General features: G+C 73.0%; 57 protein-coding genes (2 of these 57 running past the window's edge). 21 read left to right on the forward strand and 36 right to left on the reverse strand.

The genetic code is table 11. The features are described from left to right. Positions 1-611, reverse strand: the 5' portion of a protein-coding gene (locus Q2K19_RS11580) for a fructosamine kinase family protein (RefSeq protein ID WP_302770462.1). It extends 304 nt beyond the left edge of the window; only the first 611 of its 915 coding nucleotides appear in the window; it begins with the start codon at positions 609-611; its stop codon lies beyond the left edge, outside the window. Positions 612-774: 163 nt separating this feature from the next. Between Q2K19_RS11580 and Q2K19_RS11585 the strand changes: the two genes are divergently transcribed. Next, the gene (locus tag Q2K19_RS11585) at positions 775-1,827 is read left to right on the forward strand and encodes a DUF4192 domain-containing protein (protein ID WP_302770464.1); all 1,053 of its coding nucleotides are present in this window, start codon (positions 775-777) and stop codon (positions 1,825-1,827) included. A gap of 49 nt (positions 1,828-1,876) precedes the next feature. Here Q2K19_RS11585 and fdhD read toward each other — a convergent pair whose 3' ends face one another. Then, positions 1,877-2,740, reverse strand: a complete 864-nt coding sequence (gene fdhD / locus Q2K19_RS11590; RefSeq protein ID WP_302770466.1) for a formate dehydrogenase accessory sulfurtransferase FdhD — start codon at positions 2,738-2,740, stop codon at positions 1,877-1,879. Between the two features lie 153 nt (positions 2,741-2,893). Here fdhD and mobA point away from each other — a divergent pair, with 153 nt between their 5' ends. The 3 genes from mobA to Q2K19_RS11605 all read left to right on the forward strand — a co-directional run bounded on the left by mobA (position 2,894) and on the right by Q2K19_RS11605 (position 4,949). Continuing rightward, positions 2,894-3,493, forward strand: a complete 600-nt coding sequence (gene mobA, locus Q2K19_RS11595) for a molybdenum cofactor guanylyltransferase (protein ID WP_302770468.1) — start codon at positions 2,894-2,896, stop codon at positions 3,491-3,493. Next, positions 3,490-3,747: a DUF6457 domain-containing protein gene (locus Q2K19_RS11600; RefSeq protein WP_302770470.1), complete on the forward strand. Its 258-nt coding sequence runs from the start codon at positions 3,490-3,492 to the stop codon at positions 3,745-3,747. The genes mobA and Q2K19_RS11600 overlap by 4 nt, the downstream gene beginning before the upstream one ends. 101 nt (positions 3,748-3,848) lie before the next feature. Further along, positions 3,849-4,949 carry a T3SS (YopN, CesT) and YbjN peptide-binding chaperone 1 gene (locus tag Q2K19_RS11605; RefSeq protein ID WP_302770472.1) on the forward strand — a complete coding sequence of 367 codons (1,101 nt, stop codon included), beginning with the start codon at positions 3,849-3,851 and terminating at the stop codon, positions 4,947-4,949. 52 nt (positions 4,950-5,001) lie between these two features. Here the strand turns inward: Q2K19_RS11605 and Q2K19_RS11610 are convergent, their stop codons facing one another. Together Q2K19_RS11610 and Q2K19_RS11615 are read right to left on the reverse strand one after the other, a co-directional pair. Continuing rightward, a complete protein-coding gene (locus Q2K19_RS11610; RefSeq protein WP_302770474.1) occupies positions 5,002-5,958 on the reverse strand; it encodes a zinc-binding dehydrogenase in 957 nt (318 codons plus the stop codon). A gap of 63 nt (positions 5,959-6,021) precedes the next feature. Continuing rightward, positions 6,022-6,480, reverse strand: a complete 459-nt coding sequence (locus Q2K19_RS11615) for an Lrp/AsnC family transcriptional regulator (RefSeq protein ID WP_302770476.1) — start codon at positions 6,478-6,480, stop codon at positions 6,022-6,024. A gap of 107 nt (positions 6,481-6,587) precedes the next feature. Between Q2K19_RS11615 and ddaH the strand changes: the two genes are divergently transcribed. Beyond that, on the forward strand, positions 6,588-7,373 hold the full coding sequence (gene ddaH / locus Q2K19_RS11620) for a dimethylargininase (protein ID WP_302772429.1): 786 nt from the start codon (positions 6,588-6,590) through the stop codon (positions 7,371-7,373). Positions 7,374-7,448: 75 nt separating this feature from the next. Here the strand turns inward: ddaH and Q2K19_RS11625 are convergent, their stop codons facing one another. Together Q2K19_RS11625 and Q2K19_RS11630 are read right to left on the reverse strand one after the other, a co-directional pair. Further along, a complete protein-coding gene (locus Q2K19_RS11625) occupies positions 7,449-8,669 on the reverse strand; it encodes an ABC transporter substrate-binding protein (protein WP_302770478.1) in 1,221 nt (406 codons plus the stop codon). Between the two features lie 49 nt (positions 8,670-8,718). Next, positions 8,719-9,546, reverse strand: coding sequence for an alpha/beta hydrolase family protein (locus tag Q2K19_RS11630; protein WP_302770480.1), 828 nt, complete (start codon positions 9,544-9,546; stop codon positions 8,719-8,721). A gap of 84 nt (positions 9,547-9,630) precedes the next feature. Between Q2K19_RS11630 and Q2K19_RS11635 the strand changes: the two genes are divergently transcribed. Beyond that, on the forward strand, positions 9,631-10,221 hold the full coding sequence (locus Q2K19_RS11635) for a bacterial proteasome activator family protein (protein WP_302770482.1): 591 nt from the start codon (positions 9,631-9,633) through the stop codon (positions 10,219-10,221). 29 nt (positions 10,222-10,250) lie between these two features. Here the strand turns inward: Q2K19_RS11635 and Q2K19_RS11640 are convergent, their stop codons facing one another. From Q2K19_RS11640 to Q2K19_RS11650, 3 genes are all read right to left on the reverse strand, one after another. Beyond that, a complete protein-coding gene (locus Q2K19_RS11640; RefSeq protein ID WP_302770484.1) occupies positions 10,251-11,063 on the reverse strand; it encodes an HAD family hydrolase in 813 nt (270 codons plus the stop codon). Continuing rightward, positions 11,063-11,884 carry an HAD family hydrolase gene (locus tag Q2K19_RS11645; protein ID WP_302770486.1) on the reverse strand — a complete coding sequence of 274 codons (822 nt, stop codon included), beginning with the start codon at positions 11,882-11,884 and terminating at the stop codon, positions 11,063-11,065. The genes Q2K19_RS11640 and Q2K19_RS11645 overlap by 1 nt, the downstream gene beginning before the upstream one ends. Positions 11,885-12,047: 163 nt before the next feature. Then, positions 12,048-12,785, reverse strand: a complete 738-nt coding sequence (locus Q2K19_RS11650; RefSeq protein WP_302770488.1) for a hypothetical protein — start codon at positions 12,783-12,785, stop codon at positions 12,048-12,050. Between the two features lie 134 nt (positions 12,786-12,919). On the opposite strand from Q2K19_RS11650, the gene Q2K19_RS11655 reads away from it, so the two are divergent. From Q2K19_RS11655 to Q2K19_RS11665, 3 genes are all read left to right on the forward strand, one after another. Then, positions 12,920-13,348: an OsmC family protein gene (locus Q2K19_RS11655; RefSeq protein WP_302770490.1), complete on the forward strand. Its 429-nt coding sequence runs from the start codon at positions 12,920-12,922 to the stop codon at positions 13,346-13,348. A 106-nt stretch (positions 13,349-13,454) separates the two neighbouring features. Then, complete coding sequence (locus Q2K19_RS11660) at positions 13,455-13,799, forward strand: metallopeptidase family protein (protein WP_302772431.1); 345 nt, start codon at positions 13,455-13,457, stop codon at positions 13,797-13,799. A 94-nt stretch (positions 13,800-13,893) separates the two neighbouring features. Continuing rightward, positions 13,894-14,616: an AIM24 family protein gene (locus tag Q2K19_RS11665; RefSeq protein WP_302770492.1), complete on the forward strand. Its 723-nt coding sequence runs from the start codon at positions 13,894-13,896 to the stop codon at positions 14,614-14,616. Between the two features lie 43 nt (positions 14,617-14,659). Here Q2K19_RS11665 and pheA read toward each other — a convergent pair whose 3' ends face one another. The 5 genes from pheA to Q2K19_RS11690 form a co-directional block, all read right to left on the reverse strand. After that, on the reverse strand, positions 14,660-15,616 hold the full coding sequence (gene pheA / locus Q2K19_RS11670; RefSeq protein ID WP_302770494.1) for a prephenate dehydratase: 957 nt from the start codon (positions 15,614-15,616) through the stop codon (positions 14,660-14,662). A 10-nt stretch (positions 15,617-15,626) separates the two neighbouring features. Beyond that, positions 15,627-16,178, reverse strand: coding sequence for a hypothetical protein (locus Q2K19_RS11675; protein ID WP_446839669.1), 552 nt, complete (start codon positions 16,176-16,178; stop codon positions 15,627-15,629). Between the two features lie 82 nt (positions 16,179-16,260). Beyond that, a complete protein-coding gene (locus Q2K19_RS11680) occupies positions 16,261-16,650 on the reverse strand; it encodes an ACT domain-containing protein (protein WP_302770496.1) in 390 nt (129 codons plus the stop codon). 73 nt (positions 16,651-16,723) lie between these two features. Beyond that, complete coding sequence (locus Q2K19_RS11685) at positions 16,724-17,179, reverse strand: hypothetical protein (protein ID WP_302770498.1); 456 nt, start codon at positions 17,177-17,179, stop codon at positions 16,724-16,726. Between the two features lie 222 nt (positions 17,180-17,401). Further along, positions 17,402-18,139, reverse strand: a complete 738-nt coding sequence (locus Q2K19_RS11690) for a hypothetical protein (protein WP_302770500.1) — start codon at positions 18,137-18,139, stop codon at positions 17,402-17,404. 160 nt (positions 18,140-18,299) lie between these two features. Here Q2K19_RS11690 and Q2K19_RS11695 point away from each other — a divergent pair, with 160 nt between their 5' ends. Further along, positions 18,300-19,514, forward strand: a complete 1,215-nt coding sequence (locus tag Q2K19_RS11695) for an arginine deiminase (RefSeq protein WP_302770503.1) — start codon at positions 18,300-18,302, stop codon at positions 19,512-19,514. A 58-nt stretch (positions 19,515-19,572) separates the two neighbouring features. Here the strand turns inward: Q2K19_RS11695 and Q2K19_RS11700 are convergent, their stop codons facing one another. The 15 genes from Q2K19_RS11700 to Q2K19_RS11770 all read right to left on the reverse strand — a co-directional run bounded on the left by Q2K19_RS11700 (position 19,573) and on the right by Q2K19_RS11770 (position 36,957). After that, positions 19,573-20,457 (reverse strand): DUF5926 family protein, encoded by an 885-nt coding sequence (locus Q2K19_RS11700; protein WP_302770506.1) that lies wholly within the window; start codon positions 20,455-20,457, stop codon positions 19,573-19,575. A gap of 61 nt (positions 20,458-20,518) precedes the next feature. Continuing rightward, positions 20,519-20,938: an ATP-binding protein gene (locus Q2K19_RS11705; RefSeq protein ID WP_302772435.1), complete on the reverse strand. Its 420-nt coding sequence runs from the start codon at positions 20,936-20,938 to the stop codon at positions 20,519-20,521. A gap of 68 nt (positions 20,939-21,006) precedes the next feature. Further along, positions 21,007-22,461, reverse strand: a complete 1,455-nt coding sequence (locus Q2K19_RS11710) for a sensor histidine kinase (protein WP_302770509.1) — start codon at positions 22,459-22,461, stop codon at positions 21,007-21,009. Between the two features lie 83 nt (positions 22,462-22,544). Next, positions 22,545-23,336, reverse strand: coding sequence for a glycerophosphodiester phosphodiesterase (locus tag Q2K19_RS11715; protein WP_302770510.1), 792 nt, complete (start codon positions 23,334-23,336; stop codon positions 22,545-22,547). A gap of 15 nt (positions 23,337-23,351) precedes the next feature. After that, complete coding sequence (locus Q2K19_RS11720) at positions 23,352-23,687, reverse strand: rhodanese-like domain-containing protein (RefSeq protein WP_302770512.1); 336 nt, start codon at positions 23,685-23,687, stop codon at positions 23,352-23,354. Between the two features lie 26 nt (positions 23,688-23,713). Next, positions 23,714-24,676: an LCP family protein gene (locus Q2K19_RS11725; RefSeq protein ID WP_458329377.1), complete on the reverse strand. Its 963-nt coding sequence runs from the start codon at positions 24,674-24,676 to the stop codon at positions 23,714-23,716. 166 nt (positions 24,677-24,842) lie between these two features. Beyond that, a complete protein-coding gene (locus Q2K19_RS11730; RefSeq protein ID WP_302770514.1) occupies positions 24,843-26,057 on the reverse strand; it encodes an LCP family protein in 1,215 nt (404 codons plus the stop codon). A gap of 203 nt (positions 26,058-26,260) precedes the next feature. After that, entirely contained in the window at positions 26,261-27,493 is a 1,233-nt protein-coding gene (locus tag Q2K19_RS11735) for an LCP family protein (RefSeq protein WP_302770516.1), read from the reverse strand. Between the two features lie 74 nt (positions 27,494-27,567). Continuing rightward, positions 27,568-28,548 (reverse strand): UDP-glucuronic acid decarboxylase family protein, encoded by a 981-nt coding sequence (locus tag Q2K19_RS11740; protein ID WP_302770518.1) that lies wholly within the window; start codon positions 28,546-28,548, stop codon positions 27,568-27,570. Between the two features lie 69 nt (positions 28,549-28,617). Then, positions 28,618-30,291, reverse strand: coding sequence for a solute symporter family protein (locus Q2K19_RS11745; RefSeq protein WP_302770520.1), 1,674 nt, complete (start codon positions 30,289-30,291; stop codon positions 28,618-28,620). Further along, positions 30,269-30,637, reverse strand: coding sequence for a DUF485 domain-containing protein (locus tag Q2K19_RS11750; RefSeq protein WP_302770521.1), 369 nt, complete (start codon positions 30,635-30,637; stop codon positions 30,269-30,271). Before Q2K19_RS11750 ends, Q2K19_RS11745 begins: the two co-directional genes overlap by 23 nt. A 159-nt stretch (positions 30,638-30,796) precedes the next feature. Beyond that, on the reverse strand, positions 30,797-31,375 hold the full coding sequence (locus Q2K19_RS11755; protein WP_302772438.1) for a flavin reductase family protein: 579 nt from the start codon (positions 31,373-31,375) through the stop codon (positions 30,797-30,799). Between the two features lie 99 nt (positions 31,376-31,474). Then, complete coding sequence (locus Q2K19_RS11760; RefSeq protein ID WP_302770523.1) at positions 31,475-34,381, reverse strand: hypothetical protein; 2,907 nt, start codon at positions 34,379-34,381, stop codon at positions 31,475-31,477. Positions 34,382-34,516: 135 nt separating this feature from the next. After that, on the reverse strand, positions 34,517-36,211 hold the full coding sequence (locus tag Q2K19_RS11765) for an ABC transporter permease (protein ID WP_302770525.1): 1,695 nt from the start codon (positions 36,209-36,211) through the stop codon (positions 34,517-34,519). After that, complete coding sequence (locus tag Q2K19_RS11770) at positions 36,196-36,957, reverse strand: ABC transporter ATP-binding protein (protein ID WP_302770527.1); 762 nt, start codon at positions 36,955-36,957, stop codon at positions 36,196-36,198. The genes Q2K19_RS11765 and Q2K19_RS11770 overlap by 16 nt, the downstream gene beginning before the upstream one ends. A gap of 161 nt (positions 36,958-37,118) precedes the next feature. On the opposite strand from Q2K19_RS11770, the gene Q2K19_RS11775 reads away from it, so the two are divergent. Beyond that, entirely contained in the window at positions 37,119-37,577 is a 459-nt protein-coding gene (locus Q2K19_RS11775; RefSeq protein ID WP_302770528.1) for a pyridoxamine 5'-phosphate oxidase family protein, read from the forward strand. Between the two features lie 45 nt (positions 37,578-37,622). On the opposite strand, the gene Q2K19_RS11780 is transcribed toward Q2K19_RS11775, so the two are convergent. The 7 genes from Q2K19_RS11780 to Q2K19_RS11810 form a co-directional block, all read right to left on the reverse strand. Beyond that, a complete protein-coding gene (locus Q2K19_RS11780; protein ID WP_302770530.1) occupies positions 37,623-39,266 on the reverse strand; it encodes a sodium/solute symporter in 1,644 nt (547 codons plus the stop codon). Position 39,267: 1 nt separating this feature from the next. Then, positions 39,268-39,714 carry a hypothetical protein gene (locus Q2K19_RS11785; RefSeq protein ID WP_302770532.1) on the reverse strand — a complete coding sequence of 149 codons (447 nt, stop codon included), beginning with the start codon at positions 39,712-39,714 and terminating at the stop codon, positions 39,268-39,270. 31 nt (positions 39,715-39,745) lie between these two features. Beyond that, positions 39,746-41,371 (reverse strand): DUF4153 domain-containing protein, encoded by a 1,626-nt coding sequence (locus Q2K19_RS11790; RefSeq protein ID WP_302770534.1) that lies wholly within the window; start codon positions 41,369-41,371, stop codon positions 39,746-39,748. Next, positions 41,368-42,441: a HAMP domain-containing sensor histidine kinase gene (locus Q2K19_RS11795; RefSeq protein ID WP_446839667.1), complete on the reverse strand. Its 1,074-nt coding sequence runs from the start codon at positions 42,439-42,441 to the stop codon at positions 41,368-41,370. Before Q2K19_RS11795 ends, Q2K19_RS11790 begins: the two co-directional genes overlap by 4 nt. Next, on the reverse strand, positions 42,438-43,115 hold the full coding sequence (locus tag Q2K19_RS11800; protein WP_302770535.1) for a response regulator transcription factor: 678 nt from the start codon (positions 43,113-43,115) through the stop codon (positions 42,438-42,440). The genes Q2K19_RS11795 and Q2K19_RS11800 overlap by 4 nt, the downstream gene beginning before the upstream one ends. A gap of 105 nt (positions 43,116-43,220) precedes the next feature. Continuing rightward, positions 43,221-44,297, reverse strand: a complete 1,077-nt coding sequence (locus Q2K19_RS11805) for an IS110 family RNA-guided transposase (protein ID WP_302762338.1) — start codon at positions 44,295-44,297, stop codon at positions 43,221-43,223. 293 nt (positions 44,298-44,590) lie between these two features. Further along, positions 44,591-45,253, reverse strand: a complete 663-nt coding sequence (locus tag Q2K19_RS11810) for a DUF5701 family protein (protein WP_302770537.1) — start codon at positions 45,251-45,253, stop codon at positions 44,591-44,593. A gap of 91 nt (positions 45,254-45,344) precedes the next feature. Here Q2K19_RS11810 and Q2K19_RS11815 point away from each other — a divergent pair, with 91 nt between their 5' ends. From Q2K19_RS11815 to Q2K19_RS11860, 10 genes are all read left to right on the forward strand, one after another. Then, complete coding sequence (locus Q2K19_RS11815) at positions 45,345-46,082, forward strand: prepilin peptidase (RefSeq protein WP_302770539.1); 738 nt, start codon at positions 45,345-45,347, stop codon at positions 46,080-46,082. A gap of 188 nt (positions 46,083-46,270) precedes the next feature. Then, positions 46,271-46,498, forward strand: a complete 228-nt coding sequence (locus Q2K19_RS11820) for a Flp family type IVb pilin (protein WP_302770541.1) — start codon at positions 46,271-46,273, stop codon at positions 46,496-46,498. A gap of 70 nt (positions 46,499-46,568) precedes the next feature. After that, a complete protein-coding gene (locus Q2K19_RS11825) occupies positions 46,569-46,892 on the forward strand; it encodes a TadE family protein (RefSeq protein WP_302770543.1) in 324 nt (107 codons plus the stop codon). Next, the gene (locus Q2K19_RS11830) at positions 46,883-47,971 is read left to right on the forward strand and encodes a pilus assembly protein TadG-related protein (RefSeq protein WP_302770545.1); all 1,089 of its coding nucleotides are present in this window, start codon (positions 46,883-46,885) and stop codon (positions 47,969-47,971) included. The genes Q2K19_RS11825 and Q2K19_RS11830 overlap by 10 nt, the downstream gene beginning before the upstream one ends. A 33-nt stretch (positions 47,972-48,004) precedes the next feature. Beyond that, entirely contained in the window at positions 48,005-48,784 is a 780-nt protein-coding gene (cpaB, locus tag Q2K19_RS11835) for a Flp pilus assembly protein CpaB (protein ID WP_302770546.1), read from the forward strand. Positions 48,785-48,789: 5 nt separating this feature from the next. Then, entirely contained in the window at positions 48,790-49,962 is a 1,173-nt protein-coding gene (locus Q2K19_RS11840; protein WP_302770547.1) for an AAA family ATPase, read from the forward strand. Further along, positions 49,959-51,329, forward strand: coding sequence for a CpaF family protein (locus Q2K19_RS11845; protein ID WP_302770549.1), 1,371 nt, complete (start codon positions 49,959-49,961; stop codon positions 51,327-51,329). Before Q2K19_RS11840 ends, Q2K19_RS11845 begins: the two co-directional genes overlap by 4 nt. Continuing rightward, positions 51,323-53,230, forward strand: coding sequence for a type II secretion system F family protein (locus Q2K19_RS11850; protein WP_302770550.1), 1,908 nt, complete (start codon positions 51,323-51,325; stop codon positions 53,228-53,230). The genes Q2K19_RS11845 and Q2K19_RS11850 overlap by 7 nt, the downstream gene beginning before the upstream one ends. Positions 53,231-53,234: 4 nt before the next feature. After that, positions 53,235-54,146 carry a type II secretion system F family protein gene (locus Q2K19_RS11855; protein ID WP_302770552.1) on the forward strand — a complete coding sequence of 304 codons (912 nt, stop codon included), beginning with the start codon at positions 53,235-53,237 and terminating at the stop codon, positions 54,144-54,146. 179 nt (positions 54,147-54,325) lie between these two features. Further along, on the forward strand, positions 54,326-55,650 hold the 5' portion of the coding sequence (locus Q2K19_RS11860; RefSeq protein ID WP_302770553.1) for a serine/threonine-protein kinase. 820 nt of this gene lie beyond the right edge of the window; the window shows 1,325 of its 2,145 coding nt (coding positions 1-1,325); the start codon lies at positions 54,326-54,328; the stop codon falls past the right edge of the window.

A 55,650-nucleotide genomic window follows, 5' to 3' on the forward strand; every position in this document is an offset into this window, starting at 1 on the left:
CCCGGCCAGAGGTCGCCGTGGATCCGGGCCGGCGGCTCGTCGCCGCCGAACTCGCCGATCCCGTCGATCACCTGCTCGACCAGGCCGGCCTCGGTGCCGCCGAGCGCGTCGTTGTCGACCGACAGCCTCAGGTACGGCAGGAGCCGCCGGCGGGCGAACCAGCGCGGCCACGGGCCCGGGTCGGGCGTGTTGTCCTGCGGCAGCGCGCCGATGAATCCGGTCCACTCGGCGCCGAACGCCGGTGCCCCGGCCCGGTGCAGCCCGGCCAGCTCGCGCCCGAACCGCTCGGCCGCCTCCGGCGTCGGCTCGCCCGGGTCCACCCAGTCCAGCGCCAGCAGCTCCGGCAGCGCCACCATCACCTCCGGCACGGCGACCGTGCCCGCCTCGCGCAGCCAGCGCAGCCCGGCGGCCTCGGTGGCGAAGAAGCCCTCGGGCACCGGCCGGGCCGCCCGCTCCGGCCAGGTCTTCGCGAAGACCGAGTGCCCGTCGTCGAGGGTGAGCCGGGAGGCGGCGCAGATGTCCCCGCCGGAGACCGGCGTCTCCCGGATCCGCTGATGGGTCAGGAAGGTCGGCAGGTGCTCCGGGTGTGCCCGCAGGTATGCCAGGTCCATGAGCGCAAGGTAGCCGGTCGCACCGACGGTTGCGGGTCGTGTGCCCGCGTCGGCACCAGCCGATCCGCGCTCACCTGCACCGATACTCTCCGTATCTGTGGACAACCCGCGTGTCGTCCACAGGGCCTGTCGGGCGGACGCCCCGCCGCCGCACGCTCCCGGCATGAATCCCACCGACCAGCCCCGGCTCGCCGTCCGATCGCCCGCCGACCTCATCGCCGCCGTGCCCTACCTGCTCGGCTTCCATCCCGCCGACAGCGTGGTCGTGGTGGCGCTCCGCGGCCGCCGGGTCGTCTTCGCCGCCCGGGGTGACCTGCCCGAGCCGGGCGCCGACCCGCGGCCCGCGGCCCGGCACCTGGTCCAGGTCATCGCCCGCCAGGGCACCGAGTCCGCCACCGTGCTCGGCTACGGGCCGGCCGCCCGGGTGACCGGTGCGATCGACGCCGTCGGCGCGGCGCTGGACGCGGCCGGGCTGGTCGTCCTCGACGCGCTGCGGGTGACCGACGGGCGCTGGTGGTCCTACGTCTGCACCGATCCGGAGTGCTGTCCGCCCGACGGCACCCCGTACGACCCGGCGGCCAGCGAGGTCAGCGCGGCGGCGGTCTTCGCCGGTCAGGTCGCCCTGCCCGACCGGGCCGCGCTGACCGCGCAGGTGTCCGCGCTCGACGGTCCGGTCCGGGTGGCCATGCGACGGGCCACCGCCCGCGCCCGCCGTCGGCTGGCGGCCCTCAGCGAGGAGGCGGCCGAGACCGCGCTGGTCGGCGGCCGATCCGTGCGCTCGGCCGGCGTGGCGGCGGTCCGCACGGCGTTCCGCCGGCATCGGCGCGGCCAGCGGCTCGGCGACGACGAGGTGGCCTGGCTGACCGTGCTCCTCACCCAGCTCCCGGTCCGCGACCACGCCTGGGAGCGGACCGACGGGCGGGACGTCGACATCAGCCTCTGGACCGACGTGCTACGCCGGGCCGAGCCCGAGCTGATCGCCGCTCCCGGCAGCCTGCTCGCCTTCGCGGCCTGGCGGGCCGGGCACGGCGCCCTGGCCGCGGTGGCCCTGGAGCGGGTGCTCGACGCCCGCCCCGACTACTCCCTGGCGCTGCTCCTGGACGACCTGCTCCGGCGCGGGTTTCCTCCGTCCGAGCTGGACGGCTGGCCGGAGGTCGGCTTCCCGGGAGTGGTGCGCCGCCGGGCCCGTCGCCGCGTCCCGCGCCGGAGCATCTGATGCCGTCCGATGGGATGGGCGCGCGGGGCAGCGGTCGCTGGTGGCCGGGTCAGCCGGCCGGCTCGGCGACGCGGTGGGCGCCCGCGTAGACGTTCATGGTGGGGCCGCGCAGGAAGCCGACCAGGGTCATGCCGGCCTCCTCGGCCAGCTCGACGGCGAGGGTGCTCGGCGCGGAGACCGCCGCGAGCAGCGGCACCCCGGCCATCCAGGCCTTCTGGGTCAGCTCGAAGCTGGCCCGTCCGGAGACCAGCAGCACGTGCCCGGCCAGCGGCAGCCGGCGTTCCCGCACCGCCCAGCCGATCACCTTGTCGACCGCGTTGTGCCGGCCGACGTCCTCGCGCAGCACCACCAGCTCCCCGTCGGGGGTGAACAGGCCGGCCGCGTGCAGACCGCCGGTCCGGTCGAAGGCGCGCTGCGCGGCGCGGAGCCGGTCCGGCAGGGCGGCGAGCAGTTCGGCGGGCACGGCCAACGGGTCGTCCGCCACCGTGAAGAGCGAGCGGGTCCGGACGGAGTCGATGCTCGCCTTGCCGCACACCCCGCACGAGCTGGTCGTGTAGAAGTTGCGCGCCGGGTCGGTGGCGGGCTCGGGCACGCCGGGGGCGAGCACCACGTCGACCACGTTGTAGGTGTTCGGCGTCTCCGCCCCGGCGCAGAGCTGGGCGGTGTGCACGTCGTCGGCCGACCGGATCAGCCCCTCGGTGAGCAGGAAACCGATCGCCAGGTCCAGGTCGTCGCCGGGGGTACGCATGGTCACCGCGAGCGGCTTCCGCCGGCCGGGGCCGGCCGCGCCGACCCGGATCTCCAGCGGCTCCTCCACCGCCAGGGTGTCCTGTCGCCGTATCCGGGCGCGCCCGTCGGCCGCCGCGTCGAGGTCGATCCGGAGCACGCCGCGCCGGTCAGTCGCCCGTCCCATCCCGCCATCCTGCCCCGCGGGGCCGGCCACCCGCACGGCGACGTCCCCGTCCGGCTCCCGGCCCGGGGTGGCGCCGGATCGCCCGGGTCCGAGCCACCGCCCCGCCGCGACGGGCACCGGGCGGCGGCGGACGGGCGCGGTTACCGTGGCCCGGTGACGGCGTACGCGGCGGTGGTGCTCTCCGGTGGGGCGGCCCGCCGGATGGGCGGGGTGGACAAGCCGGCCCGCCCGGTCGGCGGCCGGCCGATGCTGCACCGGGTGCTGGCCGCGGTCGCCGACGCCGTGCCGCGGATCGTGGTCGGACCGGCCGGCCCGGTCCCCGAGGGGGTACGGGTGACCCGCGAGGAGCCGCCCGGGGGCGGTCCGGTCGCCGCCACCGCCGCCGGCCTGGCGCTGCTCGACCCCGGCACCCGCACGGTCGCCCTCCTCGCCGCCGATCTGCCCCTGCTCACCCCGGCGGCGGTGGCTGAGCTGCGGTGCGCGCTCGACGGGTCGGCCGCCGACGGCGCCTGCTACGTCGACGGCGACGGTCGCCGGCAGCAGCTCTGCGGGGTGTGGCGGGTCGCCGCCCTGCGCTCCGCCGTCGACCGGGTGGCCGGCGAGCGGGGCGGCACGGTCGACGGGGCCCCGGTGCGCGCCCTGCTGGCCGGGGCGGTCGTCCGGGAGGTGTCCTGGTCCGGCTCCGGGCCGCCGCCCTGGTTCGACTGCGACACTGACGAGGACGTACGCCGGGCCGAGGAGTGGACGCGATGACGGTGATGGACGACTGGGTCACGGCGGCCTGCGCCGAGCTGGGGCTGGACCCGGCCGAGGTGTCGGTGCCGGTCGTGCTGGACCTGGCCCGGGACGTGGCCCACCAGGTGCTGCGGCCGGGCGCGCCGATCACGGCGTACCTGCTCGGGGTGGCCGTGGGGCGGGGCGCGGACCCGGCCGCGGCGGCCGCCCGGCTCAGCGAGCTGGCCGGCTCCTGGCCGGTCGAGCTGGACGGCACCGCGCCCGCCGGGTAAAGGGCTCCGCCGGGTCTGCGCCCCGGTGTCCGATGTCGGTCCCGCCGTGATTCGAGCCCCACCGTCCGTGGGTAGGGTGGCCCTGACGGACGGAGGCGATCATGACGGCAGACCACCCCTCGCCGGCCGATGAGCCCGCCGGCGCGATGCCGGAGCAGTACGAGTCGATCCTGCTGGACGAGCCGACCACGGCCGATCTCCGCGCCAAGGTGACCGAGGCGTGGCGCGAGTTCGCCCGGGCGCTCGCCGACCGGCTGCGTGGCCTGCCCACCGGCGCGCACCTGGAGCTGACCCTCGACCCGACCGCGTCGGGCACCGGGGACGCCGTCTACTCGATCAGCGTGGACGTCGGCGAGGAGGGCCGGTTGTCGGCGCGGGCGGTCGGCAACGCCACCCTGCCGCAGGGCTACCGGCTGGACCGGGCCGCCGTGGCGGACATGATCGCGCTCGGCTGGTCCCCGCCGGGGGTGATCGAGGGCTCCGGCGAGCAGTTCGGCCTGGACTGTGCGGTCGGCGAGGCGACCCGACTGGCCGCGGTGCTGTCCCGGACCCTGCGCGACGTCTACGGTGCCCCGCATCCCGCCTTCCTGGTCTACCTGGTGCAGGACGCCGAGGGGGAGGCGCTGTCGGTGGAGCCGCTCGGCACCGCCCGCAGCGAGTTCGGGCCGGACCGTGACATGGCGGCCGACCTGGACGAGGCGCTGGCCGTCGGGGCCGGCACGCAGGCCGTCGACAACGACGTGCTGGCCCTCGAGGAGCGGGTCCGTACGGTCGTCTCGACCATGCTCAAGTCGAAGTCCGACCAGTTGCAGGTCGACTCCGACGGCGACATCAACATCCGGGCCGGCTCGGCGATGGTCTTCGTCCGGGTACGCGACAACCCGCCCCTGGTCGACGTCTTCTCCCCGGTGCTCACCGAGGTGGAGCCGACCGAACGCCTCTACATGAAGCTCTCCGAGCTGACCAACCGGATGCCGATCGGTCGCCTCTACTGCGCCGACGACACGGTCTGGGCCTCCATTCCGGTCTTCGGCCGCAACTTCCAGGCCACCCACCTGATGCTCGCGGTGCAGGTGATGACCGGGCTGGCCGACGAGCTGGACGACCGGCTGCACGGGGAGTTCGGCGGCAAGCGCTTCTTCGGCGAGGGTGACAAGCCGGCCCGCGCCCAGTCCGAACACCGCACCGGCATGTACCTCTGACGCCACCCGCGTCCGTCGAGGCACCGGGTATCAGGGCGGATGCCCGAGCGGGTCAGTGGAGGTCGAGGAGGGTCTTGCCGATCGTGGCGCGGGACTGCAGGGCGGCGTGCGCGTCGGCGGCCCGTTCCAGCGGGAAGCGCTGCCCGATCAGTGGGCGGAGCCGCCCGGCCGCGCCCTCGGCCAGCGCCCGTTCGGCGAGCGAGCGCAGCTCATCCGGCGGGGCGCCCGGTCGGAGCAGGGCGACCCCGCGGGCGGCGGCCAGTTCCTCGGGCACGTCCGCCCAGGCGCCGCCGGCCAGCCCGAAGCTGAGCATCCGGCCGCCGGGGTCGAGCAGGTCGAACGCCGCCCGGGCCAGCGGGCCGCCGACCCCGTCGAAGACCACGTCCACCCCGCCGGTGGCGGCCCGCACCCGGTCGGTCCAGTCGGGCTCCCGGTAGTCGACCACCACGTCGAGGCCGCGCTCGCGGAGCAGGGCGACCTTGCGCGGCCCGCCGGCGGCGGCGACCACCCGGGCCCCGGCCGTCGCGGCGAGTTGGGTCAGCAGGCTGCCCACCCCGCCCGCCGCCGCCTCGACCAGCACCCGCTCGCCGGCTCGCAGCCCGGCGGCCCGTGCCAGCATCAGCGCGGTACGGCCGTCGGCGAGCAGCGCGACCGCCTGGTCCAGCGGCAACCCGTCCGGCACCGGCAGCGGCGCGTCGTGGTCCACCACCACGCGCTCGGCGTACCCGCCGGTGCCGCCGGTGCCGCTGACCACCCGGCGCCCGACGAGTGACCGGTCGACGCCCGGGCCGACCTCGGCGATCACCCCGCCGACCCCGTTGCCGGGGATGACCGGCAGGTCCCGGCCGAACGGCCCGAACCCGGTGGCCCGGAACATCGTCTCCACGAAGGTCAGGTTGGCGTGCGCCACTTCGATCAGCACCTGCCCCGGACCGGGTACGGGTTCGGGTGCCGGCCCGGGAACCAGCACCTCCGGACCGCCGAACTGCCGCAGCCACACCGCTCGCACGTCGCCTCCTCGCCGGCCGGGATTCGTCCCGGATCCAGTGGACGACGTGAAGTGAGGTTCAGGTCAAGGCGCGGAGGGGCCGACGCCGGGGGATTCGACCAGCCGGGAGAGGACGATGGTGCTCCGGGACGAGGTGACGAAGGACTCGGCCCGCAGCCGCTCCAGCGCCTCCTCCAGGTGGGCGATGTCGGCGGCCCGCAGGTGCACCAGCGCGTCCGCCTCCCCGGAGACGGTGTACGCGCCGACCACCTCGGGGTGCCGGCGCGCGGCGGCGCCGATCTGCGCCGGGGTGGTCCGGCCGGCGCAGAAGAGCTCGACGAACGCCTCGGTGGTCCAGCCGACGGCGGCCGGGTCGACGACGGCGGTGAAGCCCCGGATGACCCCGGCGGACCGGAGTCGGTCGACCCGGCGCTTGACGGCGGGGGCGGAGAGTGACACCCGGGTGCCGATGTCCGCGTACGACGCGCGGGCGTCTGCCACGAGCAACGCAATGATTCGCTGGTCGACCGCGTCGATCTGCAATGTTCCGCCTCTGGGAAGCAATGGTTGTGGCTGTTACCAAAGTTGTACCGTACCTACTCTTGGTGACCGTGAACCAGCAGCGAGTCCCGCGAAAGCGGACATACCTCATGTGCTCGCCCGAGCACTTCGCGGTCGAGTACGCGATCAACCCGTGGATGGACGTGACCGCCCCGGTCGACGCGGAGCTGGCGGTCAAGCAGTGGGACCGCCTGCGGGAGACGCTCGTCGGCCTCGGCCACGACGTGCACCTGCTCACCCCCGAGCGCGGGCTGCCGGACATGGTCTTCGCGGCCAACGGCGCGTTCGTGGTGGACGGCACGGTCTACGGCGCCCAGTTCAAGCACGAGCAGCGGGCCGCCGAGGCGGCCGCGCACCGGGCGTTCTACGAGGAGCACGGCTGGCGGTTCATCGCCCCGAGCGAGACCAACGAGGGCGAGGGTGACTTCGCGTACCTGCCGGAGGCGCACGGCGGCCTGATCCTCGCCGGCCACGGCTTCCGCACCGAGCCCGCCGCCCACGCCGAGGCGCAGGAGGCACTCGGCCGGCCGGTGGTCTCGCTGCGCCTGGTCGACCCGCGCTTCTACCACCTGGACGTGGCGCTCGCCTCGATCGACGACGAAAACATCGTCTACTACCCGGGTGCCTTCTCCGCGGCCAGCCAGAAGGTCCTCGCCCAGCTCTTCCCGGAGGCGGTGATCGCCGACGACGAGGACGCCCTGGCGTTCGGCCTCAACCTGGTCAGCGACGGTCTGAACGTCGTGCTGAACAGCGACGCGACCCGGCTGGCCGGCAAGCTCAAGACGGCCGGCTACCACCCGGTCCCGGTCGAGCTGGCCGAGCTGAAGAAGGGCGGCGGCAGCGTGAAGTGCTGCATCGCCGAGCTGCGCCACTGACGGGCGCCTCCACGCCGCACGGAACGGGCGGCCTCCCCGCGGGGAGGCCGCCCGTTCGGCGTACGAGGACCGGGGTCAGCCCAGGGTGGTCAGCTCGTTGATCACCACGTTGGCCAGCATCCGGCCGTCGAGCTGGACCCGGCGCAGGTACCAGGTCTGCTGCGGGGTACGCGGCTGGTTGAACTGCCAGGCCCCGCGCGGGCTGTCCACCTGGCCGATCTTGCCGAGCGCCAGGTTGACCTGCTGCGGCGTCGGGGACGCCCCGACCAGCCGGATCGCCTTGTCCAGCACCTGGGCAGCGTCGTACGAGGCCATCGCGTAGGTGGTCGGCGAGGCGTTGTAGGTCTTCCGGTAGGCCGAGGCGAACACCCGGTTCGCGGTGTTGTTCAGGTCCGGCGAGTAGTTCAGCGCGGTCTCGATGCCGTACTCCAGCACCCGGGCCCGCTGCTTGCCGCTCTCCCCGTCGTCCATCTCGCCCAGCACGATGCCCTCGGTGAGGAAGCCGGGGGCGTAGAGCTTCCCGCGGTAGCCCTTGTCGTAGAGCTCCTTGATGAACTGCACCGCCGCGGTCCCGGTGTAATTGCAGAAGACCGCGTCGGGCCGGGCGTCCAGCGCCGTCTTGATCGCGTCGGTGTACGCGCTCTTGCCGGGGTTGGGGTCGTCGGGGGTGAAGATCGGTGCGGCGAGCACCCGGCCGCCCCCCTCGTACGAGCGCCGGAAGCCGTCGATGACGTCCCGGCTGCTGGGGTTCTCCGGGGCGATGATCGCGATCCGGCTGGACGGGTCCTTCAGCGTCTGCCGCAGGTACTGGCCGATCGCCTGACCCGGCTCGTTGAGCACGTACGCCGTCCGCCAGATGTAGACGACGCTCGCCAGGCTGACCGGGGAGCCGTTGGAGCTGACCAGGGGAACCCGGGCCTGCTCGACGGTGTCCCGGATGCCGGCCAGCACGGTGGGGTCGACCACGCCGGTGAGCGCCAGCGCCCCCTCCTTGATCAGCCGGTCCACGGCGGCCTGGCCGGTCTTGGCGCTGTCGCCCTCCTCGGCCGTGATCAGGGTCGTCGGGTGGCCGCCGAGCTGCTGGTCGTTGAGGCTGAGGAAGAGTTGGAAGCCGCGGGTGAGGTCCTCGCCGACGGCCTTGTTCGGGCCGGAGCTCGGCACGATCAGGCCGATCTTGATCGGGCTGCCGGGCTGAGCGGTGTCCTCCTCGGTGTCGGAGCCGCAGCCCGCCACCAGTCCGGTGGTACCCAGTGCGGCCAGCAGTTGAAGTGCCCGCCTGCGGTTCATCTGCGACACCAATTTCCTTCCCGTAAGGGCTGCCAGGGGTGCACGCCCCTTCGGCGTTCTACCTGCTCGGCGACGTTGCGTCAATGGGCGGAAGATCATCGTGCAGGGACCGCAACGCGGCCAGCACCCGGGGCCAGGCCGGCGAGTCCGGCGCTATCAGCCCGAAATGCTCGCATTCCGGCAGCTCAACGAGGGTGGCGGGGGTGCCGGCGGCGCGGGCGGCGGCCACCCAGGAGCGGCTGATGGCGGCCGGTACCTGCCGATCGAGCGTGCCGTGCATGACTACCGTCCGTATCTGGATCGGCACCAACGCCGATGGATCGGCAGCCGCGTACCGCTCCGGGACCTCCGCCGGGCCGCCGCCGAGCAGCGCGGCCACCGCGCCACCGTCCAGGTCCAGCCGGTACGCCTCGGCCAGGTCGGCCACCGGCGCCAGCGCGAGCACCCCGCCGACCGTGGCCGGGGCGTGCGCGGCCACGTAGAGCGCGAGGTGCCCGCCGGCCGAGTGGCCGACCAGGATCGGCGGTACGGGCGCTACCCGACCGGGCAGGGCGGCGGCCGCCAGCTCGGGCAGCGCCGCGACTCCGGCCCGTACGTCGGTGAGGGTGTGCGGCCAGCCCCCGTCGGGCTGGCCGGTGCGCCGGTACTCCAGTTGGGCGACCGGATGGCCGAGCGCCGCCAGCGCGGCGGCCATCGGGCCGGTGTGGCTGCGGTCGTACTCGGCCCGCCAGAAACCGCCGTGCACCACGATCACCAGCGGCCGGGGCGGGCCGTCGCCGGCCGGGCGGCGCAGATCGGCGAGCTGCTCCGGGTGGTCGCCGTAGGCGACGGTGACGTCCGGCGGCGGGGCCGGCCGGGTGAGCACGTCGCGTGGGTCTGCGGGCATGCCGGCGACGGTAGCGTGCCCCGGCCGGGTGGTTCGGCCCCGGGAGCCGGTCCGGGCGCGTGCGCGTGGTGGGGGTGGGTAAAGATGGGTCCCATGACCGAAGCGCATTCCGCCGGACAGGACGACGAGCAGGACAAGGATGGCATCCCCGGCACGGTGGTGGTGATCGGGCCGGACGGTCGGCCGGTCGGCACGGTGCAGACCGAGGAGGGGCAGGGTGAGGACCCGACCCGCCTGGTCGAGCAGCCGGCCAAGGTGATGCGGATCGGCAGCATGATCAAGCAGCTGTTGGAGGAGGTCAAGGCGGCTCCGCTCGACGACGCCAGCCGGCACCGGATGCGCGAGATCCACGAGCGGTCGATCGTCGAGCTGAAGGAGGGCCTGGCCCCCGAGCTGCGCGAGGAGCTGGAGCGGATCTCACTGCCGTTCACCGAGGACAAGGCGCCCAGCGAGAGCGAGCTGCGGATCGCCCACGCCCAGCTGGTCGGCTGGCTGGAGGGGCTGTTCCACGGCATTCAGGCCGCGCTGGTCGCCCAGCAGATGGCCGCCCGCGTGCAGCTGGAGCAGATGCGCTCCGGCCGGGCGGCGCTGCCCAGCGGGCCCGGCGGGATGGTGCCCGGGATGCCGGGCATGCCGCAGACCAACGAGGGCCACGCCCCCGGCCAGTACCTCTGACCCCGGGGCGCGCCCGCGCCCCGGCCAGCTCAGGCCACCCCGAAGACCTGCTCCAGGTAGGCTGCCACGCCGTCGTCGGTGTTCGCCCCGGTCACCTCGTCGGCGATCTCCAGCACGGCCGGGTGGGCGTTGGCGACCGCCACCGCCCGCCCGGCCCAGGTGAGCATCGGCAGGTCGTTCGGCATGTCGCCGAAGGCCAGCACGTCCCGCTCGTCGATCCCGAGCCGGGCGGCGTACCAGGCGAGGCCCGCCGCCTTGGTCACCCCGGCGGCGGAGATCTCGACCAGCCCGCTGTACGAGGAGTGGGTGGCCTCGGCCAGCCCCGCCAGCGCCGCCGCCACCACCCGGACGAACGCGTCCGGATCCTGCTCGCCGGCCCGGGCCAGCAGCTTCACCGCCGGCGCGGCCAGCAGCTCCTCCGGCGACTCGATCGCCCGGATCGCGTCGAGGTCGGCGTCCCAGCGCAGCGGGTAGTGCGCCTCATGTCGCATCTGCCGGCTGTCGACGATCTCCACCGCGAAGCTCACCCCGGGCACCTCGGCCCGCAACCGGCGGGCCACCTCGGCGAGCAGTTCGGGCGCGAGCGGGTCGGCCCGCAGCACCTCGTCGGCGGCCGGGTCGTACACCACCGCGCCGTTCGCGCAGATCGCCGGCAGTGGCTCGGCGAGCTGCTCGTACACGAGCTGGAGCCAGCGGATCGGACGGCCGGTCACCAGCACGACCGGCGTGCCCGCCGCGGTGATCCGGGCCAGCACGTCCGCGGTGCGCGGGCTGAGCGTCCGGTCGTCCCGCAGCAGCGTGCCGTCGATGTCGGTGGCGACCAGCCGAGGTGGCTCTCCCATCACCGGGAGAGTAGTCGGTCCAGGTAGACCGCGACGCCGTCGTCGTCGTTGCGCAGGGTGATCTCGTCGGCCGCCGCCCGGACCGCCGGGTGGGCGTTGGCCACGGCCACCCGCGACCAGCCGGCCCAGCCGAACATCGGCAGGTCGTTGGGCTGGTCCCCGAAGACCAGCACCTCCGCCGGGTCGACGCCGAGCCGCTCGGCGACCACGCTCAGCCCGGTGGACTTGTCCACCCCGGGCGGGCAGATCTCGATGAAGCCGAGCCCGGCCTGGGTGAGCGTGGCCAGCTCCGGCGGAACGATCTCGCGGGCCGCCGCCAGCAGTTCGTCGACGTGGTGGTCGGCGGTCCGGGCGAATGCCTTGATCACATCGCAGGAGAGGCATTCCTCCCGGCTGCGCGCCTCGAACCGGTCCGGGTACGGCCAGCTCGGGTGGTAGTCGCCCCAGAGCGGCGCGTCGTGCTCGTCGGACGCCTCCACCATCACGGTCAGCGGGCCGACCGCGGCCTCCAATTCGGCGAGGAGTCGGGCGAGCACCTCGCCCCGGAGCCGCTCGTCCCGCAGCACCAGCGGCCCCTGCGGGTCGCTCTGGTCGACCACCCGTCCCCCGCCGGCCATCACCAGGAAGTCGGCGGCCCGGATGTCGTTGCGGGTCAGCTCGGTCAGGCGCGGTCCGCGTCCGGTCGCGCCGACCACCGGGATCCCGGCGGCCCGCACCCGGTCGAGCACCCCATGGGTGTACGCGGAGACGGTGTCGTCGCTGCGGACGAGGGTGCCGTCGAGGTCGGTGGCGATCAGCTTGGGCAGTCCCGGGCGGGTCATGGCTCCTCCTTCGCCCGCCGCCGTCGCGCCGGCCGTCCTGGTCCTCGTTGCCTCGGCAGACCAACGGCGGGCAGCAACCGTATCTCGCGGAACAGGTCGCAACCATGGCTTTTCGGCGAATCGGACACCAACCGGGGGCGGCGGTCGGGTGACCCGCCCCGGCTCAGCGCGGCGGCTCGGGGCGGGCGAACGGCACCGTCGGTTGGACGGTCAGATCGGCCGGCTCGGGCGGCAGCTCGTCCTCGCGTGGCCGGCGCCGACCCCGCCCCGGTCGTCCGCCGTCCGGCGCCGACTCCTCCCCGGGCTCGGCCGCCGGCTCCGGGGCCGCGCCGGCCGTCCGGCCGGACAGGTAGAGGGCGACCCCGAGCAGCGCGGTGGCCACGAAGGCGGTGACCAGGCCGCGCCCGTAGTCGACCCGGAAGCCGTTCTCGGTCGAGAAGAAGAGGGTGCGCTGGCCGGAGTCGTCCAGGGAGAGGGCCGCGGCGGTCAGCACGGCCAGCACCGCCGCGGCGAGGCCGAGGCCGGCCACCCGGGCGTTCTGCCGCACGGTGGCCGTGCCGCGCAGCGCCAGCGCGACCGCGCCGGCCAGGCCCAGCAGGCCCACCAGATAGGCCACCCCGAAGCCGCCCACGTCCGAGACCCCGCCAGGGACCCGGACGACGCTGTTCCCCTCGGGGCCGCCGTTCGGCACCGTCATCACCAGCCACTCGCCGATCAGCGAGGCGACCGCGGCCACCGCGCCGAGCCCGGCCAGGATCGGCGGCACCCGGTGGTCCCGGGCGAGGCCGGACAGCGAGGCGCCGAAGCGGCCGGGCGGGGCGGCCTCCTGGTCACCCCACTCCACCACGGTGATGCCGTCGGACCGGTGATCCTGCCGGGGGATGGGGAGATCCTGGGACATCGGGCCACCCTTCCGCGTACGCGGGCCTGCCCGAATCATTTCACAGCCGGCAGCCCGGGAACGGGAGCGTGAAACGCCGCCCGGCTCGCCGCTGGCCGGTGCGGGACGGCCCGGATTCCGTTAGCGTCGGTGCCATGCCTATCCGTACCGCTTCCGCACGTTGGCAGGGCAACCTCACCGAGGGGTCCGGCACGGTCCGCACTGGCAAGGGCGGTCTCACCGGCAACTACTCCTTCAAGTCGCGCTTCGAGGAGGGCGAGGGGACCAATCCCGAGGAGCTGATCGGCGCCGCGCACGCGAGCTGCTTCTCGATGGCCCTCTCCAAGCAGCTCGCCGACGCGGGCGCCAGCGACACCTCGGTGGAGACCAGCGCCAAGGTGCACTTCGACAAGACCGACGCGGGGATGACCGTGACCCGGATCGACCTGGAGACCGTCGGCCAGGTCCCGGGCATGGACGAGGCCCAGTTCACCAAGCTCGCCGAGGCGGCCAAGGAGAACTGCCCGATCTCGCGGCTGCTCTCCCCGGGCGCGCAGATCACCCTGAACGCCCGCCTCGCCTGACGGCCCGCGCGACCGCGTGGCGCCTGGCCGCACCGTCACGGAAGGAGTGCTCGCCACTCCTTCCGTGAATTCGTGCTGATCGTGAAGGGGGACCGGCGGCTTGGCCGTGGAGATGAGCCCGGAGCGGTTCGAGGAACTGGTCGGCGAGGCCCTCGACGAGGTGCCCGAGGAGCTGCTCGGGCTGATGAGCAACGTGGTCATCCTGGTCGAGGACGACCCGCCGCCCGGCGAGGACCTGCTCGGCCTCTACGAGGGGCACGCGCTCACCGACCGGGGCTGGGACTACTCCGGCGTGCTCCCGGACCGCATCCTCATCTACCGCAACCCGATCCTGGAACTCTGCGACACCGAGGAGGACGTCGTGGACGAGGTGGCGGTGACCGTGGTGCATGAGATCGCCCACCACTTCGGCATCGACGACTCCCGGTTGCACGCCCTGGGCTGGGGCTGACGGGCCGGCCGCCGCGCCCCGCTCGGCCGATCCCCGGCGTTGCGCGGGTCCCCTAACCTGCGGTGCAGGCACACCCCGATGCAGGAGGAAACCCATGCGCAGCGCGCTGTTCTCCGCGGAGAACCTTGAGAAGGAGTCCCAGCAGCCGGGCCTGCGGCTGCAGAACTCCAAGATGCTGAAGATCGAGCTGAACGGCGAGGCCATGGCCCGCGTCGGGTCCATGGTCGCGTACCAGGGTCAGGTGCAGTTCCAGGCGCTCGGCTCCGGCGGCATCGGCAAGTTCATCAAGCAGCGGCTCACCGGTGAGGGTGTCCCGCTGATGAAGCTCAGCGGGCGCGGCGACGTCTTCCTCGCCGACCTCGCCAAGGACGTGCACATCATCGACCTGGAGCCCGGCGACGCCCTGTCGATCAACGGGTCCAGCGTGCTCGCCTTCGACTCCACGCTGACCTACGACATCAAGATGGTCAGCGGCATGGGCTTCGCCTCCTCCGCCGGCCTGTTCAACTGCGTCTTCACCGGCCATGGCCGGATCGCCGTCACCACCAAGGGCACCCCGGTGGTGCTCAACGTGGACGCCCCGACCTTCGTCGACCCGCAGGCCGCGGTCTGCTGGTCGGCCAACCTCCAGACCGGCTACCACCGGGCCGAGCAGCTCGGCCTCGGCACGCTCCTCGGCCGCAGCACCGGGGAGGCGTTCACGATGAGCTTCGCCGGTCAGGGCTTCGTGGTGGTCCAGCCCTCGGAGGAGCCGCCGGTGCAGGGCAGCGGCGCCCAGCAGCAGCAGGGCGGCCTGCTCGGCGGCCTGCTGCAGTGATCTTCCGGTGCGCGGGACGCCCGGACCGGGCGTCCCCGCACCCTCAGCTCAACTCGCCGGCGCGCAGCCGGGCCAGCCAGGCCGCCGCGTCGGCGTAGTCGGCGTCGGAGAGGCCGGCCGGGGCGGGCACCGGTCGGTCGCTCACCGCCGCGCTCCAGCGATGCCGGGGGTACGACCCGAGGAAGCGCACGTCGGCGCAGACCCGGCGCAGCCCCTGCAACGCCTCGCCGAGGCGTACGTCGGCGACATGGCCGGTGCAGTCGAGGAAGAAGACGTACCGGCCCAGCGCCTCGCCCGTCGGGCGGGACTCGATCCGGGTCAGGTTCACCCCGCGGACGGCCAGCTCCGTCAGCACCGACAGCAGCGCGCCCACCCGGTCGTGGGCGATGTAGACCGCCAGCGACGTCACGTCGTCCCCGGTCGGCGGCGGGGGCGGGCCCGGGCGGGAGACCAGCGCGAATCGGGTCACCGCGTCCGGATGGTCGGCGATCTTGTCGGCGAGCACGGTCAAGCGGTGCCGGTTCGCGCCGATCGGGGCGCAGATCCCGGCGTCGTACTCGCCGGCCGCCGCGCCCGCCGCGGCGGCGCCGTTGGACAGGACGTCGACCACGGTCGCGTCGGGCAGGTGGTCACGCAGCCAGCCCCGGCACTGGGTGGACGCCTGCGGGTGGGCCGCCACGCTCCGCACCTCGGCGAGCGAGACCCCGGGGCGGGCGGCGAGCACGAACTCCACCGGCAGGATCACCTCGCGGGTGATCACCAGCGGTTCGCCCTCGGCCAGCTCGTCGAGGGTCACCCCGACCGCGCCGCCGATCGAGTTCTCCAACGGCACCAGGGCCGCGTCCGCCTCCCCGGCCCGTACGGCGTCCAGCGCCTCGCCGACGCTGCGGGCCGGCGTACGGCCGCCGCGCTCGGCGGCGGGCACGGTACGCAGCGCCTGCTCGGCGAAGGTGCCCTCGGGGCCCAGGTAGACGAAGCGGGTCGGCGGTGTTCCCGGCATGGCGACCAGCCTACGCACCCGGGGTGCCGGTGCAGGCCAAGGTCCGGATGCCGGGCGGACCGGCGGCGCGTACCTCCACCGAGCAGACGTCCGTCCCGGCGGTGACCAGTTCCAGCGCGGTGGGCTTGCCCTGGGTGACCACCTGGAGCTCCTCGTGCCCGGTCACCTCCAGCACGGTGTACTGCCAGCCCCCGGCGCAGAGCGGCCCGGTCCGCACCTTGACCCGTACGTCCCGGGGCAGCACCCGGGCCGGGCCGCGCAGCAGCGACACCACCCGGTCGCCGGAGGGCCCGGACGTACAGGGCACGGCGACCAGGTCGGACGGGCCGGGGGTGGGCGCCGGCTCGGCCGGCGGAGTGAGAGCGCCGGGCGTCGCGCTCGGCGTGGGGCTGGCCGGGGCGGTGGGGGTCGGGGCGGCCGACTGGGTCAGCTCCGGCGGGGTTCCGCAGCCGGCGAGGGTCAGCGCCGCGAGCAGCAGGGCCGGCGCGGTCAGCAGCGCGAGCGGTGCCGTCGGGACGGTGGACCGCCGGGGAGCGGCGGGGCGTGGTGGGGTTGGTGGCACGGTCCGATCCTCGGCATCGGCGTACGTGGTCGTGGCCGGCTGGCCGAGCCCATCGTAGGAGGATCGGCCGACCGGGTGAAGGTCATCGGTGCACCCGGTGCCCGGCCCGTTCCAGAGCGCCCGTCGCCTCGGCCAGTCGCACGGTGGGCACCAGCACGTGGTCGGTGTCGTACGTGGAGAAGGCCACCACGTTCACCCGGGCCCGGGCCAGCGGCTCGATCAGGGCGGCCAGGGTGCCGGTGAGGGCCAGGTCCAGCGGGTCGACGATTCGCAGGCACCGCCAGTGCGTCTCGACGACCGCCTGCGCGGGGACCCGGTCCGCCGGGCAGATCAGCGAGAGCCCGTCGGCGGTCCAGCTGACCGTCACCACGTCGCCGGCGCCCAGGTCGCTCCAGACCTTTGGCGGCAGGGCGGTGCCGGCCGGCAGGCGGCACACCACGTATCCGCCCGGCAACAGAGCGACATCGAGCATGAGGGCACCTTACGGCCTCGTCCCGGGCTCGCCCCAGCATCGACCCGTGCGGCGACGGACACCTCGTCGCCGGTCAGACCTTGAAGAAGAAGGTGAGTGAGCCGGCGACCCGGCCGTCGCTGAGCACCGGGGTGGAGATCGCGTCGACCGTGGTCCCGGCGTCGTCGCCCGGCCCCTTGACCCGGAGCAGCCCGCGGGCGAGCTGCTTGGAGTGCAGGGCGAGCAGCGGCGGGATCTTCTCGGTGTCCTGCTCGGTCAGCTCGTTGGGGTGGGCGGTGAAGTCGACCAGGCGCAGCCCGCCCTCCAGCAGCGGCCGCCCGATCACGTCCTCGGGGGCGCCGAGGCAGAGCAGCTCGCAGCCGGCCGAGGAGATCGCCAGCACCGTGGTGTCGGCGTCGATCAGCAGGCAGGGTTCGGCGGCCCGGGAAACGGTGCCCGACCACTGCCCGACGTTGTCGGACTCCTGCTCGGTCGAGGTCCCCGCCGAGGGCGCGAACACTTCCGAGAGCGAGAGTTCGACGTGGGCCACCGCGCCTCCTATGTACACCGACGGTCTGTCCACGCTAGCCGGTCGTCACGCCGACCGCCGACCGTGCTGGGTCCACCGGTCATCGGTGCAGCTCAGGGGCGGCGGCGGGACCGGGGGACGGGCGTCGGTGCGACGGGTGTCCGGCGTCGGATGGCCGGCGACGGCGCGGCTGTCGGAACCACCTGGGGCGGATCCGCGGACCGCGTGGCGTCGCCCGAGACGTTACCGCCGGGCGGCCCGCTTGTCAGCGGCCGTTCGGCCCTCGTCGTACCACCGGTAGTCGGCTGCTGGACGGTACGTGCCGTTGAGCCAGGTGGACGGGGCCTGGGCGACCCGGGAGAGCTTCTCGGCGGTGGCCGGACTGATCCGGTTGCCGCCCGCGACGAGCAGCCGGTCCAGCTCCCGGTGGGTGGCCATGAGGCAGTCCTTCGGCAGGCCGTAAACGCTGATCACCCCGGAGCCGACGAAGGTCAGCACCGGGGTGACCGGGATCGGCAGGCCCACCGCATCGGAGAGCGCCTTGCCGGCCCGTTTGGCGTCCCGGCGGGCTTCGGCCACATAGGGCGGGCGCTTGCCGTTGATCTGCACCACGTCGCCGGCGACGAGCACCCGGGCGCGACCGTGGTCGGCGATGGTGACCGCGAAGAGACCGCTCGGCCCGATGGCGAGGAAGCCGGCCCGGTCGTCCTGCCCGCGGTCGAGGAGGACGTCGACGGCGTCGGTGCGGGGCCACTCGATGACGTGCCACGCGGGCCCGAGGTGGTCGAGCTGGCCGAGGGCGCGGGCACCGGCCGCCTCCAACCGGCGGGCACCGCGCTCGGCCCGGCGCCGACGGGCCCACTCCAGGGGGGTCGGTCGGGCGGGTTCGAGCACCGAGCTGGACTCGCCCCGGGGGTGCGGCACCGTGACGGGCGGCAGTGCCCGGGTCGGTACGGCTCGACGAGCGGGAAAGACAGTCATCGCGACCTCCGGCAAAAGGTCTCTCGAAGTTATGTCTCCACTACCCTACGTTGAGCACCCCGAGGTTCGGCAAGTTGGAGCACCGGAATGACTGTGGATGAATGCCACATTCATTCACACTTCTTTTCCCGGATGGCGCGGATGCCTGTCCTACGCTGCGATGGTGACCCACTATGTGGACAGCGAGGTCGGTCGGCTCGGCACCGTGCTGCTGCACCGTCCCGGGCCGGAACTCGCCCGCCTGACCCCGCGGAACAACGACTCGCTGCTCTTCGACGCCATCCCCTGGGTGGGCAGGGCGCAGGAGGAGCACGACGGCTTCGCCGCCGCCCTGCGCGAGCGCGGGGTGGAGGTGCTCTACCTCGCCACCCTGCTGGCCGAGACGCTCGCCGTGCCGGAGGCCCGGGCCGAGCTGACCGAGTTGGTGCTGCGCTCGCCCCGGCTGGGCGAGACCCTGCGCCGGCGGGTCGCCGACCACCTCGCGTACCTCGACCCGGCCGCCCTGGCCGACGTGTTCGTCGCCGGGCTCGCCCACGAGGAGCTGCGGATCGGCCGGGACCGGCCGGGCGGCCTGGTCTGGACGCTGATGGACCGGCACGACTTCGTCATCGACCCGCTGCCCAACCTGCTCTTCACCCGCGACTCGTCGGTCTGGATCCGGGACCGGGTCGGGGTGACCAGCCTGGCCATGACGGCCCGGCGGCGGGAGACCAGCCTCACCGACGCCATCTACCGCCACCACCCCCGCTTCGCCGGCACCGAGCTCGTCTACCACCCGGAGCTGGAGCACCTGGAGGGCGGTGACGTGCTGCTGCTCGCACCCGGCGTGCTCGCCGTCGGGGTGGGCGAGCGGACCACCCCCGCCGGGGCGGAACGGCTGGCCCGGCAGGTCTTCGCCGCCGGCCTGGCGCACACCATCCTGGTGGTGCCGATCGCCCAGGAACGGGCCACCATGCACCTGGACACCGTCTGCACCATGGTCGACGTGGACGCCGTGCTGATGTACCCGAACATCGCCAGCACGCTGTCGGCGTACACGGTCATCGCCGGGGCGGACGGCGACGAGCCCCGGGTGGACGGGCCGGCGCCGTTCCTGCGCGCCGCCGCCGACGCGATGGACCTGGATCAGCTCCGGGTGATCGACACCGGCCTCGACCCGGTCACCGCCGAGCGCGAGCAGTGGGACGACGGGAACAACACCCTCGCCCTCGCGCCCCGCCTCTGCGTCGGCTACGAGCGCAACGTGGAGACCAACGCGCAACTGGAACGGGCCGGCATCGAGGTGATCGCCATCGCCGGCTCGGAGCTGGGCTCCGGCCGGGGCGGCCCGCGCTGCATGTCCTGCCCGCTGGTCCGCGAGCCGCTCCACCGCTGAGCAAGGAGCGGGCCCCTTGTTGACAGGCGTCTGTCAACAAGGGGCCCCTCGTTTCACCTCAGCGCAGGGTGAGCTGGCGGCCGAGGAGGCCCTGCCGGGCCCGGCGGCCGGCGGCGTCCAGCGGCTCCTTCTCCTCCAGCGCCGCGGCGTAGCGCTTGGCGAACTCGGTCACCGGCTCCTCCCAGTCGGCGGCCGGGACGTCCTCGGGGAGGTCCCAGACCGGCACCAGGCGGCCGTGCGCGCGGAACATGCCGGCGAAACGGGTGTTGTCGCCGAGGGCCAGCGCGCCGGCCGCGCCCAGCCGGGACAGCGCGTCCAGCGCCACGTCCTCGTCGTCGGGCAGCACCCAGCGCACGTGCGCCTTCTCCGGCACCTGGCACCAGTACGCGGCCCGCGCCGCCGCCAGCTTCACGGTCGGGTAGATCGCCGCGTTGGCCCGCTCCAGGGACGCCTGCACGGTCGGGTCGTCGGCGGCACCCGGGTCCAGCCAGAACTCGAACCCGTCGTGCATGCTGATCTCCAGCGGGCCGTCCACCAGGATGTCCTGGAGGCGGGGGCCCGGGCCGGGCAGCGGCGCCACCGCCACCTGGCCACCCGGCTCGGTACGCAGGGCGCTGAGCAGCGCGTCGGCCAGGTCCCGGGAGACGTCGCCGGACTGCTGGTGGCGCTGGAGGCCGATGAAGACCCGCCCGTCCGGCTTGGTCATCGCGGGGGCGGCCATCGGCAGCACGGTGGCCAGGACGACCGGCCGGTCGCCGTGCTCCTCGACCAGCTCGGGGGCCAGCCGCAGCGGCGCGGAGGCGGCCGGGACCAGCTCCCGCAGGGCGATCCACTCCGGCTCGTCGGCCAGGCCCTCGAACGGTCGGGGCACGAAGACGTCGCGCACCTTCTCCCGCTTCGGGGTGGCTTCGGTGGCCCGCTGGGTCCTTCGACGCTTGCTCACGGCCAGACAGCCTAGATGCCGACGCGGACCGAGGTGGGGACGACCCACCTTCCCGGGGCGGTCACCCGGCCGCGACCAGGTCCGGCCGGGGCGCGGCGGCGGGGTCGAACTCGGCCCAGACGCTCTGGCCGAGGCCGTCCCGCTCGACCCCCCAGCGGCTGGCCAGGCCGGAGACGATGTGCAGCCCGCGCCCGTCGACGGCGTCGGGGTTCGGCGGCCGCATCAGCGGACCCGAGGCCGATCCGCCGTCGGTGACCCGGAGCTGGACGGTCTGCCCGCCGGCGGGGTCGGCGCGCAGCCGCCAGGCGACCCGGACGACCCCGCCGGGCAGCGGGTCGGCGTGGCGTACGGCGTTGCCCACCAGCTCGGCGAGGACCGCGACGAGGTCCGCCAGCAGGGCCGGGGAGACGACGCCGGCCAGCTCGTCGGCGAGCCGGTGCCGGGCCAGGCGCGCGCCGGTCGCGTGGTGCGGCACCACCACGCACCACGATCGTCCGACCGAACCCGTCGACACCCGTCGTCCCTCTTCCACCCCGTGGGGTGCCGCGGTCATCCCCGTGGCAGCCGCACCTCTGCGACGGTACCCCCACCGGTCCTCGGTCGGAGGGATACCCAGCCATTCTGCTGTTCAACGATCTGGCGGACGAGATAGAGACCCAGCCCGGCGCCCGGGTAGCGCCGCCGGTCCCCGGACTCGCCCTGCCAGAACCGGTCGAACGCCCGTTCCACGTGCTCCGGCCGGATGCCGATGCCCCGGTCGGCGACCCGGAAGGAGACGGTCCGCCCGTCCGCGTCGGCGGTGACCTCGATCGGGGTGTCCGGCAGCGAGTACTTCCCGGCGTTGGTGCTCAGTTCGGTGAGCACGGTGGCGAGGCTGTGCCGGTCGCCCAGCGCCTTGGGCAGGTCGGCCGGCAGGTCGAGGACGATCCGGTGCCGGACGTCCGCCGGCAGGTCGGTCACCGCGGCCCGCAGCGCGTCGGTGAGGTCGAACGGGGCGGCCGGCTCCCCGCCGGGCCGGTTCTCGGTGGCGGCGGTGAGCAGCCGGTCGACGAGCCGGGCGAGCTCGTTCGCCCGCTGCCCGATGATCCGGGCGGCCTGCCGCCGGTCGTCGTCGCTGAGCGACTCCCAGTGGTCGGTGAGGGTGTCCGCGTACCCCTTGATCACGGTGACCGGGGTACGCAGCTCGTGGCTGGTCACCGCCACGAAGAGATCCCGGTCGTGGTCGCGGCGCTGCTGGTCGGTGATGTCCCGGAAGGTGACCACCCGCAGCGCGCCGGGTCCGGGCAGCTCCCCGGCGGTGACCCGCAGCCAGCGGCCGTCCGGCAGCCGGTGGTCGAGCACGTGCCCGGACGGGGGGAGCGGGAACGGCAGCGGGCGGTTCAGCGCCTCGCCGGCCTGGCGGCCGGTGACCTGGGCGGCGGCCGGGTTCCAGAGCCGTACGTGGTGCTTCCGGTCCACCACCGCCAAGCCGTCGGCGAGCGCCGCCACCACCGGGCCGTCGCCGTGCACGGGCAGGCCGGTCTGGTCGCCGTACATGTGGGCGATGCAGGCGGCGACGTAGCCGATGACGGCGCGCTGGGACGCCTCGAGCGGCTCGCCTTCCGGGTAGAGGGCGTGCAGGCTGCCGACGGTGAGGCCGCCGATCTCGCCGCGGGCCACGATCATCTGGCCCAGCCCGCGCGCGGCCAGCTCCTCGGTGAGCGCCCCGGGGATTCCGCCCACCCGGACGTCGCGGACCGCCGGCCCGGAGAGCAGGCAGACGGTGACCGGGTCGGTGGCCGGCAGGGGGCGGCCGACGACGAACTCCGCGCTGCCGGTCCCCGCGATCACCCGTCCGCCGGCGGGGGCGAACTCCACCCAGACCAGGCCGGCCGCGCCGACGGCGGGCTCGACCAGCCGGAGCAGCCGGTTGAGCACGGAGAGGCCGGACTCGCCGGAGTTGATCATGTCGATGACGCTGGTGTGGCCGGCGATGAGGGCGGCGTAGTCGGTTCGCTCCGGCATGTCCCGAGTGTGCCCCGCCGGCCGGTCCGGGGACACCCCCGCCCGGGCGGGGCGGGACCGGCCGCCGGGTGGATCGCCCGGGCTCAACGGCCCAGCCGGGCCAGGGCCCGGGCGGGCCGGTCGGTGATCACCCCGTCCACCCCGGCGGCCAGCACCAGTTCCAGGTCCTCCGGCTCGTTGACCGTCCAGACGTAGACCTCGTTGCCGGCGGCGTGCAGCGCCGGCACGAGCTGCGGCCGGGCGCGGACCAGGCCGATCCCCGGCCCGGCGATCCGGGTGCCGAAGGGCAGCCGGCCCAGCCGCAGCCAGCGCGGCAACACCTCGAGCAGCAGCACCGTGGGCAGGGCCGGCGCGAGGTCACGGATCCGGCGTACGGCCAGCGGGGAGAAGGACATCACGGTGACCCGCACCGGGTCGTCCGGCCCCGGCTCGGCCAGCCCGTACCGCCGCAGCAGGGCGACCAGGCGGCGTTCCACGTCCCGGCCGTACCGGGAGGGGTGCTTGGTCTCGATCAGCAGGCGGACCGGGCGTCGGGCGGCCAGGACGGCGGCCAGCAGCCGCTCCAGGGTGAGCAGCCGGGTGTGCGACTCGTCGAGCGGTTCGTCCCCGTCAGCCGGCAGCCCGCCGGGGTGCCAGGAGCCGAAGTCCAGCGCCTCCAGCTCGGCGAGGGTACGCGCGCTGACCCGCCCCTGACCGTTGCTGGTCCGGTCCAACCGGCGGTCGTGCACGCAGACCAGGTGCCCGTCCCGGGTGAGCCGGACGTCGCACTCCAGCCCGTCCGCGCCCTCGTCGAGCGCGCGCAGGTACGCGGCCAGGGTGTGCTCGGGCAGGTCGTACGAGGAGCCGCGGTGCGCGAAGACCAGGGGGGTGGGCATGGCCGCCGACGCGCCTCAGGCCACCTGTCCCGGCTGCCCGTCGTCGGTGACCACCGGACGGCCGGCGGCGGCCCACTCGCCCATCCCGCCCGCGACGTTGCGCACCTGGTCCCACCCGTTGCGCATCAGGTACGCGACGACCTGGGCGGATCGTCCGCCGGAGCGGCAGATCACGTCGACGGGGCGGTCGTTCGGCACCTCGGCCAGCCGGGCGGGCAGCTCGGTCATCGGCAGGTGGTGGGCGGTCGGCGCGTGGCCGGCGGCCCACTCGTCGTCCTCCCGGACGTCGAGCAGGTAGGTGTCGTCGGGCACGGCCGACGCGGGCACGCTGGGAACCTGGGGTCCGAACACGGGACAAGCCTAGACGGCGGCCCCGCTCACAGCCGGTTGACCCAGCGGGGATTGGCCCCGGCCCACTCCGGCACCCGGGTGGCCCGCAGCGCGTCGAAGAGGCCGGCGCCGCCGTTGTCCAACACCACGTAGGAGACCTCGCCGATGGTCTGCGGATAGGACGGCACCTGCACCCCGTGCAGCGCGTCCGCGGGCAGCGACCGGAGCGCGAAGAGCAGGTCCTCCAGCGGTACGCCGTTGGTGTCCACGGTCAGCGCGCCGCCGACCGCCCGCAGCACCCGGTCCAGCTTCACCGGGTCGTTGCGCAGGTGGGTCTCGCCGGCCTTGTCGAGCACCGCGCGGAGCATCTGCTGCTGGTGCCGCTGCCGGTCGTAGTCGCCGTCGGGCAGGTCGTAGCGCTGGCGGACGTAATCCAGCGTCCGGGCGCCGTCCATCTGCTGGCAGCCGGGGGTGAACAGGGTCCTGGTGTGGATCGAGCGGACCTCGGTGTCCACGCACATCCGGATGCCGCCGAGCAGGTCGATGACCTCCTTGAACCCGGAGAAGTCGACCAGCGCGGCGCCGTCGTAGCGGATCCCGGTGAGCCGGCTCAGGGTGGCGGAGAGCAGCCGGGCGCCGGCCTCACCGCCGCCGCCGTGCTCGTACGCCGCGTTGATCTTGTCCTGGCCGCCGCCGTAGCCGGGCGCCGCCGGGATGGCGACGAGCAGGTCCCGCGGGATGGAGATCAGGTACGCCTGCCGCATCCCGGCCGGCACGTGCACGATCAGGATGCTGTCCGAGCGTTGGTCGTCGGGGTTGGCGCCGGGCCGGTGGTCGGAGCCGATCAGCAGGTAGTTGAGCGGGCGTGACAGGTCGGTGCGCGGCTGCCGGGCGGTCTTGTCGAGCAGTTGCTGCTTGGTGACCGTCCGGTCGTACCGGTTGGTGAGCCAGTGCAGCCCGGTCAGGCCGAGCGTGGCGAGGAGGACCAGGGCGAGGCCGGCGGGGACCAGGAACCGGGTCCGGCGGGCGGGTTGACCCCGCCCGCGTCCGGTCCGTGCTGGCCTGGACGTGGCACCCCTCCCGCAGCCGCGATGACGTGAGACCTGCTCACGTCAGGCTACGGGCCGGGACCCCGGCGGCGGTCGCTTTCGCCGCAGCTACCGCTGGGTCATCAGGTCATTTGCGCGTGGAGAGGACGCCCGGGTTCGCCACCACGAAGTCGGCGAGCTTGTCGTTCTTGACCGCTCGGAACATCTGCATGCTCAGCTCGTTGAGCGATTCCTTGCTGCGGTCGGCATTCGGGCTGTACGTGCCGCCGTTCGTGCGCAGGGTGACCAGGTCGTTGCCGCTGACGCCCTTGAGGGTGTAGATGAAGTCGGCGATCGGCACGCCGCCGGTGTCCAGGATGAAGGCCTTGCCGGCCGCCTTGATCAGCTGGTTCAGCTTGAGCGGGTTGGTCATCATGCCCTTGTCGGTGGCCTTCTTCGCCATCGCCTTGATCAGCTGCTGCTGGTTCTGCTGGCGGTCGTAGTCGCTGTTCGGCAGGCCGTAGCGCTGGCGGGCGTAGTCGAGGGCCTCCCAGCCCTCCATCTCCTTGCAGCCCTTCTTGTGCACCACCGGGGTCATCGGCTTGCCGGTCTTCCTCGCATCCGCGTTCCACATCGGCTTGCCGTCGACCATCATCATGTGGTGTGACTTGACCTCGTGGCTCACGCAGATCCGCACCGTGCCGAGTGCGTCGATCACGTTCTTGAAGCCGCCGAAGTTGATGATCGCGGCGCCGTCGAAGCTGATCCCGGTCATCGACTTGATGGTCTTGGCCATCAGCCGGGCGCCACCCTCCCAGCCACCGCCGTTCTGGGCGCCCCAGTAGAAGGCCGCGTTGATCTTGTCGGTGCCGCCCCGGTAGCCGGATTTCGAGTCCGCCGGGATCTGGGCCTCGGTGTCCCGGGGGATCGAGATCAGGTACGCCTGGTCGTGGCTGGCCGGGATGTGCAGGATGATGATCGTGTCGGAGCGGACATTGTCCGCCGCCCAGCGCTCGCGGGCGTCGACGCCGAGCAGCAGCATGTCGATCGGGCCGTCCAGGCTCTTGCCGCCCTCGGCCTCGGTCTTGCCCGCGTCACCGAGCAGGTTGCGCTGGGCGATGTTGCTGGTGGCCTGACCGATCACCGCCTTGCTGCCGACGATCGCGAGGCCGCTCGTCATCATCAGCACCGCGCCGAAGATCACCGTGAGCTTGGCCCAGAGCGGGTCCTTGCGCTTGGTCCGCTTCTTCCGGTCACCGGGGCCGCGGCCACCGGGGCCGGGCTGGGTCGGAATGATCGGGGGCGTCCGCCCAGGCGCGCCAGGATTATATGACTGAGGGTGACGGCTGGTCTGGATCGACATGCGTGCTCCAGCTCGGTGATCGGGGGCGCGACCACTCTACGTACTCGGTCCCGTTCTGGCGACCTCGTCTGCTGGCTGTTCCCGCATTTCGCGGCACTCGTCTCGGCAAATTGACCGAACGGACAATTGAGAGCATCCGGTCGGCGGTTGGCCCGCCGTGGAGCGAGTCTCTGGCCGCCGTCCGGCCGATCACCTCGGGGCCGTCAGCCGCCGTTTCCCGTGTCGTCGCCCTTCTGGTTCGCCTTCACCCAGTCGGCCATCGTGTCCGCCGCGATGGCCTTGTACATGGCCAGCGCCTTCTCCCGGTCGGAGACCACCACCGACTGGCCGCCGATGTCCTGGCCACCCAGGTTGGGGCTGGTGATGAAGGTCAGGTTCTCGCCGCGCAGGCTGCGGAACTGCAGCGCCATGTCGGTCAGCGAGAAGCCCTGGTCCACCGTGACCGCGGCGGTCACCGCCTTGAGGAAATCGTTCAGCTTCTTGGGATTGGTCAATGTCCCGGTGCTGGCCGCCTTGTCCATCAGCGCCTTGAGGAATTCCTGCTGGTGGCGCATCCGGGCGAAGTCGCCGTCGGGGAACTGTTTGCGCTGCCGCACCCAGTCCAGAGCCTCGGCGCCGTTCATGTGGTTCACGCCCTTGGTGAACGTCCGGTACGGCTTGTGGATCGAGGTGATGGTCCGCTCCACCTCGAGGTCGACCCCGCCCAGGGCGTCGGTGACCTCCTTGAAGCCGGCGAAGTCGATCGCCATCACGTGGTCGATCCGGACGTCGGTGAAGCACTCGACGGTCTTCACCGCGAGCGGCAGGCCGCCGAACGCGAAGGCCGCGTTGATCTTGTTGCGCGAGCCGGAGTCGCACGATGCACCCGCGTTCTCCGGGATCGGCACGTACAGGTCACGCGGGATGGAGACCAGGTAGGCCTGCTTGTGGTCGGCCGGGACGTGCATGAGGATGATCGTGTCCGACCGCCACTTGCCGGAGGTGTCGACCGTGACGTCGGGGTCCCGCGAGTCGCTGCCCACCATCAGGATGTTCAGCGCGCCGTCGACCGTCTTGGCCGGCCGGCCCCCGGTGATCTCCGAGAAGGGGTCGGTCCGGGCGAGGTCGTTGTTGAGGTTGCGGGCGTAGAACCAGGTCCCCACGCCGGCGAGCAGCGCCAGCACCAGGACCGCGACGCCGGCCACCAGGCCGATCCGTCCCCAGCGCGGGCGGGGACCACGCCGGCCCGGGCCGCCGGGACCGCCCGGGCCGCCGGGACCGGACGGTCCGCCCGGGCCGCCGGGTCCACCCGGGCTCCGCTCCCCGTCGTACGACGGGTACCAGCGGGCCTCGGTCGCGCGGGCGCCCCCCGCGGTGCCCCGGCCGGGGACCTGGGCACGGCCCGCGCTCCGACTCAGGTACGGGAAGGGGGCGCCGGTAGGCGTGGTCGCTGACATGTAACCGAGGGTAGGTCGGCCGAACCACTACCGCTCTCAGGCGGAGCCGGGTGTCAGTCTCCTCCCAGGCGGATTCAGTACCCTAGCCGCTCGCGGAAGTACTCGATCGTGCGTCGGAGGCCGTCTTCGGGTGCCACGGTCGGCTCGTATCCCAGCAACTCCCGGGCGAGGGTGAGATCCGGACGGCGCTTTTCCGGGTCGTCCGCGCCGCGGGTGATGTAGGTCACCTCGGAGGTGCTTCCGGTGAGTGACACGACCAGTTCGGCCAGTTGCCGCATCGACAGTTCGTGCTCGGTACCGCAGTTGATCGGGCCGGTCTCGGTCGAGTCGAGCAGCAGCAGGATGCCCCGCACCAGGTCGTCGACGTAGCAGATCGAGCGGGTCTGGTTGCCGGTGCCGTGCACGGTGATCGGCTCGCCGCGCAGCGCCTGGGAGATGAAGGTCGGGATGGCCCGGCCGTCGTCCGGCCGCATCCGCGGGCCGTACGTGTTGAAGATCCGGACGATCGCGGTGTCGGTGCCCCGGCTGCGGTGGTAGCCCATGGTGGCCGCCTCCGAGAAGCGCTTGGCCTCGTCGTAGACGCTCCGGATGCCGATCGGGTTGACGTGCCCCCAGTAGCTCTCGCGCTGCGGGTGCTCCTCCGGGTCGCCGTACGCCTCGGAGGTGGAGGCCATCAGGAACCGGGCGCCGTCGGCGGTGGCCCGCTCCAGCAGGGCCAGCGTGGCGACCGAACCGACCCGGAGGATCTCCACCGGCAGCTTCTCGAAGTCGGTCGGGCTGGCCGGCGAGGCCATGTGCAGGATCGCGTCGAACCGCTCGGCCATGGCCGGGTGGTGGGTCGGCAGCCCGTCGGAGATGTCGGCCTCGATCAGCGTGAAGGTCGGCTGGTCCAGCAGGTGGGCCACGTTGTCCTTGGAACCGGTGATGAAGTTGTCCAGCGCCACGACCGTGCAGCCGCGCTCGATGAGCCGGTCGATCAGGTGTGACGGCACGAACCCGGCACCGCCGGTGACGAGGATCCGGTGTCCGGTTCCGAAACGGGAAGCGACCTTCATGTCGGTCAGCCTACTCAAGGGGGCGGGTCGGAGCCGCCGTCGGCTCCGACCCGCCCCGGATGGCGTGGGTCAGTGCGCGCCCGCACCGGTGAGGGCGCGTACCTCCAACTCCGCGTACTTCTCCTCGTCGTGCTCCTTGGAGATCAGGGTGCCGATCCAGCCGCAGAGGAAGCCGAACGGGATGGAGATGATGCCCGGGTTCGACAGTGGGAACCAGTGCCAGTCGTGCTCGGGGAACATGGCCGTCGGCGCCCCGGAGACCACCGGGGAGAAGAAGACCAGGACCACGGCGGCGAGCAGACCGCCGTAGATCGCCCACACCGCACCCGAGGTGTTGAACCGCTTCCAGAACAGGCTGTAGAGGATCGCCGGCAGGTTGCCCGAGGCGGCCACCGCGAAGGCCAGCGCCACCAGGAACGCCACGTTCAGGCTCTGCGCGAAGATCGACAGCACGATGGAGATCGCGCCGATCACCAGGGCGGAGATCCGCGCGACGTTGACCTCCTGCCGCTCCGACGCCTGCCCGTTCTTCACCACGTTGGCGTAGAAGTCGTGCGCCAGGCTGGACGACGAGGCCAGGGTGAGCCCGGCGACCACCGCCAGGATCGTGGCGAAGGCGACCGCCGCGATGATCGCCAGCAGCGTCGCGCCACCGAGATCACCGCCGAGGAACTTGATGCCCAGCGCCTCCGCGAGCTGCGGTGCGGCGGTGTTGCCGGCCTTGTCCTGCGCGGTGATCGCCTGCCCGCCGACCAGCGCCGCCGCGCCGAAGCCGAGAGCCAGGGTGAGCAGGTAGAAGACGCCGATGATGCCGATCGCCCAGAGCACGCTCTTCCGGGCCGCCTTGGCGGTCGGCACGGTGTAGAAGCGGATCAGGATGTGCGGCAGGCCGGCGGTGCCGAGCACCAGCGCGATGCCGAGCGAGAGCAGGTCCATCTTGTTGTAGAAGGTCTGCGTCGCGTCACCGGCCTTCTCGACGCCGTAGCGCAGGCCCGGTTCGAGGAAGGCTGAGCCCTTGCCGGACTGTTCGGCGGCGTCACCCAGCAGCGAGGACAGGTTGAACTTGTAGTGCGCCAGCACCAGCAGGGTCATCACGATCGCGCCGGTCATCAGCAGGAACGCCTTGACGATCTGGACGTACGTGGTGCCCTTCATGCCGCCCACGGTCACGTAAATGATCATCAGGGCGCCGACCATGATGATCGTGGCCACCTTGGCGGTGTCCGCGTCCATGCCGAGGAAGGTGGTGCCCGGCTTGATGCCGAGCAGCAGGGCGACCAGCGCGCCCGCGCCGACCATCTGGGCCAGCAGGTAGAAGATCGAGACGGTGATGGTGGAGACCGCCGCCGCCGTCCGGACCGGGCGCTGGCGCATCCGGAACGCCAGCACGTCGGCCATCGTGTACCGGCCGGAGTTGCGCAGCAGCTCGGCGACGAGCAGCAGCGCCACCAGCCAGGCGACCAGGAAGCCGATCGAGTAGAGGAAGCCGTCGTAGCCGTACAGGGCGATGATGCCGGCGATGCCGAGGAAGGACGCGGCGGACATGTAGTCGCCGCCGATCGCCATGCCGTTCTGGAAGCCGGAGAACGAGCGGCCGCCGGCGTAGAAGTCGGTGGCGGTCTTGGTCTGCCGGCTGGCCCAGATGGTGATGGCCAGCGTGATCGCCACGAAGATCAGGAAGAGCGTGATGGTGAGGTTGCGGGCGGTGTTGCTGCCCGCCTCAGCCGCGAGGACCGTCGTCATGGGTCACCTCCCCGATCTCGGTGCGGATGCGGTCGGCGACCGGGTCGATCCGCCGGTCGGCGAACCGGGAGTAGAGCCACGCGATGACGAACGTGGAGACGAACTGGAGCAGGCCGAAGACGAGCGCCACGTTGATGTTGCCGAGGAGCTTCGCGCCCATGAAGCCCCGCGCGTAGGCGGAGAGGATGACGTAGAGCGCGTACCACAGGAAGAACGCGACGGTCATCGGGAAGACGAAACCGCGCAGCGCACGCCGCAACCCGGCGAACTCGTCCGACCGTTGTACGGCGAGGTACCGCTCCGCCGCGGACTCGGCCGGCGCGGACGCGGGTGTGTCCGTGGACATCTGTGGATCACCACCTTCACAGGCGTCGGGGATTTTTGCGCACGGTAGAGAGCGCGCTCCCCGCCGGGGAAGGCTCGGATCGGCGACGGTCAGCGGTTGCGCCGAACGGCACTCCGGCTGCGCCGAGTGACCCAGGTCACTCCGTTGAACGGTCGCCGGTCAGTCCGTGAGTTCCCGGTAGCGGCCGCGGTAGTGCAGCAGCGGAGCGGTCTCCTCGGCCAGGTCGATCGCCTCGATGGTGGCCTCGACCAGCAGGCCCCAGCCGTACTCCCGGGCGGCTTCGAGCCGGCAGCCGGCCCACCCGCCGGCGTCCGACGGCACCGGCCCGTACGGCGTGTCCGTCCAGGCCCCGATCGCGAAGAGGCCGCCGGGGGACGGGAAGAGACCGGCGAAGCGGTCGGCGAGCTGCCGGTGCCCCGGACCGAGCGGCGCGACCGCGAACCGGCCCGCCGCCTCGATCGCCGCCCACAGGTCCGACTCCGCGTCGACCAGCCCGAGCAGCCGGTCCGGCTCCCCCTCGGCCACCAGGGTGGACGACACGGTCAGCCCCGCCGGCCCGGGCGCGGTCCAGAGGGTCACCGGGGCGGCCAGCCGACCGCGCAGCCGGCGTACCGGCGAGCGCTGCCCGGCCGGCACGGCGAACGGATCGGTGTGGTGGATCTCGGCGCCCGGCTCATGATTCACGTGAAACATTGTGCCGCCCCGCCCCCGCGCCCAGCCCAGGAAGCGGCCGCGCAGGTCGGTGGCGTAGCCGAACTGCTCGCGCGCCTCTGAGCAGGGCCGTCCGCGTGCCGGTGGGCCGCCCCGAGCGGGGCGGCCCACCGCGTCAACCAATGATCAGGAGAAGTCGACCAGGAAGTAGTAACTGGTCGTGTCGGTCCACCCGCCGTCGGCCGTACGTCCGCGCACCGCCATCGTGTGCGAACTGGTCGAGGTCGGCGTGTAGCTGACGGTGGCCACCCCGGCGTCATTCGCCGTCACCAGCACGGGCTCGCCGTCATCGACCCGGTACTCGAACTCCACCACGCCCGGACTGCCCTGGGTGAACGTGAACTCACCCGGCACGCCCACGCCACCGGCCCACTGGCCAGACGGGTAGGTGCTGGAAGACACCTGGGGCGCCGTGCCGACCAGGAAGGGGTAGTCCGTCTGTGGCGTGTACTCGCCCGCCGCGGTGCGGCCCCGCACCGAGAAGACGTTCGCGCCGTTGCGATCCATGGTCACCGAGATGTCGGTGACCAGCGCGTCGGGAGTCTTCGGCAAGCTCCGCCAGGCGCCGTCGTTGAGCCGGTACTCGAACGTGGTCACCTCGCTGATCTCGGTGTAGACCCCGAACCTGCCGATCGCGCCGATCCCGCCCCGGGCCGTGTACTCGTCGTACGCGCTGCTCACGTTGACCCGCGGGTCGCGTACCCGGAAGTAGTACCGCCGCTCGGCGCTGGCCGTGCCGTCGGCCGTCCGGCTGGTGACCGTCAGGAGGGTGTACCCCGGGTGCGTCGGCGTGATCTCGATGGTCGCCTTACCGTCCGGCCCGGCGGCCACGGTCTGCTCCTCGCCGGTGTACTCCAGCACGTAGCGGTACTCCACCACGTCCGAGCGGCCCGGATTGAACGTGAACCGACCCGGCTGGCCGGGCTGGCCGGCGGAGTCGTTCTCGGGATAGTCGCTGGACACCACCACCGGGGCATCACTGACCTCGAACGTGTAGGTCCGCGACGGCGAGAAGGACCCGTCTAGGAAACGGGTACGCACCGTCAGCGTGTTGATGCCGGAACGGTCCGGCGCCAGCGTCACCTGAGCCCAGCTGTACTCCGGGTCGGCGACCTGCTCGGGCCCGTCGTTGAGCCGGTAGAGGTAGACGTCCACGTCCGGCATCGCGGTGTCGAAGTCGAACTCGCCGGGGATGCCCACGCCGCCCCATGCGCCGTACTCGTAGTAGGTGCTGGAGTAGACGGTCGGCTTGATGTCGATGACGTTGAACTGGTACTGCACGGTCTCGGAGACGGTGCCGTCGGCGCTGATGCTGCGCACGTTCAGCACGTACCAGTTCGGCTCCGTCGGGGTCCACTGCAGCACCGCGGTGCCGTCTGCCCCCGCCTCGATCCGTTGCAGGTCGTCGTAGAGGAACGCGTACTCGTACGCCACCACCCCCGGCCGAGCGGGCCGGAAGGTGAAGCTGCCCGGGCGGTCGACCACGCCGTCGTGGTCGGGGAAGGCGAAGTCGGTCGACTCCACGAACGGGGTGTCGTGGACCGACACGTCCTCCGTGTGCGCGCCGACCAGCTCGGTCCCGGCGTAGCTCCGGACCTGGAGCTTGATGGAACCGGCCTGCGGGAACACCACCTGGACGTCCGCGGCGCCCTCGGCGTTCGCCGGGACCTTGACCTCGTCGGCGTCACCGATCCTGTAGCCGAACTCGGTGACCCCGTCGACGTTCGTGGAGATCGCCAACCGGCTCGGCAGGCCGACACCGCCCACCGTCACCCGCACCTCTGGTGCAGTGGATCGGACGAGGAAGCGGTACTCGGTCACCGGGGAGGAGTTCGAGGCGCTGTCGACACTGCGCACGCTCAGGGACTCGGAGAAGGAGGTTGGCGTGTATTCGAGCGTCACGTCGGCCCCCGGTTCGGGTGCCGGGATGTAGTTGTACGTCCCGCCGAAGCGTCCCCAGTAGTAGCCGACCACGTCCGACGATCCGTTCGCCGTGAACGTGAAGGTACCCGGCACTCCCGAACCGCCGTGCGCCTGGCCGTCATCCGGGTACTTCGCCGAGGTGACCGCCGGTGCGGCCGGTGCCTGCCCGTCCACCTTCACGTAGCACGGCTCGGCCCACGCCGAGTAGTCGTGACCGTCGTAGGCGCGGGCCCGCCAGGCCACCACGGTGCCGTGCGGGTACTGCGACATGTCCCAGGCGACCTTGGAGAGCGTGGGTCCGTAGCTCGATCCGAACCGCTCGGAACGCTCGTCCTCGTGGCCGACCGGCCAGGCGGCGAACTGCCCGTTGAAGCTGGAGTCGTTGCTGTCCGCGTCCGCGCCACGGACCATCAGGGTGTAGTTGCGCGCCCCCACGGGCTGCGGGTTCTCCTTGGACCCGCAGGCCCACGAGGGGAACTCGAGCCCGATCTGCTCCACCGTCGGTGCGTGGTTGGCCTCGCTGTGGATGACGGGGTACGGGCGGAGCTTGCGGCCGTGGGAGACCTTGCCCTCGTCGCCGTGCGGCACCCGGATCTCGACGGTGAGAGTCTGCTCGTCCTGGTTCGCCAGCTTCTGCAACGCGGGCATGATGTCCCACACCAGATAGCCGGGGCAGGTGGCGGCGCCGCCGGCCTGGACAGTGCCCAGCAGTTCCCGTTGGCGTGGCGTGGACTCCCAGCTCGTGGTCGCCTTGATCGGATCGGTGCGCCAGAGCTCGACCGGTTGGGCCGACGAGCAGTCAGCCGCCGATCGCTCCGCGATGACCAGGTCCGCCTTGTGGATGACGGCGCCACGGAAGCGCGAGATGTCGAAGGTGAAATAGGACCGGGACTTGTGCTTGTTGCCGTCCGCGTCCGTCCAGGCACCGATCGGCGCGTCTCCCGCGGGGTTGATGAACGACCTGTCCGGCAGTTGTGAGTCCGTGTAGGCCCAGCCGGACTTTCCCACGTCCCGCTGCTCGTAAGCTTGGGCCGGCACGGCGATGACGCCGACCAGACCCGCGCCGAGCATCATCCCGAGTGACGCGGCCAGCAATCTTCGTGTGCGCACGACCAGGGCACCTCCCCCGTGACCGATGGCTTCCCCCGCCATCGAGGTGCCCGAGCATATCGATGCGAGGCAAGGCCGCAGGTACCCGTTTTCGTGGTGCCTCCCGCCGCCGGACGGCCTCGGGTGGGCGGCCCGTCAGCGGCGGGGAGTGACGGCGGCCAGGAGTTCCGGCTGGCGGCGGTCCAGCACGTCCCCGGCCAGGTAGGAGCTGAGGAGCGCGGCGCCCACCCCGTACGCGAGGCCGACCGGCAGGGCCAGCCAGAGCCAGACGTCGCCGAGCAGCGCCGCGGCCACCACCATCGGCACCGCCGCAGCTGCCGAGGCGATCATGGACAGCAGGGTGAGGAGCCCCTTCACCATCCCGGCGCCGGTGTTCATGGCGAACGGGTTGCTCGTCTCGGGCAGCGCGTACGCGCCGAGCACCGCGACGAAGGCGTTGACCGCGAGGCCGCTGCCGTACGCGGCGAGCAGCGCGCCGGCCGTCACGCCCAGCCAGCCCGGATGCCGCAGCAGGGTGGCCAGGATGATCGCGACCGCGCCCAGCAGCGGCACCACGTAGAGCGAGAACGCGGTCATCCGGGCGCGCAGCTCCAGCCGCCCCGGCACGCCGGCCACCACGTTCGCCGCGTACGCGCTGCCGTCGAAGCCGAACTGGTTGGCCAGGGTGACCGAGGCGAGCACCCCGACGAAGAGCATGGAGAGGCTGACCAGCACCGGCGAGGAGCTGGGCGTCGCCTGGCCGAACGCCCCCTCGCCGTCGGTGGCCAGCCGGGAGCCGCCCAGGTTGACCATCACCGGCACGAAGACGCCGACCACCGCGATGGTGATCAGGTTGGCCCGCCGCCGGGCGTCCCGCCACCAGTAGCGGCACTCCCGGGCGACCAGCGCGCCGAACCGGTCCCGGCGCGCCCAGCCGACCGCGCGCGGGAAGAGCTGGGCGACCGCCCCGCCGGACGGCTCGCCCCGCCGGCGGGCCGACCCGGCGCTGGCCGCGCCGACCATCGCCGACTCCAGCGTCCGCGACCACCAGAGCAGCAGCACGCTGATGGCCAGCGCGGTGATCAGCAGCTTCACCAGGCCGGCCCAGACCCGGCCCTCGGCGACGTCGACGCCGGCCGTCCACGGCGCCCCGAACGGGGTCCAGCCGATCACCCGGGCCACCCCGGTCAGCCGGTCCCAGTCGGCGTGGCGGACCGCCGCGATCGCCAGGACCTGCAGCGGCCCGAGCAGCGCGGCCAGCACCGCGAGCAGGACGGCGGCCAGGTCACGGACCCGGCGGGACCGGAGCATGGTGGCGAACGCGCTGGTCACCGCGCGGGCGGCGGCCACACAGAGCAGCAGCCCGCCGACGATCCCGACGGCCGCGACCAGGGCGGCCGACCACCCGCCGAGCGCCCCGGCGGTGACCACCAGCCCGGTCACCGCGATCAGCGTCGCCAGCACCGGGACGCTGATCAGCGCGGCGGCGTACAGGCCGGTGACCAGGGTGCGGCGGGGCAGCGGGAGCAGGGCGAAGCGGGCCGGGTCCAGGGTCTCGTCCACGCCGAAGAAGACCAGCGGCAGCAGCAGCCAGCCGAGCACCAGCAGCCCGCCGCCGAAGGCGGCGACCAGCAGCGCGTACCGGGGTTCGCCGGCCAGGCCGGGGGCGGCGAGGGCGAAGAAGGCACCGAGGGCGAACCAGAGGCCGACCAGCACGCCCACCACGAACAGCGCGATCCGCCAACCCTGGCCGCGGAAGTTGTTGCCCATCACCCGCAGCTTGAGCCGCACGAAGTGCCGGGCGGAGACCCGGCGGGCGGGAACCTCCGGCGCGCTCACCGGGACAGCCACGACAGCTCCTCACCCGTCGCGGTGCGGCCGCCGACCACCTCGACGAAGACCTCCTCCAGGGAGCGGTCGCCGCGGACCTGGCCGAGGGTGCCGACCCGGGTGATCCGCCCCTGCGCGAGGATCGCCACGTGCGAGCAGAGCCGCTCGACCACCTCCATGACGTGGCTGGAGAAGACGACCGTGCCGCCGCCGACGACGTACCGGTGCAGGATGTCCCGGATCAGCGCCGCCGAGACCGGGTCGACCGCCTCGAACGGCTCGTCGAGCACCAGCAGCCGGGGCCCGTGCAGCAGCGCGCAGGCCAGGCCGATCTTCTTCTTCATGCCCGCCGAGTAGTCGACCACCAGGGTGCGGCCGGCGTCGGTGAGCGCCAGCACGTCCAGCAGTTCCGCCGCCCGCTGGTCGACCACCGCCGGGTCCATGCCGCGCAGCAGGCCGTGGTACGCCAGCAGCTCCGCCCCGCTCAGCCGGTCGAAGAGCCGGACCCCGTCGGGCATCACGCCGAGCAGACCCTTGGCGCGGACCGGGTCGGCCCAGACGTCGTACCCGAGCACCCGGGCCTGGCCGGCGTCGGGCCGCAGCAGGCCGACGGCCATGGAGAGGGTGGTGGTCTTGCCGGCGCCGTTCGGGCCGAGCAGCCCGTAGAACGAGCCGGTCGGCACGTCCAGGTCGACGCCGGCGACCGCCACCTTGGTGTCGAACCGCTTGGCCAGGCCGCGAAGGGACAGCGCGGGGTGCACATCCATGAACCCGACCGTAGTCCGCTGCCGTCAGGAGTCGCTCCGGCCCGAGGATGATCTCCGGTCATACCTGAGCGGTACCGCGGGCCACCGCCGGGCGTCGCCGCCCCCCGGCACCCGGCGGGAACCGGCATGATCGGCTCAGCCCCGCCGCAAGGAGGAGACGAATGACCCCGCCACCCCGCTCCCTCGAGCAGCGCTGGACGGACACCCGGCACCGGCTGGAACACGACGTCGACGTCTGGGTGGCCACCGCCGACCCGGCCGACGCGACCCCCTACCTGGTGCCGCTCTCCTTCCTCTGGGACGGGGAGACCCTGCTGCTCTCCACCGCCGAACACAGCCCGACGGGCCGGAACCTCCGGGACACCGGCCGGGTGCGCCTCGGCATCGGCCCGACGCGGGACGTCGTCATGGTGGAGGGCACGGTGGAGATGCTCCGCGCGGAGGAACTGCCCGACGGGGTCGGTGACGCGTTCGCCGCCAAGACCGGCTTCGACCCGCGGCGGAGCCGTTACCCGTACTTCCGGGTGCGGCCGGAGCGGATCCAGGCCTGGCGGGAGGTCAACGAAATCGCTGACCGTGACCTGCTCCGAAACGGGCAGCGGGTCACGGAAGCGGGTTAACAGGGGACCCCTCCTCTACCGGAGGCGTTAAGCGGGGGCCCTTCCTTACAAGCGCAGCGTTTCGGGGGCGTGCAGGCGGAGCATGGTCACCCCGACGTCGGCGGGCAGCCGCCGCCGGGTGGCGATCGACACCGCCACCATCACGGTGAACGCCAGCGGCACCGTCCACGCCGCCGGCTGGGTGGTCAACGTGGCCGGCCACCCGCTCAACGGCGGGCCGAGCACGGTGAGCAGCACCGCCCCGACCGCGGCCCCGCCGCCGACCAGCACCCCGGCGGCGGCGCCCAGGTCGGTCAGCCCGCGCCACCAGATGCCCAGCACCAGCAGCGGGCAGAAGCTCGACGCGGCCACCGCGAAGGCCAGCCCGACCACCTGCGAGACGTCCAGGCCGGAGAGGTTGAGCGCGAGCACCGCCGGCACGGCCCCGGCGAGCACCGTGGCCAGCCGGAAGCCGCGTACCGAGCCGCGGCCGAACACGTCCGTGGAGATCACCCCGGCGACGCTGGTGAGCAGCCCGGACGAGGTGGAGAGGAAGGCCGCGAACGCCCCGGCGGCGACCAGCGCGGCGAGCAGCCGGCCGATGCCGCCGTTGCCGAGCGCCGCCCCGGGCAGCAGCACCACCACCGCGTCGGTCTGCCCGGTCACCAGCAGTTGCGGGGTGTAGATCCGGCCCAGCACGCCGTAGATGGTGGGCAGCAGGTAGAAGACGCCGACCAGGGCGAGCACCACCAGCGTGGTCCGCCGGGCGGCCGCGCCGTCCGGGTTGGTGTAGAAGCGCACCAGCACGTGCGGCAGCCCCATGGTGCCCAGGAAGGTGGCCAGGATCAGCGAGTACGTCGCGAACAGCCCCCGGTCGTCGTCCCCGGCGGTGTCCGGCAGCAGCCAGTCGGCCGCGTCGGTGGCCGTACCCCCGGAGACCTCCGGCACCGGGTCGCCCGCGGCGAACTCGACGCGGTCGCCCGGGCGTACCTCCCGGACGTCGCCGTCGGGGAAGGTGAGGGTCGCCCGGTGCTCGACCACGACGGTGGTCGCGGTCCGGAACGCCGGCCCGTCAGGCGGGGTCACCGCCGGGCGGGCGTCGGCCTGCCACTGCAACGCCAGGAAGATCGCGGGTACGGCCAGCGCGGTCAGCTTCAACCAGTACTGGAACGCCTGCACGAAGGTGATCGCCCGCATCCCGCCCAGCGCCACGTTCGCGGTCACCACCACCGCGACCAGCAGCGCCCCCACCGGGTACGGCGAGCCGGCCACCGTGGCCAGGGTCAGCCCGGCGCCCTGCAGCTGCGGCACCAGATAGAGCCAGCCGATGAAGATCACGAAGATGGTGGCCAGCTTCCGCAGCCGCGGCGAGCCGAGCCGCACCTCGCAGAAGTCCGGCAGGGTGAACGCCCCGGAGCGGCGCAGCGGGGCGGCCACGAAGAGCAGCAGCGCCAGGTAGCCGGCGGCGAAGCCGACCGGGTACCAGAGCACGTCCACGCCGTACTTGAGGATCAGCCCGGCCACGCCCAGGAAGCTGGCCGCCGACAGGTACTCGCCGCCGATCGCGGCGGCGTTCCAGGTCGGGCTGACCGCCCGGGAGGCGACCAGGAAGTCGGAGGTGGTCCGGGCCAGCCGCAGCCCGTAGAAGCCGATCCCGACGGTGACCAGGGTGACCACCACGATCGCCGGTACGACGTACCCGTTGCCCACCTCAGCGCTCCGGCCGCTGGACCAGGTCGGTGAAGTCCTGCTCGTTCCGTTCCGCCAGCCGCACGTACGCCCAGCCGACCCCGATCAGGAACGGGAAGGCGACCACCCCGAGCAGCAGCCACGGCAGGTTCACCCCGAGCACGGTGACCCGCCCGACCGAGGGTGCGATGGCGAACAGCCAGGGCAGCCCGCCCAGCCCGATCAGCACCAGCAGGCTCAGCCGCAGCGCCAGGGTGAGCTGGGCCCGGACCAACCCCTGGACCAGGGTCTCGCCGACCCGGGTCTGCTGGGTCAGCTCCGACCGGGTCCGCTCCGCCCGGCTCCGTGGCCGGGACACCTCGGCCAGCACCACCCGGGTACGCCGGGGCGGCGCCGGGGTACGCGGAGCCGGCACCGGGGCGACCTCGGCGGGTCGCCCCGGAGCGTCCTGGTCCTCGGCTCCGGCCATCCCCGGCAGTCTCGCCTGATCAGCGGGAATGTCAAGGGCAGGGCACCGTCGTGGCCGCCGCGCCCCGGTCCGCGTCGAGCACCGCGCGGGCCCGCGCCCGGCCCACGTTCGCGGCCCGCCAGCCGTCCTCGGGGAGCTGCGCCGCGATCTCCCGCAGGGCGCAGGAGCGCAACGGCTCCGGCAGCTGGTCCAGCGCCGGTGCGGCGTCCGCCGACAGTCCGGACAGGTAGCCCACGTCCAGCCGGTCGATCCGCTGCCACCGGGTGACGTTCCAGTCGGCGATCAGCCGGTCGGGGTTGACCACGGCGAGACCGAGCAGAGCGACCACCCCCGCGCCCAGCACCAGCCGGGGCAGCCAGGCGCCCCGGAGCCGGACCGTGGCCACCCCGACCAGCACGAACAGCAGCCCCAGCCAGAGCTCCACGGTCGCCACCCCCAGGCGCAGCCGGGTCGCCCCGTACGCCTCGGTGTAGACCCGCATCCGGTAGAGCGCCGAGGCCACGATCACCAGGCTCAGCACGGTCAGCCCGCCGATCAGCAGCCGGATCAGCGCCCGGTCGGCCCCGGTGCGCCGGGGCGCCCAGCGCATCGCCCCGGCGATCACCAGCAGGGTCAGCGCGGAGACCGCGAGCAGTTGCCAGAACCCGCCGCGGGCGTACTCGGCGTAGGTCAGTCCCGCCGTGTGCAGGACGTGCCCGGAGCCGCCGAACAGCACGGTGAGCTGCACCAGTACGAAGGCGGCGAAGAGCGCGTCGAGCAGGGCCAGCGGCAACACCCACTCCAGCCGCCGCACCGCCCGCGCCGGCCCCGCCCGCAGTTCCAGGTCGGGCGGCGCGGCCAGCAGGTACGCCCCGCCGAGCAGCACCGCGCCGACCAGCAGCAGGCGGAAGATCCAGCCGAACGCGCCCGGGGTGGAGACGTCGGGCAGCGCTTCGGCCACCAGGTCGGCGAAGACCGCGTCGGCCGAGGAGAAGAGCAGCCCGAACAGGAGCAGCAGCACGGCGGTGACCCCGAGGCTGGCCAGGAGTCGTCCGATGCTCGGCCCGCCGTGCCGGGGCCGGGGCAGCCCCCGGGCCGCCCAGGGCAGCGCCCGCAGGCTGGCGATCGGCGGCAGCACCCCGGCCGCCAGCAGGCCCAGCGGCGTACGCCCGCCGGCCACGGCGAGCGAGGCGGTGCCGAGGGCGGCGATCAGGCAGAGCGCGAAGAGCCAGCCGGCGGCGCGTACCGTGCCGACCCCGACCAGGGCGACGGTGGCGACCGCCCAGGCCAGCCGGGCCGCCCGGCCCGGCGCCCCCGTGGCGCCGGGACGGACGGCCGGCTCGGCCCCCGCCGTGGTGCTGCTTTCCTCGGGTACGCCGACCGGCGGCGACCCGGCCGTGCCGAGGGCGGCGGCGCCGGCCACGGTGGCGACCAGCCAGCCCAACCCGGGCCGGTCCAGCGGCACCACTGACGCGCCCACCCCCGCCGCCACCGCCACCGTGCCGAGCACCACCGGTCGGGCCGCCCCGACGGCTCCTGGCCAGCGTCGCTCCCACGCGGACGGCAGCGGTGCCGGGCGGGCGACGAACTGCGGTGCGTGCTGGGGGTGCAGACCCGTCGGGTGAGCCAGCGCCAGCCGGGGATCGATCGGCGGCTGCGGCGGGTGTGCGGTGGTCATGCGGCCCCTCCTCGGGCGAGTTCGGTACGCGGAAGCGTGACCTCGATCCGGCAGCCGGGGCGGGCGCCGGGTGCGGCGGCGGGCGGATCGGCGACCCGGATGGTGCCGCCGTGCAGTTCCACCACCCAGCGGGCGATCGCCAGGCCCAGCCCGGTCCCACCCCCGGCGGCCCGTTCGCCCCGGGTGAACCGCTCGAACACCCGGGACCGCTCGGCCGCGGGGATGCCCGCGCCCTCGTCGCTCACCTCGACGTGCAGTTGGCCAACCCGCTCCTCGGCGGTGACCAGCACCGTCCCGCCCGGCGGGCTGTGCCGGGCGGCGTTGTCGAGCAGGTTGGCGAAGACCTGGTGCAGCCGCCACGGGTCGGCGTGCACGGTCAGCGGCGCGGGCAGCGCCCGGAGCCGGAAGTGGACGTCCCGGCCGGTGCCGGCCGCCGTCGCGGTGGCTTGTTCCACCGCCTCGTCGAGGAAGTCGGCGACGTCGATCCGGACCCGCCGCAGCGGGACCACGCCGGCGTCCATCCGGGACAGGTCGAGCAGGTCGGCGACGAGGTGCCCGAGCCGCTCGGTCTGGGCGAGCGCGGCGCGCAGCGCCGCTGGTTCGGGGGTGGCCACCCCGTCGACCAGGTTCTCCAGCACGCCCTGCAACGCGCTGATCGGCGTACGCAGCTCGTGCGAGACGTTCGCGATCAGCTCGCGCCGGCGCTGGTCGGCGGCGGCCAGGTCGGCGGCCATCTTGTTGAACGCGTGAGCCAGCTCGCCCACCTCGTCCCGCGAGGTGGCCCGGACCCGGCGGGTGTAGTCGCCCCGGGCCATCGCCCCGGCCGCAGCGGTCATCTCGCGCAGCGGCGAGGTCATGCCGTGGGCGAGCACCTGGGCGGTGAGCAGGGCGATGGCGATGGCGGTCAGCGCCGTGCCCGGCGGGAGCCAGCCGATGCCCCACCAGAAGTAGCCGACGGCGACCGCCCAGGAGGCGACCAGTAGGACGCCGAGCTTCATCTTGATCGACCGGACCGGGTCGAGGGGCCGGGGTAGCACCCGGTTCAGCGAGTCCACCAGTCGGGCACTCACGCGGGAACCTCCAGCGCGTACCCGACGCCGTGCACCGTCCGGATCAGGTCCGCACCGAGCTTGCGGCGCAGCGCCTTGACGTGGCTGTCGACGGTACGGGTGCCGGACCCCTCCGCCCAGCCCCACACGTCGGCGAGCAGCCGCTCCCGGGGCAGCACCGTGCGTGGGCGGCCGGCGAGGTGCACCAGCAGATCGAACTCGGTGGGCGTCAGGTGCACCTCGGCACCGTCCTTGACCACCCGCCGTTCGGCCGGGCTGATCTCGATGTCGCCGAGCCGCAGGGTGACCGGAGGAGTGGTCGCCACGCGTTCCATCCGGCGCAGCAGCACGTGTACCCGGGCCGCCAGCTCCCGCATCGAGAAGGGCTTGGTCAGGTAGTCGTCCGCGCCGACGGCCAGCCCGACCAGCAGGTCGGTCTCGTCGTCGCGGGCGGTGAGCATGAGCACCGGCACCGGGCGGTCGGCCTGGATCCGCCGGCACACCTCCAGCCCGTCGAAGCCGGGCAGCATGACGTCGAGGACGACGAGGTCGTGCTGCCCGGCCCGGAACTTGTCGACGGCGCTCGGCCCGTCACCGGCGATGTCCACGGTGAAGCCCTCCGCCCGCAGGCGGGCGGCGACCGACTCGGCGATGGTCCGTTCGTCCTCGACCACCAGTACCCGGCGTTCCTTCATGGCGTCCGACTGTAGGGACCGGCCGTGGAGATCGGTGGCGCGCCTTGTGAACAACCTGTGGAGAACGCGTCACTCCTGATGCTCCTGTAATGCAAGCCGGGCTGGTCAGAGCTCTGCGAGGGCTGTGGATGACGGGGGCCGGATCCGCAGGGATTCCAAGATCAGCGGGTAGACCTGACGCGCGATGTACCGCTTCAGACATCGGGAGATGTCTCTGTTGCTCAGTCCTTGCTCGCGTCGGCGCTCGACGTAGGTCAGCGTCTCGGGATGGCAGCGCATCCGGTTGACCGCGACGATGTAGAGCGCCCTGTTGGCCATCCTGTCCCCGCCTCGGTTGAGGCGGTGCCGGTCGGTGCGACCGGAACTGGCTGGGATGGGTGAGACCCCGCAGAGTGCGGCGAACGCCCGTTCGTCGCGGATCCGCTCCGGGTTGTCGCCGGCGGTGATGAGCAGCTGCGCGGCGACTTCGGGGCCGATTCCGGGCAACTCCAGCAGCTGCGGGGCGGCCTGCTTGAGCAGGACCTGCAGGTCGACGTCGGCGGCCCGGATCTCGCGGTCCAGGTCGATGACGCGACGCGCCAGCCGACGGATCGCGGTCTTGGTCGCCGCGATCGGGTCGGCGATGTCCAGGGCTGGCCGCAACGCGGCAGCGGTCATGATCAGTTCCGAGTTGCGCAGGTCCAGGAGTTGGGTGCGCAGCGGTTCCGGGGCGGTGCGGACCATGCCGACCAGGGCGTTGATCGCCGCGGTGCGCGACTTCACCGCTGAGGTGCGGGCCACGCGGATGACCCGGATGGCCTCCACCTGCCCGTCTCGGTTCTTCGGGGTGGTGGTCGCGGTGCCGGCCAGCACCGCCCGGGCGGCGGCCTCGGCGTCGATCGGGTCGGACTTGCCACGCCGGCGGCGCATCTTGCGGTTGGGCCGGTCGACCTCCACGAGATGCACGCCCTGGGCGCGCAGGTAGCGGGCCAGGCCGACGCCGTAGCTGCCAGTGCCCTCGATCCCGACCGACCGTACCGGACCGTGGTCGCTCATCCACGCCAGCAGCGCCCGGTAGCCGGCCACCGTGGTGGGGAACTGGCGATGGCCATGCATCCGGCCGACCTCGTCGATGACCACGGCGGTGTGGGTATCGGCGTGGGTGTCAACGCCGCCGATGACTTCGAACTGGTGATCTGTCATGGTGGGTGGTGCTGTCCTTCCAGGTGACCAACCGGGGCAGCACGCACCGTCGGGCGGACGGACAGCACGGTGATGGGACCTCTTGCACAGGCTCCTGTCAGGTCACACCCGTCCGTTCGGCGCGTGCACCCGGCGCGGCCGACAAATCAGGCGAAGGGCAGCCAAGGCGCCAGGTGGACAAAGAGTCAGACCAGCGCCGGGAGCACGACGATCATGGCCGACCGGGCGGGACGAAGCATCTCACCGTGGATAACCCGGTGGACGACGCCGGGGTCGTTGTGGACAACCCGGGTTCACTCCAGGCCGGTGCGGACCGGGTGGGCGGTGGCCGAGCCGAGCCAGGTGTGCGGGTTGCCGTACCAGCACCAGCCGAGCTTCGGCGCGCCCTGGCTGATCCAGAGGGCGGGCACCCGCTTGTCCCCGCAGCGCGACCCGACCAGCGAGAAGCACCGGTTGCTGGCCAGCGCCGGCGGATGCAGGGTGACGAAGGCCAGGCCCTCGTCGATGGTGATCGGCAGCCGGCCCTGGGCGGTCATCTGCTCCAGCGCCGTGGCGGGCGGGAGGTTCCGGTACTCCTCGCCCCGGTCCACGTCGAAGAGCAGGTACGCCGGCCCGGCCGGCACCTCCAGCTCCTTGATCGGGTCGAACCTCGGGAGGTCGGCGGCGGGGAAGTTCCGGTCGAGGATGCCGGGTTTGCGCTTGCCGGCGAGCGTGGTCAGCGCGATCCGCGCCTCGACCGGCACCAGGTCGCGAGTGATCACCAGGAGGAACGGAATCCGCCCCTCGGTCGGCCGGGCCAGGCCGGACGCGCGAGCCAGGGCCGCTCCGCGCAGCGGGGCGACGACTTCGCCGAACTGCTCGGCCGACATTCCGGCCAACGCCGGGTAGCCCTTCTCCATCAGGGTGTGGACCTGACGGTCGAACTCGGCGGCGACATCGAACGCGGATCCGGTCACGGGGGCCTCCACTCACTCCGACACGCTTACCGTACAGTGTACGACAAGCTCGCGGTATTCCTCGGCGGCGCAGGTTGGCTACCATGCGCCGGTGCTGCTCCCGCTCGTGGCCGCGGCCACCCTTGCCGGCGCCTGCTGGGGGCTGGTGCTGCCCGGGCTGGTCGACCGGTACGCCGTCGAGTGGCCGGCCGGCACCCCACGACCGCCGTGGCGACGAGGGTGCGCGCGCTGTGGCGCGGAGGCCGGTTGGTGGCGGTCGTCGGGTGCCTGCGCCGAATGCGGTCTGCGGCCGCGACCTGGGCGGTGGATCACCGTCCCGCTCGCGGCCGGCGTGTGCGGGGCCGTCGCCGCCGCCGTCGGTACGACCCCCGCACTGCCGGCGTTCCTGCTGCTCGCCGCGATCGCCGTGCCGCTGGCCCTGGTCGACCTCAAGGTGCTCCGGCTGCCCGACCCACTGGTCGGCGCCGCCCTCGCCGGCGGGACGGGCCTCCTGATCGTCGCCTCGGTCGCGGAACGGGACGGGGCCGCGCTGCTCCGCGCCGGTGTCGCCGCGCTGGCCTGCGGTGTCGGCTATTCGACACTGGCGCTCCTGCCGGGATCCCAGCTCGGATTCGGCGACGTCAAGCTGGGCGCGGTGCTCGGGCTGTACCTCGGCTGGCTCGGCTGGTTCCCCGTCGTGGCCGGGGTGCTGCTCGCCCCCGTGCTCAACCTCCCGCTGGTGATTGGCCTGCTCATGGCGGGTCGGGCCGGTCGGAAGACGGCGGTGCCGTACGGTCCGGCGATGCTCGTCGGGGCGATCACCGCGACCGTTCTGGTCGCGCTGCGATAACCCGACCGGACACATTAGCCTCCGCCCCACGTAGCCGTCCGGCCTGGACTGACGAACGATCATCCGGTGCTGTCTCGACCTGCGGCGTCATTGACACGCTTGCTTGCGTACGGGAAAACTCGGCTCGTTGCTTGCCCAACGTCAAATAGCGGTCGCAGACCGCGATCCCTCCCCTGGAGCGTTGTTCAATGAGCGATGTCATTTCCCGGATCAAGTCCTGGTTCAAGCGCGACGACCGCGGCGCCAGCGCCGTCGAGTACGCCCTGATCGTCGCCCTCGTCGCGGGCGTCATCGGTGGCCTCGTCTACGTGTTGGGTAGCCGCAGTGGCGACATGTTCCAGCGGGCCTGCAAGGAACTGACCACGGGCAGCGCGCCTTCGAACTGCACCCCCCGTGGCACAACCCAGGGCCAGTAGGGCGCAGGCGCCGCGACTCCGTACCGGACCCACCGCCTGGCGGGACGATCGTGGGGCGGCGGCCGTCGAGATGGCCCTCGTACTGCCCCTGCTGTTGGTGCTGATCTTCGGGATCATCGACTTCGGACGGATGCTCAACAGGCAGATCGTGCTGACGGAGGCGGCCCGGGACGCAGCCCGGGTCGCCTCCTTCGGCGGCGGCGCGAAGGCCCGCGCCGAGCGCATCGGCGGGAAGGACGTCAACGTCGTCGTCGGCGACTGTGCGGACGGCGCCCCGGACGCAGAGGTAACCGTCACCGACAAGTTCAGCTTCGTGACGCCGTTCGGCCTGATCGGCGGCGGCTTCGACGGCGAGGTCGAGCTCACCGGCAAGGGAGTCATGCCGTGCCAGTGATCCGCCTCCTGCGGGCCCGCCTCACCGCGGCCGGTGCGGACCGCGGCGCGGTGGCGCTCACCGTCGGGTTGCTCCTCAGCACCGGGGTGCTGCTCGGCATGGCAGCCCTCGTCGTCGACGTGGGCAACCTCTACGTCGAGCGGGGTCAGCTGCAGAACGGCGCGGACGGCGGCGCGCTGCGGATCGGCCAGCTCTGCGCGACCGATCCGGTCGGCTGCTCCCGCTCCGGCACGGACCTGACGGTCGTGGCCGAGTCGTACGCCGAGCGCAGCGCGAACGATGACGCCGCCGCCGCCACCGTCTGCGGCCGGGGCGGCCCGCTGTCGGCGTGCCCGGCCTGGCAGGACCGACTCACCGACTGCGTCGGACCGCCACCGGAGTCGGTCGACTACGTGGAGGTGCAGACCAGCACCCGGACCGGCGACGGCTCCACGGTGCTCCCGCCGTTCTTCGCTCAGGCGGTGGTGGGCGGCTACCAGGGTGCGGAGGTGGGTGCCTGCTCCCGGGTCGCCTGGGGACCGCCGGCGACGGCGAACACCCTGGCGATGACCATCTCCGCCTGCGACTGGAACCGGTACACCGGCAACGGCGCCTTCCCGCCGGACGTGCGGTCCTTCCCGGTCTACAACGAAGACGCCTCCACGACCTGCCCGCCGGGGAGCGGCTCGGCCGGCGGTGGCCCTGGTGGATTCCGCTTCCTGAAGGACGCGGACGACGACTGCCGGACCACCTCGACCATCGGCGACGGCCGCCGGGCGAACACCGGCGACAGTCGGCCGACGAGTTGCCGGAACAAACCGCTGGAGGACCTGGTAACGGCAGGCCGCCCGATCCTGGTGCCCGTGTTCGGCGAGATCACGGGTGGCGGCGGCAACGCCGATTACCTCGTCTCCGGCTTCGCAGCGTTCGTCATCACCGGCTGGCAGCTGCCGGGCCTGGACGTACCGCCGACCGGTGGGTCGCTGTGCGACGCCGGCGAATCCTGCGTCTACGGCTACTTCACGGAGATGGTCGTGCCGGGCGGCGGCGCGATCGGCGGACCGGACCTGGGCGCGCGCGTGGTCGCCCCCATCGGCTGACATCGGAAACAGGAGAAGGTAGGACCCGCACTCATGGCCCGACGCATCATCCCGGTGCTGATCTCCCTCGTCCTGGCGACGGTGGGCACCGGCGCCATCATGCTCTACCTGCGTTCGGCCGACGAACGTGCCGTCGAGGGCAAGCAGGCCCGCACGGTGCTGGTCGCCGACCGGCAGATCCCGGCGGGCACCTCGGGGAAGGTGCTGCGCACCAAGGGATACCTCCGCCAGGTGCGGATGCCGGTGGAGACGCTCCCCGAGGACGCGCTGGCGCAGGTCACCGGCAACCTCGACCCGCTGGTCACCACCGCACCAGTGCAGCGGGGCCAGCTGATCCTGCGGGCGATGTTCGGCACCGGGGGCGCCAGCGGCAGCGGCTCGGGCATCCCGGCCGGGCAGATGGCGGTCACCGCCCGGGTGCGGTCGGCCGTGTTCGGCCCGGCCTCGCTGCGCCCCGGCGCCCGGGTGGCGATCTTCTACACGTACACCCCGGCGGACGAGCGGAAACGGGACGTGGTGTCGGGGGCGGGCCTGGAGAAGGGCCGCGACATCAACAGCGTCACCCGGCTGCTGATGACCGACGTCGAGGTGATCTCGGTCGGCCCGGCGCCGACGGACGGGACGGGTACGGCGGGCACCAGCGGGGGTGGGGGTTCGGATGAACTGTCCGTCACCTTCGGGTTGAACCAGGTCGACGCCGAGCGCCTGGCCCACGCGGTCGCGCTCGGCGGCGAGCTCAACGTCGGCGTGCTGGGCGACTCCTCGAACGTCAAGCCCGACTCGGGCGTCGACAACCGATCGCTGTTCGGGTAACCACGATGGCCATCCTCTTCGAACCCCACCGGCAGTGGAGCGCCCACCTGGCCTCGCTGCTGGGCACCGAGGTGCTCACCACCAGCCGGCTTGAGGACGTGGAGCGCCTCCTCGCCGACCAGCACTCCGAGCCGCTGGTGCTCTTCGGCCCGAGCACCGACGCCCCGCTGGCGCTCAACTTCGCGGCCCGGCAGCGGCTCGCGCGACCCGCCCTGGGCGTCCTCCTGCTGCGCGAGAAGCTGGACGTGGAGACCATGGGCCACGCGCTGCGGGCCGGCGTACGGGACGTGGTCGACGCCCACGACATCGCCGCGGTGCGCGCGGCCTGCACCCGTTCGCTGGAGGTGTCCCGCGACCTCGTCGGTGCCGGTACGGCAACGCGGGCGGTCAGCGAGGCGAAGGTGGTCACGGTCTTCTCGTCCAAGGGTGGCTGCGGCAAGTCGACGCTGGCCACCAACCTGGCGGTGGCGCTGGCGGAGGGCGGCCAGCGGAGGGTCTGCCTGGTCGATCTGGACCTCGCCTTCGGCGATGTCGGGATCATGCTGCAACTCGTGCCCGAGCGGAGCATCGCCGACGCGGTGAACGCCCGGGAACGCATCGACCCCACGCTGATCCGCGCACTGCTGACGTCGTACGCGCCCGGGATCGAGGTGCTGCTCGCGCCGGTCGGCCCGACCGACGCCGAGCGGATCGGGCGGGACGTGGTCGCCCAGGTCCTCGCCGCCACCCGCACGATCGCCGACTACGTCGTGGTGGACACGCCGCCCGCGTTCACCGAGGCGGTGCTGGCCGCACTCGATGTCTCCGACTTCCACGTGCTCGTGGCGACACCGGACGTCCCCGCGCTGAAGAACCTGCGGGTCGCCATGGACATGCTCGATCTCCTCGAACTGCGGAAGGAGGCGCGACTCGTGGTCCTCAACCGCAGCGACGCCCGGGTCGGGCTGACCGGGAGCGACGTGGAACGGGTGCTCCAGACGTCGATCGCGGTGCACATCCCGTCCAGCCGGGACGTGCCGGCGTCGATCAACCGGGGGGTGCCGATCATGGTGGAGAAGTCGGGCCACCCGGTGAGCCGGGCCATCCGTGAGTTGGCGCAGGAACGGATCGCCGACCAGGCCGCCCAGCGGAACGGCCGCAGGCTGCGGGAGCGGCTGGGTAGGGCGGGTAACCGATGAGCCTCACCGACCGGCTGACCCAGCGCTACCCGGGCGGCAGCGACGGCGCCCTGATCGCCCGCACCTCCGGCCCGATGGGCGGGTCCACCAGCGGCGGGCTGAGCACCTCGCTACGCCTGCGGATCCATCGGGAACTGCTGGAGATCCTGGGCCCGCAGCTGTACGACAACCGCACTCCGGACACCGTTCTCGAGAAGAAGGTCCGCGACACGATCAGCGAGGTCCTGGCCCGCAGCGACTCGCCGCTGGCCGTCGCGGATCCGGCGCGGATCTCGGCCGAACTGCTCGACGAGATCCTCGGCCACGGCCCGGTGGAGCCGCTGCTGCGCGACCCCGACGTCACCGAGATCATGGTGAACGGCCCCGACCAGATCTTCGTGGAACGCTTCGGGCGCATCCACCAGGTCGACGCATCGTTCGTGGACGAGCACCACCTGCGCCGGGTCATCGACCGGATCGTCTCGCGGGTCGGCCGCCGGGTCGACGAGTCGAGTCCGATGGTGGACGCCCGACTGCCCGACGGAAGCCGGGTGAACGTCGTCCTGCCGCCCGTGGCGCTGGACGGGCCGACGCTGACCATCCGCAAGTTCGCCCGCGAGGCCTTCAGCGCGGACGACCTGGTCGGCTTCGGCACGCTCACCCCCGAGGTGGCGCAGCTGCTGTACGCCTGCGTCCGCGCCCGCCTCGACGTCGTGATCAGCGGAGGTACCGGCTCCGGCAAGACCACGACGCTCAACGTGCTCTCCAGCTTCCTGCCTCCCGAGGAGCGGATCGTCACGATCGAGGACGCGGCGGAACTCCAGCTACGCCAGAACCACGTCCTGCGACTGGAGTCGAGACCGCCGAACATCGAGGGCCGCGGGGAGATCACGATCCGGGACCTGGTCCGCAACGCGCTGCGGATGCGCCCGGATCGGATCGTCATCGGCGAGGTCCGCGACGGTGCCGCGCTCGACCTGCTCCAAGCGATGAACACCGGGCACAACGGTTCGCTGACCACGGTGCACGCCAACAGCCCCCGCGATTCGATCTCCCGCCTCGAGACCATGTGCCTCATGGCCGGTCTGGAGCTGCCGATCCGCGCGATCCGGGAGCAGATCGCCTCGGCGGTGGACCTCGTGGTGCACCAGAGCCGGCTGCGGGACGGCAGCCGGCGGGTCACGCACGTGACCGAGGTGCTCGGCATGGAGGGCGACGTGGTGACCATGCAGGACCTCTTCGTCTTCGACCACCGGGCCGGGCACGACGAGAGCGGCCGGCACCTCGGCGGGTTGCGTTCGACGGGGCTGCGCCCTCGCCTGCTCGACGCCCTCGCCGACGCCGGGGTCTCGGTACCCACCGGACTGTTCGGCGGTCGGCCATGGTGATCCGCCGCGTCGGACTCGTCGTGCTGGCCGCCCTGGCTGCCCTGCTCGGCACCGGCGTTCCGGCCCTGGCCGACCGGAGTCTGGCCGTGACGGTGCTGGACGTGACGCCGGGCCAGGTGCAGCTCGTCGCCGACGTGTTCGGCGCGCCCGCCGGGCAGACCCCGCCGGTCACCGTCGCGCAGGACGGTCGGCTGCTGCCGTCGAGCATGCAGGCGGCCGACCCCGCGGACCCGCCGGCACGTGCGGTCGTCGTGGTGCTCGACACGGGTGCTGCCATGGCGGGCCCTCGCCTGCCGGCCGCGCGGGACGGGGTGCTCGCCTTCGCCGAGCGGCTCCCCGCGGACGTGGCGGTCGGTCTGGTGACGGCGGCCGAGAAGCCCACGGTGCTGCTCCGCCCGAGCCGGGACCGGAACGCGCTGCGGACGGCCCTGTCCGGGGTCCGTGCCAGCGGGGAGACCGCCATCTACGGCGGGCTGCGGACGGCCGCCGAGGCGGCGAAGGCGGTTCCGGACCGGCGACTGCTGGTCGTGACAGCCGGGCGCAACACCACCGGCGACCCGGCCCCGGTGGTCCGGGACCTCAGCGCCGTCGGGGACCGGGTCGATCTGGTGTCCGTCCAGGCGCCCTCCACCGGGCTGGCCGAGCTGCGTCAGCTCGTCACCGCCACCGGCGGCACCGTCCGGCCCGCGGAGCGGGCCGACGCGGTGGGCGCAGCCCTCCGCGCCACCGCCGACACCGTCCCGCTCCGCTTCACCATCACCGTGGACGTCCCAGCGGAGCTGGCCGGGACGGCCGGAAACCTGACCGTGACCGTCGGCACGGGCGCGGGGATCACCCGCACGTCGGTGCCGGTCCAGTTCGTGTCCTCCGCTCCGTCACCGGCCGCGGCCGACCCGCTGCTCTCCGCCGCGCCGTTGCGCCGGCCGCAGCTGATCGCCGTGCTGGTGTTCGGGGTGCTCCTGGTGTCGACGCTGCTCGTCCTCTCCGGGCTGACCGGGTCGACGCGGCAGCGGCGGCTCCGGCAGGTGGAGCAGTTCCGCATGCCGACCGCCTCCGGTGCGCGCACCCCGGGCGCTCCCCAGGCGCGGCCCCGGCCGAGGGGTGGCGTCGCCGGCACCGTGCTGGCTCTCTCCGACCGGATCGCGCAGACGCGCGGCGGCGACGAGCGGATCGCCCAGGATCTGGAGCGCGCCGGCATCACCCTTCGTCCGCGGGAGTGGATTGCGGCGCGCGCGGGGGCGACGCTGGCCGGCGCGCTCCTGCTCGGGCTGCTCGGCGGAGTGCTCGGCGCGTTGCTCGGGGCGGCGCTGGGCTGGCTGGCCGCGGGTCTCTACCGCCGGGTGCGCGAGATGCGGCGCCGCCAGGCCTTCGCCGACCAGCTCCCGGACACGCTTCAGCTGGTGGTCGGCTCGCTGCGGTCCGGCTTCTCGTTGGCGCAGGCGATCGACGGGGTGGTTCAGGATGCGCCACCGGGGCCGCTCACCGTGGAACTCGGCCGGGCCATGGCCGAGGTCCGCCTCGGATCCGATCTGGACGACGCGTTGGACCGGGTGGCGCAGCGGGTGGAGAACGACGACCTCGCCTGGGCGGTGATGGCGATCCGCATCCAACGCGACACCGGCGGCAACCTGGCCGAGGTCCTCGAAACCACCGTGGAGACGCTGCGCGAGCGCGACCGGCTGCGTCGGCACGTGCGCGCGCTCTCCGCCGAGGGCCGACTGTCGGCGTACGTGCTGATCGCGCTGCCCATCGTGCTGGGGATCTGGATGCTGCTGACCCGGCGCGACTACCTGAGTGCGCTGTGGACCACCTCGATCGGGCTGACGATGCTGATCGGCGCCCTGCTGCTGATGGTGGTCGGCATCTTCTGGATGGCGCGCTGGATCAAGGTCGAGGTGTGAGGGCATGGACTCGCTGCTGTTGCTGGCCGGCCTGGGCGCGCTCTTCCTGGCCCTCGTGGCTGCCCTGGTCGCGCTGATCGGCGGGAGTGACCGGCGGGCGGTCGCCCGCACCCTGCAGACCGCCGACCAGGGCTATCGCCTGCTCCCGTCGGCCCCACCGGCCGCGGCCCAGCCGCACGGAGCGCTGGTCGCCCAGGCGCGTTCGGTCGGTCGCAGGTTGACGCCCGCCGGCGCGTTCGAGGGCCTCGGCCGCCGTCTGGACCAGGCGGGCAATCCGTCGTGGTTGGGCCTCGACGCGGTGCTCGCGTACAAGGGTGTGCTGCTCTTCGTCGGGGCCGCGGTCGGACTGCTCCTGGCGGTCGTCCTCGCCGGTGTGGCCGGCGCGGTGGCCTGGGCGGTGGCCGGCGCCGTCGTCGGCTTCTTCGCGCCGGACCTGCTCGTGCTGCACCTGGCGCAGGAACGGCAGCAGGAGATCCGCCGGACCTTGCCGGACATCATGGACACCCTGGTGGTGACGGTCGAGGCGGGTCTGGGGTTCGAGGCCGCTCTCGCGCAGGTGGTCCGGAACGGCCGGGGGCCGATGGTCGGCGAGTTCGCCCGGGTGCTGCACGAGATGCAGATCGGTCGCCCGCGGGTCGACGCGTTGCGCGAGATGGCGGCCCGGACCAGCGTCAACGAGCTGAAGGCGTTCGCGTCGGCGGCCGTGCAGGCGACGACGCTGGGTGTCCCCATGGCCAAGGTGCTGCGGCAGCAGGCCGCCGAGATGCGCCTGCGTCGGCGCCAGCGGGCCGAGGAGCTCGCCCAGAAGGTGCCCGTCAAGATCCTCTTTCCGATGATCTTCTGTCTCTTTCCCGCGCTCTTCGTCGTCGTGATCGGCCCGGGTGTCATCAGACTGATCGACACCTTCGGCAACTGAACGCCCCGGCGATTCGTCACCGGTTTGACCTGCGGCGCCACGTCCCGGGTCGATGATTGCCGGGGTGAGCCCGAATCCCGGGCACCCTGCCGGGAATCGTCCACTTCCTACCTCCATGACCTGCGGCGAAGTGGATTTCCGACAGATCGGCCCCGACGCGGAGAGGGCAGACTGGGAACGTGGGCGGCGAGGAGATCCTGGGATACCGCTACCGGCTGGTCGACCAGATCGGCAAGGGTGGCATGGGCGTCGTCTGGCGTGCGTTCGACGAGGTCCTGGACCGGCAGGTGGCGGTGAAGGTGCTCGCCGCCCGATTCGCCGAGAACGCGGACTCCCGCCAGCGCGTCCTGGCCGAGGCCCGGGCGGCCGCTCGGCTGACCCACCCGCACATCGCCGCCGTGTACGACTACGGCGAGTCGGTGACGGAGGTCGGTAACCGGGTGCCGTTCGTGGTCATGGAGCTGCTCCAGGGCCGCTCGCTGCACGAGCGGCTCAAGCGCGGCCCGCTTCCCGTCGAGTCGGCGCTGCGCTGCTGTGCCGAGACGGCGTCCGCGCTGGCTTCCGCGCACGCCAGCGGGTTGGTCCACCGCGATGTGAAACCGGGCAACGTGATGCTCACCCCGGCCGGCGCCAAGGTGGTCGACTTCGGCCTGGCGGCGGTCGTCGGCAGGAACGACCCGGAGGAGGCGGGGGGCGAACTGCGTGGCACGCCGGAGTACGTGGCGCCGGAGCGGCTCTTCGGCGAGGGCGTGGTGCCGGCGACCGACGTCTACGCGCTCGGGGTGATCCTCTACCGCCTGCTGGCCGACCGGTTGCCGTGGCAGGCGCAGTCCAACGCGGAGATGCTGGAGGCGCACGCCTTTCTCGAGCCCGCCCCGCTGCCCCGGGTGCCCGGCCTGCCGCCGATCGTCCGTGACCTCGTGAGCCGCTGCCTGTTGAAGGACCCGAGCCGGCGCCCGGACAGCCGTGAGGTCGCGGTCACCCTGGGCTACGCGGCCGGCGTCCAGGTGCCGCTCGACCGTCCGGCCGAGGACGACCTGGACGAGCTGGCCGGGTCGGAGCCGTCGGCGGCCGAGGCGGACAGCGGCAGCCTGGGCGGATCGTCCCGGGGCAGGATCGCCCTGCGGCCCGATGCGCTCTCCGTGCTGACCATCGCCGGCACCGCCAACGAACCGTATGCGGCGCGGCTTGCCCGGCACCTCGACGGTTCGCTCGATCACGTCGCGCTCCGGCAGCAGGCCAGCCTGCTGCTGCGCGGCGTGGTCGACTTCGACCTGGCGATCTGGGCCGTGCTGGATCCAACCACGTTGATGTGGGCGTCCTGCGTGGTGGACGGCGGGCCGCACGACGACCAGTTCGAGCGCGAGCTGTTCGCCAACGAGTACGGCCAGGAGGACGTCCTGCGGATCGTCGAGCTGGCGGAGGGAGCCCGGGTGGGCACCCTCAGGGCGAGCACCGAGGGAGACCCGGAGAGCAGTTGGCGATTCCGCAACATCCTCAAACC

Source organism: Micromonospora sp. NBRC 110009, assembly GCF_030518795.1.
GTDB lineage: Bacteria > Actinomycetota > Actinomycetes > Mycobacteriales > Micromonosporaceae > Micromonospora.

What these genes read in the sequence shown, in the direction of transcription:
- Q2K19_RS11585 (WP_302770464.1), top strand. Translation starts at nt 775, where the DNA reads ATGAATCCCACCGACCAGCCCCGGCTCGCCGTCCGATCGCCCGCCGAC.
- fdhD (WP_302770466.1), bottom strand. Translation starts at nt 2,740, where the DNA reads ATGGGACGGGCGACTGACCGGCGCGGCGTGCTCCGGATCGACCTCGAC.
- Q2K19_RS11600 (WP_302770470.1), top strand. Translation starts at nt 3,490, where the DNA reads ATGACGGTGATGGACGACTGGGTCACGGCGGCCTGCGCCGAGCTGGGG.
- Q2K19_RS11605 (WP_302770472.1), top strand. Translation starts at nt 3,849, where the DNA reads ATGACGGCAGACCACCCCTCGCCGGCCGATGAGCCCGCCGGCGCGATG.
- ddaH (WP_302772429.1), top strand. Translation starts at nt 6,588, where the DNA reads ATGTGCTCGCCCGAGCACTTCGCGGTCGAGTACGCGATCAACCCGTGG.
- Q2K19_RS11630 (WP_302770480.1), bottom strand. Translation starts at nt 9,546, where the DNA reads ATGCCCGCAGACCCACGCGACGTGCTCACCCGGCCGGCCCCGCCGCCG.
- Q2K19_RS11635 (WP_302770482.1), top strand. Translation starts at nt 9,631, where the DNA reads ATGGGTCCCATGACCGAAGCGCATTCCGCCGGACAGGACGACGAGCAG.
- Q2K19_RS11640 (WP_302770484.1), bottom strand. Translation starts at nt 11,063, where the DNA reads ATGGGAGAGCCACCTCGGCTGGTCGCCACCGACATCGACGGCACGCTG.
- Q2K19_RS11645 (WP_302770486.1), bottom strand. Translation starts at nt 11,884, where the DNA reads ATGACCCGCCCGGGACTGCCCAAGCTGATCGCCACCGACCTCGACGGC.
- Q2K19_RS11650 (WP_302770488.1), bottom strand. Translation starts at nt 12,785, where the DNA reads ATGTCCCAGGATCTCCCCATCCCCCGGCAGGATCACCGGTCCGACGGC.
- Q2K19_RS11655 (WP_302770490.1), top strand. Translation starts at nt 12,920, where the DNA reads ATGCCTATCCGTACCGCTTCCGCACGTTGGCAGGGCAACCTCACCGAG.
- Q2K19_RS11665 (WP_302770492.1), top strand. Translation starts at nt 13,894, where the DNA reads ATGCGCAGCGCGCTGTTCTCCGCGGAGAACCTTGAGAAGGAGTCCCAG.
- pheA (WP_302770494.1), bottom strand. Translation starts at nt 15,616, where the DNA reads ATGCCGGGAACACCGCCGACCCGCTTCGTCTACCTGGGCCCCGAGGGC.
- Q2K19_RS11680 (WP_302770496.1), bottom strand. Translation starts at nt 16,650, where the DNA reads ATGCTCGATGTCGCTCTGTTGCCGGGCGGATACGTGGTGTGCCGCCTG.
- Q2K19_RS11690 (WP_302770500.1), bottom strand. Translation starts at nt 18,139, where the DNA reads ATGACTGTCTTTCCCGCTCGTCGAGCCGTACCGACCCGGGCACTGCCG.
- Q2K19_RS11695 (WP_302770503.1), top strand. Translation starts at nt 18,300, where the DNA reads ATGGTGACCCACTATGTGGACAGCGAGGTCGGTCGGCTCGGCACCGTG.
- Q2K19_RS11710 (WP_302770509.1), bottom strand. Translation starts at nt 22,461, where the DNA reads ATGCCGGAGCGAACCGACTACGCCGCCCTCATCGCCGGCCACACCAGC.
- Q2K19_RS11715 (WP_302770510.1), bottom strand. Translation starts at nt 23,336, where the DNA reads ATGCCCACCCCCCTGGTCTTCGCGCACCGCGGCTCCTCGTACGACCTG.
- Q2K19_RS11730 (WP_302770514.1), bottom strand. Translation starts at nt 26,057, where the DNA reads ATGTCGATCCAGACCAGCCGTCACCCTCAGTCATATAATCCTGGCGCG.
- Q2K19_RS11735 (WP_302770516.1), bottom strand. Translation starts at nt 27,493, where the DNA reads ATGTCAGCGACCACGCCTACCGGCGCCCCCTTCCCGTACCTGAGTCGG.
- Q2K19_RS11740 (WP_302770518.1), bottom strand. Translation starts at nt 28,548, where the DNA reads ATGAAGGTCGCTTCCCGTTTCGGAACCGGACACCGGATCCTCGTCACC.
- Q2K19_RS11745 (WP_302770520.1), bottom strand. Translation starts at nt 30,291, where the DNA reads ATGACGACGGTCCTCGCGGCTGAGGCGGGCAGCAACACCGCCCGCAAC.
- Q2K19_RS11750 (WP_302770521.1), bottom strand. Translation starts at nt 30,637, where the DNA reads ATGTCCACGGACACACCCGCGTCCGCGCCGGCCGAGTCCGCGGCGGAG.
- Q2K19_RS11770 (WP_302770527.1), bottom strand. Translation starts at nt 36,957, where the DNA reads ATGGATGTGCACCCCGCGCTGTCCCTTCGCGGCCTGGCCAAGCGGTTC.
- Q2K19_RS11775 (WP_302770528.1), top strand. Translation starts at nt 37,119, where the DNA reads ATGACCCCGCCACCCCGCTCCCTCGAGCAGCGCTGGACGGACACCCGG.
- Q2K19_RS11785 (WP_302770532.1), bottom strand. Translation starts at nt 39,714, where the DNA reads ATGGCCGGAGCCGAGGACCAGGACGCTCCGGGGCGACCCGCCGAGGTC.
- Q2K19_RS11790 (WP_302770534.1), bottom strand. Translation starts at nt 41,371, where the DNA reads ATGACCACCGCACACCCGCCGCAGCCGCCGATCGATCCCCGGCTGGCG.
- Q2K19_RS11800 (WP_302770535.1), bottom strand. Translation starts at nt 43,115, where the DNA reads ATGAAGGAACGCCGGGTACTGGTGGTCGAGGACGAACGGACCATCGCC.
- Q2K19_RS11805 (WP_302762338.1), bottom strand. Translation starts at nt 44,297, where the DNA reads ATGACAGATCACCAGTTCGAAGTCATCGGCGGCGTTGACACCCACGCC.
- Q2K19_RS11820 (WP_302770541.1), top strand. Translation starts at nt 46,271, where the DNA reads ATGAGCGATGTCATTTCCCGGATCAAGTCCTGGTTCAAGCGCGACGAC.
- Q2K19_RS11825 (WP_302770543.1), top strand. Translation starts at nt 46,569, where the DNA reads ATGGCCCTCGTACTGCCCCTGCTGTTGGTGCTGATCTTCGGGATCATC.
- cpaB (WP_302770546.1), top strand. Translation starts at nt 48,005, where the DNA reads ATGGCCCGACGCATCATCCCGGTGCTGATCTCCCTCGTCCTGGCGACG.
- Q2K19_RS11840 (WP_302770547.1), top strand. Translation starts at nt 48,790, where the DNA reads ATGGCCATCCTCTTCGAACCCCACCGGCAGTGGAGCGCCCACCTGGCC.
- Q2K19_RS11845 (WP_302770549.1), top strand. Translation starts at nt 49,959, where the DNA reads ATGAGCCTCACCGACCGGCTGACCCAGCGCTACCCGGGCGGCAGCGAC.
- Q2K19_RS11850 (WP_302770550.1), top strand. Translation starts at nt 51,323, where the DNA reads ATGGTGATCCGCCGCGTCGGACTCGTCGTGCTGGCCGCCCTGGCTGCC.
- Q2K19_RS11855 (WP_302770552.1), top strand. Translation starts at nt 53,235, where the DNA reads ATGGACTCGCTGCTGTTGCTGGCCGGCCTGGGCGCGCTCTTCCTGGCC.